General features: G+C 35.5%; 49 protein-coding genes, 1 tRNA gene and 2 pseudogenes (1 of these 52 only partly in view). 34 read left to right on the top strand and 18 right to left on the bottom strand.

What is annotated here, in order from left to right; genetic code table 11:
* Positions 1-180 precede the first annotated feature (180 nt).
* From EJ01_RS05925 to EJ01_RS17185, 8 genes are all read left to right on the top strand, one after another.
* Positions 181-735 carry a helix-turn-helix domain-containing protein gene (locus EJ01_RS05925; protein ID WP_048082316.1) on the top strand — a complete coding sequence of 185 codons (555 nt, stop codon included), beginning with the start codon at positions 181-183 and terminating at the stop codon, positions 733-735.
* A 26-nt stretch (positions 736-761) separates the two neighbouring features.
* Positions 762-2432 (top strand): AMP-binding protein, encoded by a 1671-nt coding sequence (locus EJ01_RS05920; RefSeq protein WP_048082315.1) that lies wholly within the window; start codon positions 762-764, stop codon positions 2430-2432.
* Between the two features lie 114 nt (positions 2433-2546).
* Positions 2547-2795, top strand: coding sequence for a 4Fe-4S dicluster domain-containing protein (locus EJ01_RS05915; protein ID WP_048082314.1), 249 nt, complete (start codon positions 2547-2549; stop codon positions 2793-2795).
* Between the two features lie 2 nt (positions 2796-2797).
* The gene (locus EJ01_RS05910) at positions 2798-3910 is read left to right on the top strand and encodes a 3-methyl-2-oxobutanoate dehydrogenase subunit VorB (protein WP_048082313.1); all 1113 of its coding nucleotides are present in this window, start codon (positions 2798-2800) and stop codon (positions 3908-3910) included.
* 1 nt (position 3911) lies between these two features.
* Positions 3912-5339: a 2-oxoacid:acceptor oxidoreductase family protein gene (locus EJ01_RS05905; protein WP_048082312.1), complete on the top strand. Its 1428-nt coding sequence runs from the start codon at positions 3912-3914 to the stop codon at positions 5337-5339.
* A gap of 193 nt (positions 5340-5532) precedes the next feature.
* On the top strand, positions 5533-7251 hold the full coding sequence (locus tag EJ01_RS05900; RefSeq protein WP_048082311.1) for a 2-oxoacid:acceptor oxidoreductase subunit alpha: 1719 nt from the start codon (positions 5533-5535) through the stop codon (positions 7249-7251).
* Entirely contained in the window at positions 7251-8117 is an 867-nt protein-coding gene (locus EJ01_RS05895) for a thiamine pyrophosphate-dependent enzyme (RefSeq protein WP_048082310.1), read from the top strand. The genes EJ01_RS05900 and EJ01_RS05895 overlap by 1 nt, the downstream gene beginning before the upstream one ends.
* 1072 nt (positions 8118-9189) lie before the next feature.
* Positions 9190-9399, top strand: a complete 210-nt coding sequence (locus EJ01_RS17185; RefSeq protein ID WP_169740437.1) for a hypothetical protein — start codon at positions 9190-9192, stop codon at positions 9397-9399.
* A 289-nt stretch (positions 9400-9688) separates the two neighbouring features.
* Here EJ01_RS17185 and EJ01_RS05890 read toward each other — a convergent pair whose 3' ends face one another.
* The 3 genes from EJ01_RS05890 to EJ01_RS05880 all read right to left on the bottom strand — a co-directional run bounded on the left by EJ01_RS05890 (position 9689) and on the right by EJ01_RS05880 (position 11931).
* Positions 9689-10354 (bottom strand): ABC transporter ATP-binding protein, encoded by a 666-nt coding sequence (locus tag EJ01_RS05890; RefSeq protein ID WP_048082309.1) that lies wholly within the window; start codon positions 10352-10354, stop codon positions 9689-9691.
* Positions 10355-10375: 21 nt separating this feature from the next.
* Positions 10376-11515 carry an ABC transporter permease gene (locus tag EJ01_RS05885; protein ID WP_048082308.1) on the bottom strand — a complete coding sequence of 380 codons (1140 nt, stop codon included), beginning with the start codon at positions 11513-11515 and terminating at the stop codon, positions 10376-10378.
* A gap of 122 nt (positions 11516-11637) precedes the next feature.
* Complete coding sequence (locus EJ01_RS05880; RefSeq protein ID WP_157203581.1) at positions 11638-11931, bottom strand: hypothetical protein; 294 nt, start codon at positions 11929-11931, stop codon at positions 11638-11640.
* Between the two features lie 140 nt (positions 11932-12071).
* Between EJ01_RS05880 and EJ01_RS05875 the strand changes: the two genes are divergently transcribed.
* Positions 12072-12386 carry a hypothetical protein gene (locus EJ01_RS05875; RefSeq protein WP_052375889.1) on the top strand — a complete coding sequence of 105 codons (315 nt, stop codon included), beginning with the start codon at positions 12072-12074 and terminating at the stop codon, positions 12384-12386.
* A gap of 27 nt (positions 12387-12413) precedes the next feature.
* Positions 12414-13202: pseudogene (gene uvsE / locus EJ01_RS17790) on the top strand (UV DNA damage repair endonuclease UvsE).
* Between the two features lie 220 nt (positions 13203-13422).
* On the opposite strand, the gene EJ01_RS05865 reads toward uvsE, so the two are convergent.
* A complete protein-coding gene (locus EJ01_RS05865) occupies positions 13423-14583 on the bottom strand; it encodes a nicotinate phosphoribosyltransferase (RefSeq protein ID WP_048081457.1) in 1161 nt (386 codons plus the stop codon).
* Between the two features lie 335 nt (positions 14584-14918).
* On the opposite strand from EJ01_RS05865, the gene EJ01_RS05860 reads away from it, so the two are divergent.
* Positions 14919-15028, top strand: a tRNA-Met gene (locus tag EJ01_RS05860).
* 123 nt (positions 15029-15151) lie between these two features.
* Here EJ01_RS05860 and EJ01_RS16410 read toward each other — a convergent pair.
* From EJ01_RS16410 to EJ01_RS05805, 11 genes are all read right to left on the bottom strand, one after another.
* The gene (locus EJ01_RS16410) at positions 15152-17074 is read right to left on the bottom strand and encodes a PP2C family protein-serine/threonine phosphatase (RefSeq protein WP_052375886.1); all 1923 of its coding nucleotides are present in this window, start codon (positions 17072-17074) and stop codon (positions 15152-15154) included.
* A gap of 77 nt (positions 17075-17151) precedes the next feature.
* The gene (locus EJ01_RS05850; protein WP_048081456.1) at positions 17152-17568 is read right to left on the bottom strand and encodes an ATP-binding protein; all 417 of its coding nucleotides are present in this window, start codon (positions 17566-17568) and stop codon (positions 17152-17154) included.
* Between the two features lie 64 nt (positions 17569-17632).
* Positions 17633-17932, bottom strand: a complete 300-nt coding sequence (locus EJ01_RS05845; protein ID WP_048081455.1) for an STAS domain-containing protein — start codon at positions 17930-17932, stop codon at positions 17633-17635.
* Positions 17933-17965: 33 nt separating this feature from the next.
* The gene (locus EJ01_RS05840) at positions 17966-19708 is read right to left on the bottom strand and encodes an MATE family efflux transporter (RefSeq protein WP_048081454.1); all 1743 of its coding nucleotides are present in this window, start codon (positions 19706-19708) and stop codon (positions 17966-17968) included.
* 30 nt (positions 19709-19738) lie between these two features.
* Positions 19739-27634: a non-ribosomal peptide synthetase gene (locus EJ01_RS05835; RefSeq protein ID WP_048081453.1), complete on the bottom strand. Its 7896-nt coding sequence runs from the start codon at positions 27632-27634 to the stop codon at positions 19739-19741.
* A 23-nt stretch (positions 27635-27657) separates the two neighbouring features.
* On the bottom strand, positions 27658-28305 hold the full coding sequence (locus tag EJ01_RS05830) for a 4'-phosphopantetheinyl transferase family protein (protein WP_048081452.1): 648 nt from the start codon (positions 28303-28305) through the stop codon (positions 27658-27660).
* 278 nt (positions 28306-28583) lie between these two features.
* Positions 28584-29348 carry an aspartate dehydrogenase gene (locus tag EJ01_RS05825; RefSeq protein ID WP_048081472.1) on the bottom strand — a complete coding sequence of 255 codons (765 nt, stop codon included), beginning with the start codon at positions 29346-29348 and terminating at the stop codon, positions 28584-28586.
* 126 nt (positions 29349-29474) lie between these two features.
* Positions 29475-30392 (bottom strand): quinolinate synthase NadA, encoded by a 918-nt coding sequence (gene nadA, locus EJ01_RS05820; protein ID WP_048081451.1) that lies wholly within the window; start codon positions 30390-30392, stop codon positions 29475-29477.
* A 206-nt stretch (positions 30393-30598) separates the two neighbouring features.
* On the bottom strand, positions 30599-30955 hold the full coding sequence (locus EJ01_RS05815; RefSeq protein ID WP_048081450.1) for an SDR family NAD(P)-dependent oxidoreductase: 357 nt from the start codon (positions 30953-30955) through the stop codon (positions 30599-30601).
* A 36-nt stretch (positions 30956-30991) separates the two neighbouring features.
* Entirely contained in the window at positions 30992-31660 is a 669-nt protein-coding gene (npdG, locus tag EJ01_RS05810) for an NADPH-dependent F420 reductase (protein ID WP_048081449.1), read from the bottom strand.
* A 50-nt stretch (positions 31661-31710) separates the two neighbouring features.
* Positions 31711-32790, bottom strand: a complete 1080-nt coding sequence (locus EJ01_RS05805) for an NAD(P)-dependent alcohol dehydrogenase (protein ID WP_269221192.1) — start codon at positions 32788-32790, stop codon at positions 31711-31713.
* A 443-nt stretch (positions 32791-33233) separates the two neighbouring features.
* On the opposite strand from EJ01_RS05805, the gene EJ01_RS05800 reads away from it, so the two are divergent.
* The 4 genes from EJ01_RS05800 (at position 33234) to EJ01_RS05785 (ending at position 35792) form a co-directional block, all read left to right on the top strand.
* Complete coding sequence (locus tag EJ01_RS05800; protein ID WP_048081447.1) at positions 33234-33845, top strand: TetR/AcrR family transcriptional regulator; 612 nt, start codon at positions 33234-33236, stop codon at positions 33843-33845.
* A 208-nt stretch (positions 33846-34053) separates the two neighbouring features.
* Positions 34054-34347, top strand: a complete 294-nt coding sequence (locus EJ01_RS05795) for a putative quinol monooxygenase (RefSeq protein WP_048081446.1) — start codon at positions 34054-34056, stop codon at positions 34345-34347.
* Between the two features lie 255 nt (positions 34348-34602).
* Positions 34603-35379 (top strand): SDR family NAD(P)-dependent oxidoreductase, encoded by a 777-nt coding sequence (locus EJ01_RS05790; protein WP_048081445.1) that lies wholly within the window; start codon positions 34603-34605, stop codon positions 35377-35379.
* A 53-nt stretch (positions 35380-35432) separates the two neighbouring features.
* Complete coding sequence (locus EJ01_RS05785; RefSeq protein WP_048081444.1) at positions 35433-35792, top strand: carboxymuconolactone decarboxylase family protein; 360 nt, start codon at positions 35433-35435, stop codon at positions 35790-35792.
* Between the two features lie 137 nt (positions 35793-35929).
* Here EJ01_RS05785 and EJ01_RS05780 read toward each other — a convergent pair whose 3' ends face one another.
* Positions 35930-36112 (bottom strand): hypothetical protein, encoded by a 183-nt coding sequence (locus EJ01_RS05780; protein ID WP_048081443.1) that lies wholly within the window; start codon positions 36110-36112, stop codon positions 35930-35932.
* A 229-nt stretch (positions 36113-36341) separates the two neighbouring features.
* On the opposite strand from EJ01_RS05780, the gene EJ01_RS05775 reads away from it, so the two are divergent.
* The 5 genes from EJ01_RS05775 (at position 36342) to EJ01_RS05755 (ending at position 42279) form a co-directional block, all read left to right on the top strand.
* Complete coding sequence (locus EJ01_RS05775; RefSeq protein ID WP_052375885.1) at positions 36342-36620, top strand: putative quinol monooxygenase; 279 nt, start codon at positions 36342-36344, stop codon at positions 36618-36620.
* A gap of 142 nt (positions 36621-36762) precedes the next feature.
* Positions 36763-37689: an AIM24 family protein gene (locus tag EJ01_RS05770; RefSeq protein WP_084689152.1), complete on the top strand. Its 927-nt coding sequence runs from the start codon at positions 36763-36765 to the stop codon at positions 37687-37689.
* A gap of 218 nt (positions 37690-37907) precedes the next feature.
* Positions 37908-38954: a 5-amino-6-(D-ribitylamino)uracil--L-tyrosine 4-hydroxyphenyl transferase CofH gene (gene cofH / locus EJ01_RS05765; RefSeq protein WP_048081442.1), complete on the top strand. Its 1047-nt coding sequence runs from the start codon at positions 37908-37910 to the stop codon at positions 38952-38954.
* 675 nt (positions 38955-39629) lie between these two features.
* Entirely contained in the window at positions 39630-41324 is a 1695-nt protein-coding gene (locus tag EJ01_RS05760) for a glycosyltransferase family 39 protein (protein ID WP_048081441.1), read from the top strand.
* Between the two features lie 202 nt (positions 41325-41526).
* Entirely contained in the window at positions 41527-42279 is a 753-nt protein-coding gene (locus tag EJ01_RS05755; protein ID WP_048081440.1) for a HesA/MoeB/ThiF family protein, read from the top strand.
* An 11-nt stretch (positions 42280-42290) separates the two neighbouring features.
* On the opposite strand, the gene EJ01_RS05750 is transcribed toward EJ01_RS05755, so the two are convergent.
* Entirely contained in the window at positions 42291-42950 is a 660-nt protein-coding gene (locus EJ01_RS05750; RefSeq protein ID WP_048081439.1) for a nitrite/sulfite reductase domain-containing protein, read from the bottom strand.
* Between the two features lie 293 nt (positions 42951-43243).
* Between EJ01_RS05750 and glnA the strand changes: the two genes are divergently transcribed.
* The 4 genes from glnA (at position 43244) to EJ01_RS05730 (ending at position 47436) form a co-directional block, all read left to right on the top strand.
* Positions 43244-44572 (top strand): type I glutamate--ammonia ligase, encoded by a 1329-nt coding sequence (gene glnA / locus EJ01_RS05745; RefSeq protein WP_048081438.1) that lies wholly within the window; start codon positions 43244-43246, stop codon positions 44570-44572.
* Positions 44573-44709: 137 nt separating this feature from the next.
* Positions 44710-46422: a DUF128 domain-containing protein gene (locus EJ01_RS05740; protein ID WP_048081437.1), complete on the top strand. Its 1713-nt coding sequence runs from the start codon at positions 44710-44712 to the stop codon at positions 46420-46422.
* 55 nt (positions 46423-46477) lie between these two features.
* The gene (tsaA, locus tag EJ01_RS05735; protein WP_048081436.1) at positions 46478-46975 is read left to right on the top strand and encodes a tRNA (N6-threonylcarbamoyladenosine(37)-N6)-methyltransferase TrmO; all 498 of its coding nucleotides are present in this window, start codon (positions 46478-46480) and stop codon (positions 46973-46975) included.
* Between the two features lie 251 nt (positions 46976-47226).
* Positions 47227-47436 carry a TOBE domain-containing protein gene (locus EJ01_RS05730; RefSeq protein ID WP_048081435.1) on the top strand — a complete coding sequence of 70 codons (210 nt, stop codon included), beginning with the start codon at positions 47227-47229 and terminating at the stop codon, positions 47434-47436.
* A 388-nt stretch (positions 47437-47824) separates the two neighbouring features.
* Here the strand turns inward: EJ01_RS05730 and EJ01_RS05725 are convergent, their stop codons facing one another.
* Positions 47825-48526 (bottom strand): TOBE domain-containing protein, encoded by a 702-nt coding sequence (locus EJ01_RS05725; RefSeq protein ID WP_048081470.1) that lies wholly within the window; start codon positions 48524-48526, stop codon positions 47825-47827.
* A 260-nt stretch (positions 48527-48786) separates the two neighbouring features.
* Here EJ01_RS05725 and EJ01_RS05720 point away from each other — a divergent pair, with 260 nt between their 5' ends.
* From EJ01_RS05720 to EJ01_RS05675, 10 genes and pseudogenes are all read left to right on the top strand, one after another.
* On the top strand, positions 48787-48981 hold the full coding sequence (locus EJ01_RS05720) for a 4Fe-4S binding protein (RefSeq protein WP_048081434.1): 195 nt from the start codon (positions 48787-48789) through the stop codon (positions 48979-48981).
* Between the two features lie 2 nt (positions 48982-48983).
* The gene (gene fwdF, locus EJ01_RS05715) at positions 48984-49970 is read left to right on the top strand and encodes a tungsten-dependent formylmethanofuran dehydrogenase subunit FwdF (protein ID WP_048081433.1); all 987 of its coding nucleotides are present in this window, start codon (positions 48984-48986) and stop codon (positions 49968-49970) included.
* A 281-nt stretch (positions 49971-50251) separates the two neighbouring features.
* Complete coding sequence (locus tag EJ01_RS05710; protein WP_157197592.1) at positions 50252-51040, top strand: class I SAM-dependent methyltransferase; 789 nt, start codon at positions 50252-50254, stop codon at positions 51038-51040.
* A gap of 23 nt (positions 51041-51063) precedes the next feature.
* Entirely contained in the window at positions 51064-52149 is a 1086-nt protein-coding gene (locus EJ01_RS05705; protein WP_048192857.1) for an iron ABC transporter substrate-binding protein, read from the top strand.
* A gap of 158 nt (positions 52150-52307) precedes the next feature.
* Complete coding sequence (locus EJ01_RS05700) at positions 52308-53312, top strand: FecCD family ABC transporter permease (protein WP_394296584.1); 1005 nt, start codon at positions 52308-52310, stop codon at positions 53310-53312.
* A pseudogene (locus EJ01_RS05695) lies at positions 53309-54091 on the top strand (ABC transporter ATP-binding protein). The gene EJ01_RS05700 and the pseudogene EJ01_RS05695 overlap by 4 nt, the downstream one beginning before the upstream one ends.
* A gap of 139 nt (positions 54092-54230) precedes the next feature.
* On the top strand, positions 54231-55064 hold the full coding sequence (locus EJ01_RS05690) for a class I SAM-dependent methyltransferase (RefSeq protein WP_052375882.1): 834 nt from the start codon (positions 54231-54233) through the stop codon (positions 55062-55064).
* An 83-nt stretch (positions 55065-55147) separates the two neighbouring features.
* Positions 55148-56149, top strand: coding sequence for an XdhC family protein (locus EJ01_RS05685; RefSeq protein ID WP_052375881.1), 1002 nt, complete (start codon positions 55148-55150; stop codon positions 56147-56149).
* Between the two features lie 262 nt (positions 56150-56411).
* Positions 56412-57494, top strand: a complete 1083-nt coding sequence (locus EJ01_RS05680) for an iron ABC transporter substrate-binding protein (protein ID WP_048081428.1) — start codon at positions 56412-56414, stop codon at positions 57492-57494.
* 143 nt (positions 57495-57637) lie between these two features.
* On the top strand, positions 57638-57671 hold the beginning of the coding sequence (locus EJ01_RS05675) for an FmdE family protein (protein WP_048081427.1). 599 nt of this gene lie beyond the right edge of the window; only the first 34 of its 633 coding nucleotides appear in the window; the start codon lies at positions 57638-57640; the stop codon falls past the right edge of the window.

Below are 57671 nucleotides of genomic sequence, written 5' to 3'. Positions count from 1 at the left end.
AAATAAAAAAGTAAATCATCTGTGAGACGATCATTTATAAATATCAGTAAACATAAATTGTCATTAATAATCATTATATAATATAATAGTTACACTTAAATTTTTATCATTCTCAATTTTAAGTTACTTTGAAAATATTACACACTTAAAATATTCAGATTTCGAAGAGATGGTGTCAGCATGAACGAAAAAACAAAAGAAATAGGATCACGCATATTTGAACTTAGGGATTTATCAGAAATAAGTGCCGAAGAAATGGCGGAATACCTGAAAATTGATGTTGAAAAATACAGGGAATACGAAAGTGGGGCTTTAGATATTCCTGCAAGTATTCTGTATGAAATAGCACATAAACTAGGTGTTGATATGGGTCTGCTGCTTACTGGTGAAGAAACCAGAATGCACATTTTCACTGTTACAAGGAAAGGTAAAGGAGCAGCAGTAGAGAGGCGTAAACAGTACAAATATGAGAACCTTGCTGAAAAATTTATCCATAAAAAAGCAGAGCCATTTATTGTTACTGTCGATCCAAAGGATATGGATAAAGAACCTTCCAAAAATTCACATCCAGGACATGAATTTGATTATGTTCTTGAAGGGACTCTTAAGATCTACATTCACAATAATGAGCTCATTCTTGAGGAAGGAGATTCAATATTCTTTGATTCATCATATGAACATGCTATGGAAGCGTTGAACAATAAAACAGCTAAATTTCTTGCTATAGTAATGTAAAAAACCAGCAAAAAGAGGTAAAAATTATGTCTTCCTTATTAAACAAATTTGTTCCAAAGAGGGAATTTGAATCTTACGAAGATTTTAAAGAGAATTTTAAGATACATGTTCCAGATAATTTTAATTTCGCTTACGATGTTGTCGATGAATATGCAGAAAATATTCCAGATAAAATTGCAATGGTATGGTGCAATGATGAAGGTGATGAACAAGTTTTCACCTTTGCAGATATGAAATATTACAGTGATAAAGCCGCTAACTTCTTTAAAAAGTGTGGAATTAAAAAAGGCGATACTGTAATGCTTACACTTAAAGCGCGCTATGAATTCTGGTTCTGCATTATTGGCCTTCACAAAATAGGGGCAATAGCAATTCCTGCAACCCACATGCTAAGAGCTGAAGATATAGTATACAGAATAGAAAGTGCAGGACTTAAGATGGTAGTCTGTATTGCTGAAGACGGCGTTCCAGAATATTTCGATGAAGCAGATTCCGAACTAGATGATACAAAGGTTATAAAAGTTATAGTAGGGGATGAAGATAGAGAGGGATGGTTAAACTTTAGGAAAGAACTTGAAGAAAGTCCTCTTGAATTCAACCGCCCTACAGGCAATGATGATACGACAAATGATGATATATCTCTAATCTATTTCTCATCAGGAACTGTAGGCCTTCCAAAAATGGTTAAACATGACTTTACTTACCCTTTGGCCCATATAGTCACTGCAAAATACTGGCAAAATGTAGTGGAAGATGGACTTCATTACACAGTTGCTGATACTGGCTGGGGAAAAGCAGTTTGGGGCCAGTTATATGGACAGTGGATATCCGGCAGTGCCGTATTTGTATATGACTATGAACGGTTCGATGCTGCACATATGCTGGAGAAAGCCTCAAAATACGGGGTTACAACCTACTGTGCTCCACCAACTATTTACAGGTTCATGATAAAGGAAGATATGTCAAAATATGATTTTTCAACCCTGGAATATGCAGTAACAGCAGGAGAACCTTTAAACCCTGAAGTTTACAATAAATTCTATGAATTTACAGGTTTAACCTTAAGAGAAGGTTTCGGTCAGACAGAAACAGTTGTGTCTATCGCCAATTTCCCATGGATTAAACCAAAACCCGGTTCAATGGGAAAACCATCACCAATTTATGATATCATGATTGTGGATAGAGAAAATAAACCCGCAGATATTGGTGAAGAGGGAGAAATTGTCATTCGAACTGGAGATAAAAAGCCAATAGGACTGTTTGGAGGCTACTACCGCAACCCTCAAAAAACAAATGAAACATGGTACGATGGATGTTACCACACAGGCGATACTGCATGGATGGATGAAGACGGTTATCTGTGGTTTGTTGGAAGAACAGATGATATAATCAAAAGTTCAGGTTACAGAATTGGCCCATTTGAAGTGGAAAGTGCAGTTATATCACATCCATCAGTGTTAGAATGTGCCATAACTGGATTCCCTGACCCTGTAAGGGGACAGGTGGTAAAAGCCACAATCGTACTTACCAAAGATTATGAACCTTCAAAAGAATTAGAAAAAGAGATTCAAAATCATGTTAAAAATGTAACAGCACCTTATAAATATCCCCGTGTTATTGAATTTGTGGATGAACTCCCTAAAACAATAAGTGGGAAGATAAGAAGAGTTGAAATACGAAACAAAGATCATGAATAATTAGAATATATAAAATTACTAATTATTTTTTTTAATTTTAAATTTTTAAATCTCTCAAAAAGAATTTGAGAGTTAGTTTATTTAAATAATCTAATTAATTTAGAAGGATGTATTATGTCTAAATCAAGAAAAGAACCTTACCCTGTAATCAACGCTTTAGAATGTAAAGCATGCGAGAGATGTATTTTAGCATGTAGAACAGGTGCTCTAAAGATGAGTGATGAGGTAAATGAAAGAGGATACAGATACGCAGTTTATGAAGGCGAAGGGTGTACAGGATGTGGAGATTGTTATTATACATGCCCAGAGCCATTAGCTATTGAAATTCATATTCCAAAGAAAACTGAAAAGAAGGAGGATTGAACATGGCAACTCAACTTATAAAAGGAAACACTGCAATTATAATAGGAGCCATGTATGCCGGCTGTGACTGTTATTTTGGGTACCCAATCACACCCGCAAGTGAAATTCTTCATGAAGCTTCTAAATATTTCCCCGCTGTAGGAAGGAAGTTTGTACAGGCAGAATCAGAAGAAGCCGCCATAAACATGGTTTACGGCGGGGCTGCAGCAGGCCATAGAGTTTTAGGAGCATCTTCAGGCCCAGGTATGAGCTTAAAACAAGAAGGAATATCATTTTTAGCAGGAGCAGAACTGCCCTGCGTCATTGTAGATGTTATGAGGGCAGGCCCCGGACTTGGAAATATTGGGCCCGAACAGGGAGACTACAACCAGCTTGTAAAAGGTGGAGGCCATGGTAATTACAAAAACATAGTATTAGCGCCGAATTCTGTCCAGGAAATGTGTGATTTTACCATGGAAGCATTTGAAATTGCAGAAAAATGGAGAAATCCAGTTATAATCATTGCAGATGCAGTTCTCGGCCAGATGGTAGAACCACTTCAGTTCCCAGAAGAAGCAGTTGAACCTAAAATTGACACATCATGGGCAGTATGTGGAAATGCTGAAACAAAAAGTAATCTTGTTACATCCATATTCCTGGACTTTGACCAGTTAGAAGAATTTAACTATAAAATCCAGGAAAAGTACCAGAAAATACAGGAAGCAGAAGTTAAATACGATGAATACATGATGGATGATGCTGAAATAGTCATTGTATCCTATGGAATAAGCAGCAGAATATCAAGATCTGCTGTGGAAGCTGCAAGGAAGGAAGGTATTAAAGCAGGTCTTTTCAGGCCAAAAACCCTGTTCCCCTTCCCTGAAAAAGAACTTAAAAAAATCGCCAATTCCAAGAATCCCAAGTTCATATCTGTCGAAATGAGCAACGGGCAGATGCGTGAAGACATTAAAATGGCAATTGAATGCAAGGATGTAGAACTTGTAAATAGAATGGGCGGAAACATTATAGAACCCCGTGATGTTTTAAATAAAATAAAAGAAGTTGCGGGGATTGAAGGAAATTCCAAGAATTTCCTGAACGACAAAAATATTGAAAATATTTTTGGAGGGGAATAAAATGGAAGAAAAAATCATTAAAAAGCCGGAGTCCATCCTCGACACATTTGAAAGGAAAGGAGGCAGCGCACCCACAGCAACACATTACTGTCCAGGCTGCGGCCATGGGATTTTACACAAGCTCATTGGAGAAGCCCTAGATGAGCTCGAAATAGAAGATAGAGCCGTACTTATAAGCCCAGTAGGTTGTGCAGTATTTGCGTATTATTATTTTGACTGCGGAAATGTACAGGTAGCTCACGGAAGAGCTCCCGCTGTTGCAACAGGAATTACAAGGGCAGAAGATAATGCAATTGCAATGCTGTATCAAGGAGATGGAGATTTAGCCTCAATTGGACTTAACGAAACAATTCAAGCTGCAAACCGTGGGGAAAAACTTGCAGTCTTTTTCGTAAACAACACTGTTTATGGAATGACTGGAGGGCAGATGGCACCTACCACTCTCATTGGAGAAGTCACTGTAACCTGTCCTACTGGAAGAGATCCAAGATTTGCAGGTTACCCACTTCACATGTGTGAACTTCTAGATAACCTCAATGCACCCGTATTTATTGAAAGAGTTTCGCTTTCAGATGTTAAACACATAAGAAAAGCAAAAATAGCCGTTAAAAAAGCGCTCAGGATACAGAAAGAAAACAAAGGATATGCATTTGTTGAATTCCTTTCACCATGCCCAACTAACCTCAGACAAGACGCTCTCGGCGCGGAAAAATTCATTAACGAAGAGATGGAAAAAGAGTTTCCTCTTAAAAGATTTAGAGATAGAACTAAAGAAGTAGAACCTCTTTGCAGGGGTAAAAGTGACTTTTCAAAGGAATCACTCAACAAACTATTTAATATTGGAAGTGAAAGCACAGGAGCTGCCATAAATAACCCTGATTTTGGAGAAAAACGGGTTAAAATCGCAGGATTTGGTGGTCAAGGTGTTTTAAGTATGGGTTTAACCCTTGCAGAAGCAGGGATGAAAGCACAGCACTACGTATCATATTACCCTGCCTACGGACCTGAACAGAGAGGAGGATCATCCAACTGTGCGGTAATTATGTCAGGTGAAGTAATAGGTTCTCCAGTAGTTAATGAGGTTGATGTTCTTGTAGCTCTAAATAAACCTTCACTGGAAGAATTTGTAGGTGAAGTAAGAGATGGTGGTTTAATTATCTATGATTCATCAATAGGGTACTTTAAAGCCCCCGAAGGTATTGAGGCTATTTCTGTTCCTGCATTTAAGATTGCAAAAGAGCATGGAGTCAAAAGAGCGGGCAATACCGTTTTACTTGGAGTTTTAATGGCTCTTGGATACACTGAACTTCCAGAAGAAGTATTTAAAGATGCCATAAAACATACCTTCTCTAAAAAGCCAAAATTGATTCCAGTTAACCTCGAAATACTTGAAGCTGGAGCAAAATGGGTAAGGGATAATCTAAGTTAAATTTAATCCCTTTTTTTCTTTTTAATTTTATTTTATAAAATTTAATTTAAAATATCTTATTTTAAACTGTTATTTTTAGATTCTACATGATTAAACTTTTTAGATAAGGTAAATGCCAAAACTTAAGTAAAATTCAACCAATATATATTTACGATGAATTGCATGAATCTTATTACTTAAGTGGTGATAAACCATGTCTGAATCTTTAAAAGAAGATGTCTCCATAGTCCTGTGTGGTGAGGCAGGGCAGGGAATACAAACTGTCGAGGAAATACTTGTGCAGGCAGTCAAGCTCGGAGGATACAATGTTTTCTCCTCAAAAGAGTACATGTCACGAATAAGAGGTGGAGAAAACTCCACTGAAATAAGGGTATCCTCAAATAGAGTAATGACTTATGTTAACAGGATAGATATCCTCATTGCAATCAGCAGAGGAGCCATAGATCACCTTAAAGATAGAATATCTGATGACACAATTATAATGGGAGATGAAGACACTTTAAAAGATATAGAAATACCCTCCCTGATAAAAATTCCATTTTTAAAAACTGCTAAAGCTATTGGAGGGCCCATATTTGCAAACATCATTGCTGCAGGTGCGCTTTCAAGAATTTTAAATATAGACAAGGAAACATTTGATGAATGTATAAATGCCATGTTTGGACGGAAAGGCGAGAAAATACTGGAAGGCGACCTTAAAGCTGGTGAAGAAGGTTATAAAGTTGGAGAAGACATTATAAACTCTGGTAAATTCAATATTAACATTAAAAAAGACCCCCAAATACGAGATGAGCTTTTATTAAACGGCACAGAAGTAGTAGGTTTTGGCTGCATTGCAGGGGGCTGTAAATTCATGTCCTCGTATCCCATGACACCTTCTACCCCTCTTCAAACTTTCATTGCCGGAAATTCAACAGAATTTGGTATGATTTTTGAACAGGCCGAAGATGAAATAGCTGCAATAAATATGGGGCTAGGGGCCTCTTATGCCGGTGCAAGATCAGTTGTAGCAACTTCAGGAAGTGGATTTGCACTCATGAGTGAAGCTGTAGGACTATCAGGGATGATTGAAACTCCCCTAGTTATATACCTTGCCCAGCGCCCAGGCCCTGCAGTTGGGCTACCTACACGAACTGCACAGGAAGATCTTAAACTTGCCCTTTATTCTGCCCCAGGTGAAACTCCAAGGGCAATTTTTGCCCCCGGAAAATTCGAAGATGCATTTTATTTAACACACCATGCATTTAACCTTGCAGACAAACACCAAATCCCTGTTTTTATACTCTCCGACCAGTATTTTGCAGACATATACTACAATTTACCTGACCTTAACCTGGATGAAGTAAAATTCCAGAAATATATCGTTAAAACAGATGAAAACTACAAAAGATATGAAATAACTGAAAATGGAATATCTCCAAGAGGAGTTCCAGGATATGGAGATGGACTTGTAGTCGTTGATTCAGATGAACACGATGAAGAAGGGCACATAACCGAAGACCTCAATCTCAGAAATAGAATGGTAGAAAAACGCCTTTATAAAAAGCTTAAAGGAATTGAAGAAGATGTAATTCCTCCAGAACTTATAGGGCCTTCAGATTATGATATTCTGGCCATAGGTTGGGGCTCTACATATGGTGCTATAAAAGAGGCATTAGATAACCTGAAAAATGATAAAACTGCCTTTTTATATTTCAAGCAGGTTTATCCACTACACAGGGAAACTAAGAACTATCTTGAAAAAGCCAAAAAAACAATTATTTTTGAAAATAATGCCCAGGGGCAGTTTGCAAATCTCATAAAAATGGAAACTGGCTTTGAAATTGGTGAAAAATCACTGAAATATAATGGAATGCCTTTTTCAGTTGAAGAAGTTATAGAAACCTTAAAAAGCGTCACAGGGGGATTATAATGGATCCAAAAGTCTTTGATGTTCGAAATGCAGATGTTGCGTGGTGTCCTGGTTGTGGGGACTTTTCAATTCTCAGGACATTGAAAATGGCTCTTGCTGAGCTTGAAATAGATTCCCGCGAGCTTGTACTTGTATCTGGAATTGGTCAAGCCGGGAAACTTCCCCACTACCTTAAATCCAACACATATAACAGCCTTCACGGCAGGGCAGCTTCTCCTGCAACTGCAATAAAAGCCGTAAATAAGGGCCTTAAAGTGATAGTTACAACAGGTGATGGAGATATGTATGGAGAAGGTGGAAACCATTTCATGCACACAATCCGTCGAAATCCAGATATAACTACTATAGTGCACAACAACATGGTTTACGGTCTGACCAAAGGCCAAGCGTCACCAACCACTCAAAAAGATTTTAAAACACCGCTGCAGGTTGAAGGCGTATCTTTAGAACCTTTTAATCCACTATCTATTGCAATTGGCCTTGATGCATCTTTTGTTGCCAGGACATTTGCAGGAGATATGAATCATATGAAAGAAATCTTTAAAAAAGCAATTGAACACAAAGGATATTCCCTTGTCGATGTATTCCAACCCTGTGTTACATATAACAAAATAAATACATTCAAATGGTTTAAAGAAAATGTGTACTATCTTGATGACTCATATGACCCCCACAATAGGAGTGAAGCCTTCAAAAAAGCCATAGAATATCTTAAATTCCCACTTGGAGTTTTATACATTAATCCAAATAAAACACCTTATGAAGATATTTTAACAGTTTACAATGAAGAAGATACACCCTTATATGAAAGAGATGTCGATATGGAGAAATTAAAGAATCTCATTAGATCAAAAAGGAAAATCTAAAAATTATATTTTTATGAATAAATAAAGAATATTTAACAGAAAAGTTCTGATCAACCGCTCAAAAATCGAAGATTTTTGCCGGGATTGATCAAAAAAATCCGGCAGAATGATAGTTCTGCGGCCCGAAAAATCGAAGCTGACAAAAACAAAGTTTTTGTCGCCCACGAACATGAAATGTTCGGGGCCGAGGAAATGTAATTTCCTACGGCGTCAAAATTGAAAATTTTGACAGATTTTTCGACGGCCTCGCGAAAAAGCAAGTCAAGCAAAAACTACGTTTTTGCTGCCTGCAAAACTGAAAGTTTGCAAATCTTTGATTTGCAACATCGAAAATCTACGATTTTCGAAAGTTTTGCGATTCGGGAAACTTCGTTTCCCTCAACGTCAAAATCGAAGCTTGCGAAACTTTGTTTCGCGCTCCAAACCCTTCGGGTTTGAGAGATTTTGACAGTTTTCGCTGCGGAAAAAGAAACCAAATTACAACATTAAATATCTTATGAAAAACAAAGCAAAATAACTTATAATAAAATTTAAACAATTTCTATGCAACGAAAACTTTAAATTAGATAAAAATTAACGTATGACGCCCATTTCAAGAGTGGCCGTGTAGCTGGCACAAATTTTGTTTTTGCGAGGAATTAACAGATTTAACACCCAATTAAATGGAGTATGTTAAAAGTTATTCCTTATAAGATGATATGCATAACACTTAAAGTCCACCAAAAGAACATAGCCCCCATACAGAAATGACTTATCAACTATTAGTCCTACTTACAAGCAGAACTTTTAGTGGATAATAGATAACACGCTTCTCGTAGGATTTCAAACTACCATACATTTTTATATGGACAGGAATTCACACCTAATTTTAGATCTCAAAAAAATGAAATTAGGAATGTTGCAAAACTTGGAATGGAATTATAAAGATGAGAATCTATTGTTTAACTGGTTTTCGGAACGAAACTTGAGTTTAAATACGCAAGATGTTTACATTTATGCATATAATTGAAATTTTACTGCTTTGTAATATAGTCGTATAACGACCGAAGGCGAAAAGCAAATATCATTAAAGTTGTCAGAAAGACAATTAAAAGAACTGCGAAACTACGCAGAACAAACCGGAGAAAACCCCATCAGCTACCACATAAGACAAGCCATAACCAATACCTACAACAACAAAAAGGAAAGTGAAAAAAGGTTAATGGTAGTGATACTAAGACGGGTAGTCTGGCTGAGTTTAAAAAATAGTTTAGAGCAGAGTATGGTGATCATGTGCAAGTGAGTCGACGGGATATTAGTCATTTTATCATGAATAGGTATGGCGTTCATGATTCGAGGTCTATTAAGAATCGTATTGATTTTTTAATAGCACAAGCTGTTATAATGCCTTTTGCTCCGAATGTATATAATATTACTCAACTCTAAGGTGTGGCTTCTAGTTTGATTTTGTAGGTGAGACACTTCTCCTTATCAGGAACACACAATGGAGTGACTTAATTCTCTTCGTTCATGACAATAAGTTTTAAAATTTTGCATGTACTACAATAAAATGGGCTATCAATTTTTATCAATTATCCATTTGCTATTTTTCCATCTAAAATATTAACGATTCTTCCAGCCTGTTGTGCTATGTTTGGATCATGGGTTATGATTATTAAGGTAATATTTTCTTCTTTGTGTAAATCCTTCAGTAATTGTAGAATTTTCTGAGAATTATCAGAATCTAAAGAACCTGTTGGTTCATCAGCAAGAATGATGGATGGATTGTTAACAAGTGCTCGTGCAACAGCAATTCTTTGTCTTTCACCACCAGACAACTTTTTAGGAGAAAATTTAGCTTTATCTTCCAAACCTACTTTTTTCAATAATTTGGAAGCTCTTTTTTCTCTTTCATCTGATGAAATTTTTAATTCATAGGTTGGAAGTTCAATGTTCTCAAGTGAAGACAACATAGGAAGAAGGTTGTGTAGTTGAAAAACAAAACCAATGGTTTCACTACGGAAATTACTTAAATCTTTCTCTAATAAAAGATCATGACCATCCACAACAATCTTCCCGTTGTCTGATCTATCCAACGAACCAATCATATTCAACAGTGTTGATTTACCAGAACCCGATGGACCCATAATGGCTACAAATTCACCTTCTTCAATTGTTAAATTGATACCATCTAACGCTTTAACATTCCCATTCTCATAATATTTTGATAAATTTTCAATCTCGACGACATTAACCATGTAAATCACAACCCGCTATTATTATTCCTCCTTTACAGCTTCAGCTGGAGATAATCTACTTGCCCTAATAGCAGGTAATAATGCACCTGACAAAGCCATGACAACAACAATCATAAACGTATTTAAAAACGTTTTAAATGACAAGGTTCCCAAGAAGTTAAAGAAATCAATCCTATAAAAAGGATGCATCAGATATATAGCAAAAGTTATTAAAATTGCAATTATCGAAGCAAATATAAATGAAACTATGGATATTATGAACGTTTCACTCATTACCATTGCAAAAATTCTCCTCGATTTCCAACCTATCGCCTTTAAAACACCAATTTCTCGTGTTCTATCACCAACGGACTTCATCATAATAATTAAAGTCAATAAAATCCCTATTATCGTTGGAACAAATATAAATATTATTTTATTTACCAACTCTTGATAGTTGTAATCTTTTTCTCCTTCTTCAGTAGGACCCATAATACTAATATTTTCATTAATATATTGATTTTTTAAATCTTTGGTAATTTCTATATTATTTACACCTTCTTTAGTTTGAATAAGAATTTCTTCAACAGACCCGTTTTTATAATCTATAGGTAAATTATATAATGTTTCAAATTCTTGAACATTTTTTAACGAAGTGTAAAATTTATCATCATTCTTACTTATTTTAATAGTTACTCCAACGATTTTATATTTATTTTTATTAATAAAAACATATTCTCCAACCGTTTTATTTAACTTCGCAGCAATATCGTTAGATAACACTACTTCTTTTTCATTATCATTAAATTTTCTGCCATTAGCAAGCATCATTTTCATGAAATCTGTATCCGATGAATTAACACCCATCACAGTACCATTAATACCCTCAATATCGCACCTACCACTAATTAACCCAACTACATTTTCAATACGATTATCTTTTTTTAGCTCATCTATTAAACTTTCACGTATGGGTAGTGAAGCTTGAGTAATATTATTCTCAGATCCTACTATCAATATATCCTCATTAGGTATGAATTTTTCATTCAATCCCTGGCTTGTTTGTATATTAATTGCAAAAAAAAGAATTATTAATATTGGTATGGATATGCCTAATAATTGATATAGAGTTCTTGATTTTTTTCTAAATGAACTTTTTAAAATAAACTTTTTAAATGACATGATATACTTCCTCATTTGAAAATTTGAGATCCGCTGCCCAATTCTGATAACAATATATTAAATCTGTTATAATGCTGAAAAAATAGGATCTTAAAAATAGAGTGTTAATATATTAATTAACACTACCAAGAAACACCTATTCCCCCATCACTTCTCATATAAAAACCCAACACAGAAGGCACATAATTCCAAGCTATATCTGTATTTGGGTTAAACCATCCCAACGGGTTTATATACATTCTCCTCCAACCATCTGTTATAATTCTCTGGTGATGGTTGGTACCGAAGTCCCAATTCATAGTCTGCTGTCCATTCCCATTAAATAGTTTTAAATTACCTTGACAATTATGAGTATAGATCGTTGAGTAGTGAGCCGCAGCGACCGCATTTACTGAGCACAATAGTACAACAATCATTAACACTATCAAAGCATTTTTTTTAAACATTTATATTCACCTCTCCATTTTTTTTATTATCTTATTACAGACTTAAAAACTTAGATCTATTTAAACTGTTGGTTATTACATAAACCGTACTGTCAAAAACGTGAGATTGGTTGTCAAAAAGAGGATATTCCCTTGTTGATGTATTTCAACCCTGTGTTACATATAACAAAATAAATACATTCAAATGGTTTAAAGAAAATGTGTACTACCTTGATGACTCATACGATCCCCATGACCGGAGTGAAGCCTTCAAAAAAGCCATAGAATATCTTAAATTCCCGCTTGGAATTTTATATATCAATCCCAATAAAACACCTTATGAAGACATTTTATCAGTTTACTGGGAAGAAAAAACTCATTTATATGAAAGAGAAGTTGATATGGATAAATTAAAGGCCCTCATTGAGTCAAAAAGAAAAATTTAGCCCATAATCTAATCTTGGAGCAGTCCAATGAAGATAGGTTATACTGCCCTAAACTGGACAATAGAATGCAGTGGGGCAAAAACATTTCGTTTAAAATCATATTCACATGAAAAACTCATTGAAACAACACAAAATAATCTAGAATGTCTTCTCAAGATGTTAAAGTTCAACGTTGAGAATGATTTACTCTTTTTCAAGATTACTTCGCGACTTATTCCTTTTGCATCCCATCCAATAATGGATTTTGACTGGAAAAAGTATTTTAAGAATAATTTTAATGAAATAAGTGAATTTATCCATGAAAATGGTATAAGAATTTCAATGCACCCTGTTCAATTCGTTGTAGTTAATTCTAATGACACTGATGTTTTTGAAAGAGGATTAAATGAACTTAAATACCACAGTGAAGTTTTTGACATCTTAAATCTTGACAGCACCGCCAAAATGCAGGTACATGTCGGGGGAGTTTACAGCAATAAAGAAAAGAGTATGGAAAGATTTATATAACGGTACCAAAATCTGGATAAAAACATAAAAAGAAGACTGGTAATAGAAAATGACGAGAAAAGTTATAACCTTTCAGAATGTCTGGAAATAAGTAACCAAACCAAAATTCCTGTTTTATTTGATTATTTTCATCATGAACTCAATAACACCGGCGAAGACCTTGAAGGATGTTTTGAAAACTTTACAAAAACATGGAAAACTAAAGAGGGATTACCTTTAGTTGATTACAGCTCCCAAAATCCAGAGAAAACTAAAGGGACTCATATAAAATCAATAGATATAGATCATTTTAAAAATTTTTTAAAATAAACAAGGAATTTTGATTTTGATATAATGCTCGAGATAAAAGATAAAGAAACGAGTGCTTTAAAAGCCGTAGACATTTTGAAATATGATAACCGGTTTAATAAATAAAAGATAGATACATTAAAGAATATTATCAAATCGAAAAGAGGATTAAATAAGTTATAACTTGCCCCTCAATTTTTACTGCTGTTGGCTGGAAAATACGCAAATTCATCCGAAAAATCTATAGATCTTCAACGTTCTCTAATTGCTCCAGAACATATTCCCTGATTTTTCCAGGACCTGGCAGTTCTTGAATAACTTTATGACTTTCTATGAATGGATAAATAATGTCTTCATACCTTCCGCCGCATTCACATATTTCAGATTCTTTTTTAAATGGTAAAATTAAGTCTTTACCGCATTTTAAGCATCTAAGGACCCGTTTTGCCCCAGAAAATTTACCTCTTTTAGCTACAGGTTCTCTATTCAGCTCCACTATGTCCATTGAAAAGTCAACGACCTGCGCATTACTGATAGATGTCCCAATTCCATAGCCCTCTACCAGTTTATTCAAACTTTGTACTTCATTTTCCTGAATTCCCCCGCTGACAAAAAATTTAACACTGCCGAAACCTCTTAAGTCCAGTTCCCATCTCGCTTCTTCAAGAATACGGTAAAAATCCCCCCGTCTTGAAGAAGGGGTGTCAAAACGTACTGCATAAAGTTTTTCTCCCATTGCTTCTGCAACGTTCAAGCATTCGAACTTTTCATCGTTGAATGTATCAATAAGTGCCACTCGATTGACACTGGGATCTATAACATCATCAAAAGCTTTTATGGATTCTACCGTAGAACCAATGCAGATCACCAAGGCATGAGGAATAGTTCCTAAAGGGTCTTCCCCTACGATTTCTCCACTTTTGATGACTGAAACTCCGTCGCATCCCCCAATATAAGCGCTCCTTTCTATCATAGGTGCAATTACAGGATGCATCCTCCGAGCGCCGAAACTCATTACCAAACGTTCCCCTGCCAATTTTTTATACCTCGCAGCTTTAGTTGCAATGCCCGTGGCCTGACATAAAAGCCCCAGTATGGCAGTTTCATAAACACAGAAATCTTGATAGTTACCCTCTATTTCCAGCACAGGTTGGTTAGGATAGAAAATTGTTCCTTCCTTCATGGCCCTTACATTTACAGGCAGGTCTTTTAAAAGGTTAATAACTTCTTCTAAACCTGCTAAAACTGCCCATTCATACCCTTCAGGTAAACTTTTGGCAGCAAATTCTGCTTTGACCCTGCAGTTAACGTCTTTCTGTTTAAGAATTTCCAGAGTCCTGTTAAAATATACATCAGTGACCTTACCATCCATAATTTCATTTTCTTCAGCAACATGAAACATACATTCCACCAAACCAGTGCAATAATTGTAACGTTTTTTAATTTATTTGAGTTTAAACATCTTAAAGATAAATATTTAAATTTATGCCATTTAAAGGTTAATCCTCAACTTTTCAAAATATAAGTCCTTAGAGGCTTCCAATTATTGATAATCAAGACTAAAAAAATTTTCAATAAACAATTAAATTAATCTAAAATTAAATTCAATAATTAAATATTTAATTTTAATAAAAGAAATAATGAAATAAGAACATAAATAAAGTATAATAAAATTTCAACAATTTCTATGCCAGCGAAAACTTTAAATTATATGAAAAATAATGTAGGATAAGCCACGCCGGGGTGGCTCAGTTGGTTAGAGCGCACGGCTCATAGGGTATTTAAGCAGTGCTCTGACTTTTTCCTGGGATACCGTGAGGCCGCGGGTTCGAATCCCGCCCCCGGCACTTAAACTCACAATCCAGGACAAATTTTATTTTCTTATACAATTTCTAAATTCTAAAAATTAAAATTCTATTTTTCTAAAAATTAATTTAAAGATTATATTTCGCCCAAAATTAACTCAAAAATTATTTTTTATATTCCATAACAAGCATTGTTATATCATCAAACTGCTCCCTTTCCCCTGCAAAAACATCAACTTTTTCTTTAACATAGGAAACTAATTCTTTAAGGCCTATATCCTTTTTATCATTCATAATTTGCAGTAAACGGGAATCCCCAAATAATTCATCATTAATGTTGCTGGCTTCTGTTACGCCGTCAGTATATAAATAGACCCTATCCCCAGGTTCCAGTGCGATTGCATTTTGATGGTAATTGATATCTTCCATACCTGCCAGAACAAATCCCGGCTTTGATTTGAGCCAAACATAATTTTTACCTGCATGTTTTAGCAATGGAGGGTTATGGCCCGCATTAACATAGGTAAACTTACCAGTTTCAATTTCTAGAATACCCATCCACGCGGTTACAAACATGTTTTCATCATTTCCTTCGCACAACTGATTATTAACTGCCGTAAATACTTCTGCAGGACTTTTTCCAAGCTGTGCATGGTTTTTAATCAACGTCTTTGCAACTACCATAAACAGCGCCGCAGGTACTCCCTTTCCAGAGACATCTGCAATTACAATTGCCAGATGGCCTTCATCTATTAAAAAGAAATCATAAAAATCCCCGCCAACTTCCTTTGCAGGTATATTCATGGCATAAACATCGAATTCATTTCTTTCAGGAAAAGCCGGGAATTTACGAGGCAGCATATCTTCCTGTATTTTTTTTGCAACGTTCAGCTCCGTGTTGATCCTTTCTTTTTCAGCGGTGACACTTTTAAGGTTTTTCACATAAATTTCAAGGTCCATTGCCATTTTTTGAAAAGAAGCCGCTAAAATTCCTACTTCACTTTTTTGAGCTGTATACTGTTCACATTTTGAGATGATAGCATCGTTGTTTCTTATTCCACCCGAATCACTGACATAATTTTTTACAATATCCGATATGGACTCTATTGGCGTGGAAATATTCCTTTCTATATACCACAAAAATGCAATGGACGCAATATAAAAAACAGAAAGGATTAATGTAATATTTAAATATACAGAATCCCAAAACTGCAGGTTAGTCATCGCTGAAACTATGAAAAGAGACCTTATTCCAGTTAATATTGCAATAATTGCCCCCATAATGATAAAAATTACAATTAAGTTTTCTGTTAAAGACATTTTTATTTCAGTTGCCCTTTCCCTTATTTCACTGGTAATTGGCCTGAAAACATAGATTAAAACCAATGAATAAGTTATAACTCCTGCAATCCATCCCCATATATTCGGATCAGTGAATGCAGAATAAATACCGTTCCCAATACTAATTACAACAACCAGCACTGCTATTAAATCAAATATTTTAGGCGGTACTCTTGTTTTCTTTACCTTTTTTGGTTTATACATCGAAATACCATAGAAATTAGCCCCAATAAGGATCAGGGTCCCGAACATTATGGAAAAATCGAAGTTGTTGACAGCAAATATCAACGTGGTCAAAGAAACCAGATCATACAAGCCCAATCCATCCATTAAAAATCCAAGCAGTCCTGCCATAACGGCAGCATTTATAAACATGATTACTACAAACTTTACCAGATGTTTAACCGTGTCTAATCTAGGCAAAGTGGTTGTTTCGTCCCAGTTCAACGTGTACCACAACTTGTAAGGAATATATGCGTATAAAAATTGTATAAAAAAGCTTATACCATAAATCTCAGGGGATGAACCTGCCGCCAATTCAGATACAGAATATCCAATCGCTACCCCTGCTGCACCCCATACTCCAAACATCAGGCCCAATACAGGAGGTAGTGCACTGGCAGGGCCTAATTCAGATATTGGGATCCCTGGAAAGAAATAATGAAAAATAAACTTCATAATAAATATAACAGCACTGCAGAGGGCAAGTAATATGACTTTTGATTTAATATTCTCTAAATTCTTCATTTTAATCTCTCTAATGTGCCTGCTGATTTATAGAGAAGTCCTGCTGAAAAAATTAAATTGCACTTTTTAATCCGTATTTAAAAATCATTTAATTTCTTTTGGATGGTCAAAATATTCTTTCCATCACAGTATCTGTACGAAATATCATCTACATTCTTTTTTATAAGGAAAATTCCAAGCCCGCCAATTTCCTTTTCCTCGGCATTTAATGAAATATCTGGATCTTCATTTTCTAATGGATTATACTGCTTACCATAGTCTATAAACTGCATTGTAACTTTTAGAGGGCTTTCACCTACATTACAGCAAATTATAACCTCTCCTTCTTCCAATCCATAAGCATAGTTTACGATGTTCACATATGCTTCTTCAATTGAAAGTTCCAGCTGCAGTCTTGCTTTCATAACATAATCTACAGAGTCCAGCTGGTCACCTAAGAAATCCATCACTTTCTGCAGGTTTTCTATTTTTGCAGGTACTGTTAATTTATTCATAAATACCCATCTTTTTTGTAATTACACCAAATACAATATTATATAAACTTCCAGCTTATTTAATTCATTCATTAATGGTTAAAATGCTTGAAAATCCAGTAGCTTCAAATATTTCCATAATTAAATCGTTTACGTTTTCAATTGCCATATTTCCCTGTTTATTCATTATTTTCTGCGTTGAAAGGACCACACGAAGCCCTGCACTTGAGATATATTTTAAGTCTTCAAAATCTAAGACCAGATCTGTCACATTTGGAAGATCTTTTTTTAATTCTTCCTCTAATTCGGGTGCTGTGTTGGTGTCTAACCTGCCGTTTAATTTAATTGTCAACTTATCTTCTTCTAATATTTTATCTATGTCCATGATTTATTCCACCTGTAATTTAGTTAATCAATCTTACCTCTTTATTGTAATAACTGTACTGTTTAAACCTATAAGTCTTGCATAACTTATATCATCTGCAATCTTTTGCAGCACCTCAATATTTTCAAATGAGTCTTTTTCTTCGCATGTATAAGTTGAAGGGTTAAATTCTTTTCCAGGGTCTTTAAAAGCAATTGTTATCTCATCCTCTTCTATTTTTGATAGAATATCAATGCATTCTATTTCATTATTGTTGAATTTTATTGTGTTAACTGCCATTTCCTCAACTGCCATACCTATACGCAGCGCTACTTTTGCATCTACTCCATTTTCCTTTGTAAAATCAATTAATTTCTGAGATAATCCCACTACATCTTCAACTGAACTGTGTATAGTTACATCAAGTACAGGAGTGTCCTTATAATTTCCTAACAAGAAAAATCCTGAAAATTTCCCCTTTGAACGTTCAGATACTATCTTGGTTGCAAAGTATATCATCATAATTGTACCTATTTCCGCTACCACTAATGATATCCATATTCCATCAACTCCCATAATTCCTGAGAGGAGATATGCACATGCTACGGGAATTAAAAGGCCTTCCATTATTGAAATTGCAAATGACAGTTTTTTGCGCTGTATTGCCTGCGTGTAAAACATCATTAAAAATGTTATACCCGTACCTATAATACTCAGGGAAAGTATCCTCAATGCGTTAATTCCCACAGCCATATCCGCCGGATCATTTACACCAAACATGTTTAAGAGTAGAGATGGGAATGCCAGGAACAATATTGTGAATGCAGTACCTGATGCCAGCACTATTTTTAAAGACCTTTCAATGGTGAATTTTACTCCAGAATAGTCTTTTTCCTGGTAATATATAGAAGCTATAGGTGACATAGATTGGGCAGTTCCTATTAAAAAGATGTATACCATGAACATGCTGTTGTAATACACAGAAAAAGCTGTTAATCCCTGCTTACCTGCGACTAACGCTATGAATGTGTTGATTAAGAACAGCTTTATAGTTAAAAACAGCTGTCCCGATGCTGATGGGAATCCTGAGGTTATAATGTCATAAACTAAGGACAATTTACATTTTACTAGAGATATAAAGTGCATTGTCCTATCTTTAGCAAAGAAATACTGCATTATGAATACAGTTCCAACTGCGTATCCTGATATTGTAGCAAGAGCTGCTCCGCCTATATCCATACCAAGACCTAAAATAAAAACCAAATCCAGTATAAGGTTCACCACATTTGAAATCAGAAGAGCATAAAATGATAGCCGAGGTTTACCATCTGCCCGTATAAAGTAGGCAATTCCCATTAAAACGAACAGGAAAGGCGATCCCAGGAAATATACCCCTAAAAATTTCTTAACCAGTACTGCAAGTGCTGGATTAGTGGTGAGTGTGGCAACGATATTATCCAGAAAGATTATCCCAAATGCAGAGAACAGCACTCCAATAACTGCCAAAAGGACCATTGAAAGTGTGAAATACATATCTGCCTTTTCTTCATTTCGCTCTGCCTTTGAAACCGATACAAGTAGAGATCCCCCCAACCCAATCATCCAGTAAATCAGGTTAATAAATGTGATTATAGGGGCAATAAGCGCCATAGCTGAAATATTAATAGGTCCCAAAGTGTTACCTACAATTAAAGTGTCTATGAACGTGCTTGTGTTAATGGCCATAGACATCAGCAGGGTAGGTAAGAAAAATTCTTTAAACTTATCTGATATCAAATTGTAGTTTCTTTCGTACATTATATGTCCTCAGTGAAAAAATTATACCCTCTAAGCTTTAAGTTTAACCTCTCTTGGTTCATAGTCGAAGAAATCCATTTCTTTAAGGTATTTTATAAACATTGCGATGTATTCATCACTTATTAAAGGCCATTTGTACCCTAAACGATACATTATCTGTATTGTGTAATTATTTATAACAGGTACCAGAGCACGTCCTTTGCCTTTACCCATACCCATAGCAGTGACAAGCCCTGAAATTGCTTCTTCTCTTGATTCATCTTCCATAGCCTGTACAAAAGCGGCTTTAAATTCATCTTCTTCTGCACCAGAAATGGTTAATCCAAGTGAATTCATGATTTCTATAATGTCTGCAATGTAAATTTTGTGATTATTATAAGCATGGAACACAACACACTCTTTAGGAGCTCTTGATAGGACTAAAATTGCCCTTGCAACACTATCTATCGGTGTGAGTTCAGTTTCTCCGCCCAAAGCAGAGTAAGGTATTTTTCCAATTGCGCCATACGCTTTTAAACGGTTTATGAATCCATTGGTCTCGAAGTTAATCTGGAATTCACTATCAGAATGCCTTGCCATCAAGTTACCAACCCTCATAATCTTACCCTTGAGCCCTTTTGTAACTGCTTCCAGTACAACACGCTCAGCTATGAATTTACTGCTGAGGTACTTATTATCAAGTGACTGGCCGATATACAACGTTTGTTCGTCAAATATAGTATCTAAAGGAGGGATATTATTTACACTTTCTCCAGCGACACTTGTTGTTGAAACCTGCACATATTTACAGCCTTTTTCCAGGCAGAATTCAACCCCATTAACAACTCCACCTATGTTAATGTCTTCAATTTGAGTTCCGGAAGCAAAATGCTTCACGTTGGCAGCACAATTAACCACCGTATCTACTGGAAGTTCTAAAGATTTTTCAAAGTCAGATTTATTTGTAATATCACCCTCAATTATATGGATCCTTGAACCAAATAGATCTTCATAACTTTCACTGAAATAATAGAATAAAAGAGCTTTTAAACGTTCTTCAGCGCTTGTACGTCTCCCTTTCCTGAGCAAGCAGTAAATAGATCCTTCTTCATTTTCTAAGAAATCACGCAGAACGTGTATCCCTAAAAATCCAGTGGCACCTGTAAGTAAAACATTTCCTAACTCTTCTTTTTCCCCATTTACAAAGTTACGGGTAGTATTTTCACTTAAAACCCTATTAATAGCATCATACGAATATTCAGTTATCTCCCTTACAGATTCACTTACAGATCCTTCCGCTCCAGCTATGAAATTAGCCAGTTCACGAGGAGTTGGGTGGGCAAATACATCACCATACTTTATTTCATATCCCTGATTCATGGCTTCAATGGTGATTTTAGTCACCAGAAGAGAGGTACCACCTAATTCAAAGAAGTCATCAGTTGCACCTATTTGAGACATACCCAGTATATCTGCAAATGTCTCTGCAAAGAATTTTTCAACATCATTTTCAGGTGCAGCATACTCTCTTTCCGCCAGTACAGGTTCTGGAAGTGCTTTTAGATCAGTTTTTCCATTAAGGGTTTGAGGCAGTTCATCAAGCTGCATAAACACTGTTGGAACCATATATTTGGTTAATTTCTTCTTTAATTCTTCTTTTAAATCATCGCTGTCAATTTCACAGTCTGCTGAGAAGTAGGCACATAAATGGTCGTTAGAATGCACTTTTTTAACTACTACCGCTGCAGATTTGATCCCTTCATATTCTGAAATTGAATTTTCAATTTCGCCAATTTCAATCCTGAGACCTCGAAGCTTAATCTGGTTATCTAAACGGCCTAATATAGATACTTCTCCATTTTTCTCCAGTTTAGCAAAATCTCCAGATTTATAATAAGGCACGCCGTCAATTTCAATGAACATTTCACTGTTCAGCTCATCTCTATTCCAGTAGCCCCTGCCGACTCCTGCACCTCCAATATATAATTCGCCCACAATACCTTGAGGTAAAGGGTTGCCGTCCATGTCCATGATCTTTTCAACCACGTTGAAGAGTGGTTTACCTACATTGATATTCTCATCTGAAATGATTTTCACGTTGCATCCAACTGTAGTTTCTGTTGGACCGTACTGGTTAAGTATAGTTAAATCATCATATTCTGAAAGGGCATTCCAGAGCTGTAAAGGAAATGCTTCTCCTCCTATAATCACTGCCTTACAATAGCCCATTGCTTTTTGTATATCTTCAAGCTCCAAATACTGCAGCAGTCTAGAAGGAGTTGTGCCGAATAATTCTGCTTTAGTTTTTTCAAATAACTTGGCAAGCTCTAATGGGTTCTTTGTCTGCTCATCGTTGGCCAGTACAAACGTCATTCCATGTGTAAGCGGGATAAAGGTTTCCTGTACAAACGGGTCGAAAGCTACCGTTATTATTGATAATGAAATATTTACCCTGCTGATTATATCATGAATAAACTGGTTATCTGGATGATCTGAAATGAGGTTAGTTATATTTTCATGTTTTAACATGACTCCCTTAGGTTTTCCTGTGGAACCAGAAGTATAAATTAGATAGCACAGGTTTTCAGGAATTAATTCTGGATCTGGATTTTCCTCGTTCTCTTCTAAAAGTAATTCATCTACATCCAGTGCATTAGGCAGGTTTTCTTTAGTTATAATATATTTTGCACTGCTGTCTTCCAGAACATGATTAATTCTTTCTTCAGGATACTCAGGGTCAACAGGGATAAAAGCACAACCCGCCTTCACAATACCAAGCATCGAAGCAGTTAAACGGCTGTCACGTTTTAACATAAACATAATTCTGTCTTCAACTTCTACCCCTCGCTTAATCAATGCGTTTGCTATACGATTGGCTTTTCTGTTTAATTCATCATAAGTGAATTCACCGTCTTCAGCAATTAAAGCAATTTTATCCCTGCTTTGCTCTACCTGTTTTTCAAAAAGCTTATTAAGTAATTTTTCTTCCACAGGTTTTATCTTGAAGTCTTCATGGTCTCCCTCAGCTACAATTGAGATATCTTTGAGTAAAGCCCGCGGGTTTTCCATTAATTTATCTAAAACGATGCTAATGCTGTGCATAAATGTTTCAATAAGATCTTCACTGTAAAGCGCGTCATTGTACTGTGAAAGCATATTAAAGTTGTTACCAGTGTCTATAACATTAACACTTAATTTAAATTTCAGCGCTTCATATTCCAGGCTTTCACGTTCTATGATGTGGTTGTTTATAGTTATATCTTCGATTATTTTTCCGTGATATGCGTAAAAGAACTCAGGGAACATATCATATTTATCAGAAATCTTTGTAAACGGATAGCAGTCGTATTTCAGTACATCTAGCCATACATTTTCCACATAATCAAAATAATCTGCCACGGATAAGTCACTGTTTATATTTAATGCAATAGGTAATGTTTTTACCATCATTGCGACACAATTTTGGAACTGAGGGTTACTTCTACCGTTTGAAATGGTGGAAATTAAAATATCTTTGTTATAAACAAATTTACTGAGTGTAAATACTGTTGCCGCTAAAAATAGATTGTTAGGAGTAATTGCATTGTCTTTACAGAATTTTTCAACCTGTGATTTATCTACATGAACACTGATTTCTCCCATCTGGCCTTCTTCCTCTTTTCCACTGCGGTCTGGAGAAATAACTGTTGCACTGTCAAACTCAACTATCTTATTTTCGAAATAAGACTCTGCATCCATGTATAACTGGCTTTTTTCTACTTCAAGTTCCTCTAAACACAGATCAAACCCATCATATTTCTCTTCATCCACGACACCGCCGTCGTAGATTATTCCAAGCTCATTAAATAAAATATTTAAAGCAGTCCCATCCACAATTATGTGGTGGAAATCAGCCAGCAGGCAAACCTCTTCAGAATTCTTGTAAATTTCAAACCTGAATAAATGCCCATCATACAAAGAAAACGGCTTTATAAATCCATTTTTAATTTTATCATCAACTGTTCCTTCATGAATTTTTATATCCACATCAAGGTCATCACGCCGTTCCTGATAGATTTCACCGTCCTTCATAACAAACCTTGTTTTGAGGTAGGGGTGTTTCTCAATGATGTCTAATAAAGCAGTTTTTAGCTTTTCAGGGTCGATATCATCCCCAAAACGTATGCATTTAGGCAGGTTGTAGGTTAATTTTTCAGGATTTTTAGCACAGTCGAAGTATACACCCAACTGGTTATGGGTTAATGGATAAAATTCATGTTTCTGGTAGTGTTTCTCTTCAACAGCTGATGAGGATGAAACTTCCTTTGCTATCTCACGTATAGTTTTAGCCCTCATTATATTGGTTACGTTTACTGTAACTCCAAATTTCTGTGAAATTTTGGCCACTAACTTAAGAACAGATAATGAAGTAAGGCCTAACTGGAACAAATCAGTTATTACACCAAAATCAGTTGTATCCAGAATTTCTGAGCACATATCAAAAATGTCCTTTTCTAAATCAGTTTCAGGGGGTATGACCTCATCAAGCCCCGAATGATCTTCTTCAGGATCGGGGAAGTTCTTTAAATCGGTTTTCCCATTAGGAGTCATAGGGAAGCTGTCCATTCGAACAAAATAAGATGGAACCATGTAAGCCGGCAGTTTGTTCACGAGTGTATTCCTTAAATCACTGACATCAACTTCCTGATCCTCGGTAAAGTAGGCACATAAATGTTCACTGTCATGTACGGTCTTGACCAGCGCAAATGCGGCTTTAATCCCATTGCATTCCCTAATTACATTTTCAATCTCACCGAGCTCAATCCTTAAACCTCTAAGCTTAATCTGGTTATCCATTCTGCCTAAAACGTATAATTCCCCAGTGCTGTCCCTTTTTGCCAGGTCTCCAGTGTTGTAATAGCGGAGGCCGTTGTGCATGACAAATCTCTCTTTAGTGAGTCCCTCATTATTCCAGTAACCTCTGGCAACTCCTGCACCAGCCACATATAATTCACCCACAACATTATAAGGCAAAGGATTCGCATCAATGTCCATAATTTTATCAATGACGTTCAAAAGAGTTTCACCAGCGGATATATCGTCGCTGGTTATGAGTTTTCCGTGTGATGCAATTGTAATTTCAGTTGGGCCGTAGGAATTGTAAATTTCAGCGTCGGTGTATTTTGAAAGTACGTTGTAAAGCTGTGGAGGGAATGTTTCACCCCCTACAATTATAACATTACATTTAGACACTGTTTTCTGTATTTCATCAAGTTCTAAGTACTGCAATAGCCTGGTCGGTGTTCCGCCAAATGCATCTGCCCCTGTTTCTTTAAATAATTTTGAAAGTTCTATAGGGTTTATTGCCTGCTCCTCATTTGCAAGTACAACAGGCATCCCGTTCATAATTGTTGCGAAGGTCTCACGCAGGAATACTATAAATGATACAGTTGATATAGATATCATTTTACTTGCTTTGGTCACAAGAGCATGGATAGGAATATTCTGCGGGTCTGGAGAAACATAATTAGTGATACCTCCATGAGTTAGCATTACGCCTTTAGGTTTTCCTGTAGAACCAGAAGTATAAATTAAATAACATAGATTCTCAGGGGTTAATTCAGGATCTGGATTTTCTTCATTTTCTTCTAAAAGTAATTCATCCACATCCAGTGCGTTAGGCAAGTTTTCTTTAGTTATAATATATTTTGCATCACTATCTTCCAGAACCTGATTTATTCTTTCTTCAGGGTATTCCGGGTCAACAGGGATAAAAGCACAACCCGCTTTAACAATACCAAGCATAGAAGCAATAATACGGCTGTCACGCTTTAATATGAACATTATTCTATCTTCAACTTCTACCCCCCGCTTAATCAATGCGTTTGCTATGCGGTTAGCTTTTCTGTTTAATTCATCATAAGTAAATTCTCCGTCTTCAGCAATTAAAGCTATTTCATCCCTGCTTTCTTCTACCTGTTTTTCAAAGAGTTTATTTAGTAATGGTTCTTCAACCCTGTTTATCCTGAAGTGCTCTTCTTTTTCATCTTCGGGTAAAATAGAAATATCTTTAAGCAATGCATTTGGATTTTGTGTTAGCTTCATTACAAGGACTTTAACGCTCTCTATGAACGTTCCAATTATATCTTCACTGTAAAGAGCATCGTTGTAGTGAGAAATTATTTTAAATTCATTGGGGTTATCTTCAATAGAAACTGTCAGTTTAGGCAGTTCTAAATTTCCCTCGTTTATACTGCCTGCCAGTCCAAATACATATAAAAATTCAGGTAGGATATAATTTTTGCTTGAAATCCTTGTAAAGGGATAATAATCATATTTTACAACTTCAAGAAGGGATTTTTGTATATCTTTTAAGTAATCCTTTACAGTTTTGTCTGTATCAATATTTACAGCAAAAGGCAGTTCCTGGCCTATATTGAGGTAATTAGAAACAATAGAAATCAGGATATCTTTACTGAATACAAATTTCCCCAAAGCAAGTAAAGTAGCTGATAAAAACAGGCTGTTAGAGCTGATTCCATTATTTATACAAAATTCTTCAATATTTGACTTATTTAGCAGGAGGAAGCTTTCTTTTAAAGATCCATCTTCTTCTTTACCATTGATATCAGATGATATAGCGGTTGCACCATCACTGGTTTGCACCATATCTTTAAAATACTTTTCAGCTCCATAGAATTCGCTTGTTTCTATTTCAAATTCACCGCAAGTCTTATCTGGATTATCTGAGATGTCATAAAGCAGAGCCATTATATTTTCTACCATATGCACGATTTGAATATCAGAAAAGCAGTCTTTATTATATTCTATTTCCAAAAGCTGCAAACCATCTTTATCCTTTAGGGAAGGGTTTACACGGATATGAAAAGGAAATTCACTTTTAGAATTATTAAATAAATATTCCACATTTGAATCAGTTGAATTCGACACCATAGAATACATAGATAACATTGCAGGATCTATACCCTTTTGCTGTAATTTTGGGCCGTACATATTGAAAGATAATTTTCCATGTGTCAATCCGTTTTTAAGGACAGATTTTGTGTACAATAAAACCTCTTTAAACGTCCTGTTTTTGTTATAATCCAGTTTAAGGGGCATCATATTTACAAACATGCCTAGCATACCATGTATTTCTTCTCCAAAATCTCTACCGTGGTATACGCTGTTCCAGACCATTTCCCCGCTGCATGTGCTTTTTGCAAAGTATAACGATACAGCAGATAACGCAAGTACAAATGGGGATATCCTTACACCGTCAACTACCGATAATTCTTTTAATTTTTCTGTCAATTGTGGATCTAAATAAAAATAATTCCTGTTGATACCGAGATCATCTGATGAATACCAATCTTTTGAATATCCATCCAGGTTTGAGAGCCAGAATTCTTCGTCTTCTTTTGCCTGTTCGCTTGAGAGATATTCTTTTTCCTTTTTAACGTACTCTTCGTATGAAACATTAGACGGCTGATATTCTTCTCCTTTTTTCAAAGCTGTGACACAATCTTCAAGGTTTTTGGTAAAAATACCTACAGAACTTCCATCCATGATGATATGGTGGGTACGACCCAGTACAAAGAATTCTTTTTTCGTTTTTAGGAGTGTAAACTGGTAGAGTGGTGTGTCAAAAATTTCTTTAAATGGTTCCTGCGCAAATTTATTGATAAACGCGTTAATTTCTTCTTCACTTTTATTTGACATGTCCACGTATGAAAATAAACCATCTTCTTCAGAGGCACAGTACTGCCTGAAATTCATATTTTCGTCCTTTTTAATACGTAAATGAAGATTTCCGCTTATTAAAATACCTAAAGCTTTTTTAAGATGGTATTCATCTTCCAATGAGAATCTAGATTTAAATGAAAGAATATATGCCTCATTACCCGGTTTACTAATTTCAGTTATAATAGTCCTTTTTTGTGCATTTGACAAATCAAAGCAGTCCATAAATATCCACTCCATCAGTCTTATTAATCTCCTATTACATTTTCAATATCCTGTAAATTTATTAGAACAGGTTCAGTGATTCTGCTTTGTGAGCATACACCCAGCATATAATCACCTCCACAAATGTTCCAAAGTCCAAAATTACCAGTATTTTTCCTGTGTATGAGTTCTATTTGATCACTAACTTGTATGCAAAATTCGTCAAGGGCAAGCCTAAATCCTAAGCCTGTCATTTTCATATAACTCTCTTTTAATACCCATAATTCAAAAAAAGCTTTCTTTTGGTTGTTATTATTTAAAATATACCCATATTCAGTGCCATAAAAAAAATATTTCGCTAGACTCAAATCAATATCCTGAACGTATTCAATGTCAACACCAACTGGAGAATCAGAAACTGCACATGCCACATATTTTTCAGAATGTGAAAGATTAAAATGTATATCTGAATAATTTTTCAAATAGGGCTTACCATATTCGCCTGTATCAAATATGGGATTACTAATGCCAATTTTATCTAAAGCATGGTTTAACAGGACTTCCACCCCGACAGACAAATTTCTATCTTTTTTATGGAAATATCTGCTGGATTTTTTTATTCTTGTCTTTGATACAGAACTCTTTATTCTGTTAAAGTCAAGTTCTGATACATCCATGTAATATAACAACATTTTTTTTCACATCAAATTACTTATAATGTAATAATATTGTCAATTGATGCTCCAAATCAACTATTTTTTTTTAGTTTATTATAATATTACATGAAAATCATCCAATCAATTATTTAAACTTATGGAATCCCATGAGATTTTGAAAGACTACCTGAAATAAGATTCCATCCCCAATAAAAATAAACAAATTAAAAAAAGCATTATATCCACTATATGCCTGCTTAAAAATCCATTATAAGTTAATATGTTAAAATAAGTATTTAAAACTATGAATTAGCCTATATTCCGATATTCAGCTTTTCATTTAGGCTTTTAATTAGTTTAACTGCAGAATATGCAGCTAAAACACTTGTTTTTGGGTTTGTAACACAGGTCTCATTTTCTGTAATGGTTCGAAACTCGCCAAAATCACCTGCAACACAGACTTCATGACAGTTGCGGCTCACATTAGGGTCAGCTATGATTTTCACATCCACTTCTTTACCATATGCAATGCTCAATGCAGCGGCCACGTTAATATTTGCAGGGAATTTACGTACTGCATCACCAGCTTTACCCTCATATAACACTGTTTCAGTATCTACTGAGATCCCCAGTGATTCAGGAGATTTACGGGTAACCAAATTCACTTCATTGATCTCCCCAATAGAAGCTGCTTTAATACCATCTAAACCAACAACAGCCCCCGAAGGTGCATATATTCGGGAATTGTTTTCCTCAGCTATCCTTCCCAAATAATTTCTAAAATCTGGATCTATTAGAGCCCCCATGCTCATTATAATAACATCTTTTCCATTCTTAAGGATTTGTGGAACAACTTTTATCACTGCCTCCTGAGATGCAGCTTCAATTACCAGATCCACATGGTCTACCATATCATTTACATCAGGGACTGTGACTCCATCTACTTTAGATGCCATGTTTTCAGCCCTTTTCATATCCATGTCATAAAAAAATTTTAAATCAGCGCCCAACTTCCCATTTGCAGCCAAATCAGTTATTATACCTGCTATAGCACCGCATCCGATAATCCCAACAACCATAACATCATGAGGATAGTCCTTAGTTAAATCTCCTAAATTAGATTCTAGATATAAATTTTCATTTTTTTCTATTTCTAAGACCTCGTTGAGAGATGTTTCATTCATTTTGGTGCACCTTCATCCACTTTAATTTTTAGAAACTTCAATCATCCTCTTAATTGCCACTTTTGCCTTCTCTGCCGTATTATCATCAACTTTAACTTCAAATTTTTCATTTAAAAGACAGTTTCTAACATTTTTAACTGTATATAACTTCATATTCTCACAAATTGCACCACTTAATGCAGGAATGAATGTTTTATCAGGATTTTCTCGTTTTAAGCGGGTTACCATGTCCACCTCAGTACCTATAATGAATGTTTCTTTAGGTGATCTGGCTACGTGGCGCATCATACCTCCTGTGCTTAAAACATTATCTGCAAAATTTTGCACTTCAGGATCGCATTCTGGATGGACCAGTATCTCTGCATCATGATATTTACTTCTTAAAAAATGTAAATCCCCCAAATCAAACAATTTATGGACGTAACAGTATCCCTGTGCAGGCATAGGTATAATCTCTTTATTTACTTTTTTAGAGACGTACCATGCCAGGTTTCTATCTGGACCAAAGAGTATTTTTTCTTGAGGAATGCTTTCCACTACTTTAACTGCATTTGAAGAAGTACATAAAATTTCAGCCTCCGCTTTAGCTTCAGCCAGTGTATTAACATAAAGAACTGCAGCTGTATCAGGATACATTTTTTTAAACTTTTTAACATCTTTTGCATTAAGCATGCATGCCATTGGACATTTTGCTTGAGTATCTGGAATCAATATTTTTTTGTCGGGGTTTAGTATTGCTGCTGTTTCTGCCATGAAATCGACCCCGCAGAAGACTACAATATCAGATCCATCTATTTCTGATGCTTTTATACAGAGTTCAAGTGAATCTCCTACAAAATCTGCAATTTCCTGTATATCACCAGTTTGATAATTGTGAGCTAATATTATTGCATTTTTTTCCTTTTTAAGCCACTCGATTTCCTGCAGATCGCTTAACATAAAATCACTTTAAATTATATCAATAAAATTAGTTTTCCCAGTAATTATGCTATTAAAGCATTATATGGCCCTCTATTTCTTTAATATTCCATTCTAGATCTTGATTTTCCAGTTGATTAAAAAAAATAGGGCATCGGAGGTGGTATTGAACGAAATTAATAGATGCCCTGTTTACTTTTTTAACGTTAATTATGGTCAAATTTGTTTTAAATAGCTCCTGTTAAATCTACACTGAGATCTATTTCCCAAATTCCCTCCCCCATATCCAAAACTGGAGTTATTATATCTGCTATCCCTGCACAATTAAGTACTATATCCAATTTCCCAAATTCCTTTACAGCAGCATTGATTGCATTCTGGATATCATCTTCACTGTTATCGCTTGCAGGAACAGATACGATCTTGTGGTTGCCTTCCATCTGGTCAATGGTACCTTCCAGTTTTTCGTTTGCTCCTGCAACCACAACAACTGAAGCGCCCTCTTTTGCAAAAAGTCTGGCAATCTCCTTTCTTATCCCTGAACTCCCACCGTTTACAAGTACTACTTTATTCTCCAATTTCATTTTTATCCCCCTTTTGGTGAAGTAGTAATTTTTATCCTATTTTGCAGGTAAACCAGTGATCCTTATTCCTCCAAACTGGGTTTTATTTCGTATGTTTAAACCAATCAGGAGAGGAGTAATTTTTTCTATGATTTTAGCTCTTTCCAGCGGTCCACAATCAATGACATTTACACCAGGGATTTTTTCAATTAGTTCAGCAGCAACTATCTTAGAATTTGCATCATCACCCGAAATAAGGCAGTCACAGTCAATTGGTTCTTTAAAGTTCATTAAAGCTGCAGAACTGATATTGTTAAAAGCACATATCACATTGCTGTCTTTTAGGATTTTAGCAGATCTTTCTGCCGCTGCACCATCCCATAAAGCAACATATTCAATGGGAGACCCACCTATAGCTGATTCTAAAGGTCCTGTAGCATCCATTAATATTTTACCTTTTGCACCTTCTTTAATAGAGAGCAAAGTTGATTTTTGAGCAGCTAAAGGCACTGTTAAAACTAATAATTCCGCTTCTGCGGCAGCATCAGCATTTTCAGCTGCTTTAACATTGGCAACATCGCCCAAAAGACCTTTTAGTTTGTCTACAGCTGCTTGAGCTTTTTCAATTGTCCTTGAACCTATTATAACATCTTCTCCAGCTTGCACAAAGCGTATGGCGATTCCTAATCCCTGTCCACCTGTTCCACCAATTATTGCTATTTTCATTTTATCACCTGTTTAATTTTAAAATTAAAAAGAAAAAATTGAAATGGCATCTATTCTAGAAGGACAACTGGTTTAATTAAGTCCCTAGGTTTCTCTTTCATCAGAAGGAGAGCCTCTTCTATTTTATCGAAGCCCTTAAATTTATGGGTTACCAGTAACTCAGGGTCCATACGTCCGTATGTTACAATATCCGCTAGTCTTTCCATTCTAACTCTTCCACCAGGGCAAAGACCTGTGATTATGTCTTTGTCTGCCATACCGAATCCCCAGCCTACACGGCATAGTGGCAGAGTATCTTTTTCTCCTTCTCCTTTACCGAAGTAGTTGTTGTTGGAAATTTTTGATCCTGCTTTGGCCATTTTACATGCATCTATTAGAATATCTGGGCCACCACCAGATATGATTACTGCATCAACACCTTCTCCATCGGTTGCATCAAGAATCTGTTCTGCAGTATCTCCATCTCTGTAGCTGATTATATCTGTAGCACCGTATTTTTTAGCTACTTCAACAGATACAGGCCTAGTACCAACTGCAAATATTCTTCCAGCACCCCTTAGTTTTGCACCGGCTATACCGCAAAGCCCAACTGCACCAATACCAAGAACAGCTACCGTACTTCCAAGTTCAATTCCAGCATTTTCAGCTCCCATGAAACCAGTACTCATCATATCTGTGATCATAACAGCAGCTTCCTGAGACATTCCTTCTGGTAAATGTGCCAGGTTGTTGTCTGCAAGGTTAACGTGGAAAAATTCACCGAATACGCCGTCTTTGAAGTTAGAATATTTCCAACCTCCACATGCTCCCCCGGTTTGTGAAGGGAAACCGCGCTGCACAGCTTCTGAATCCCAGTCAGGAGTTATAGCCGGTACAATTACCCTATCACCCGGTTTGAAGTCTTTGACTTCAGTTCCCACTTCATCTACTATCCCCACAGCTTCATGTCCTAAAATCATGTTGTGTCTATCACCTATTGCGCCTTCCCAGACAGTGTGAACATCAGAAGTACATGGTGCTAGACATGTTGGCCTAACAATAGCATCCCTTGGACCACATTTTGGCCTATCTTTTTCTATCCATCCAGTCTCTCCTATTTTTAACATAGCAAATCCTTTCATTTTGTTCACCTCGTTTAACTCTTGAGTAAGGATTGTGAGTTATGATATATAAACATACCGAATACTTGGTCTGTAACGATTAATCATTTATATTTGTAGAGAGCGTTCTCTCTTTAAATAGATTGAACAGAGCGTCTATAGAATATTTATAGAAAATAATTAAGATATACACCCCTAAAACTGAAATATATGTCTTTTTAGTGAATGAAAATTCCATTACACCTGTTAAACTTTATAAGAAGGTTATAGTGTATTAAAAAGTAGCATAAATGTTATATATGCTTTTATACTGCATGTAACTAATAAAAAAACCGTATAATGTAAACATTGAAAAAGGAAAATATATTAATATGGTCAATGTTACTCTATAATGTTATTAAGTTTAACAGCACATTATGTAGACCCATTGCAGTGCCAAATATTTTAACAATAAATTGAAAAGAAGGACATACATGGATACAAAAGTTAGAATCATGGAAACCGCTTTTAAGCTATTTCTAGAAAAAGGATTTGCTGATGTTTCTTTAAATGAAATTATAAGAGAATCAGACATAACCACCGGCGGGTTCTACTATCACTTCAACAGCAAAGATACTCTACTTGTGGAAGTAATTAACAAATACATATTCAATTATTTCAGCTCAATTATAGGCCAGATGAGGAAATTCAAGGGCACGCCTAAAGAAAAATTAAAAGCTGTGATACTTTTAATCGTTGGAGATGATTCAACCATCAACGAAACTACACAGCTATGTGGAAGTGCTGAGAAAATAGATTACAGGACTTTACACCTGCTGCTTTTTGAAGGCGTTCAGAAGTATGATATCATAAGCAAACACTACACAGAATTTTATTATGATCTCCATGAGTTCATCAAGGAAGTAATAGATGATGGAATAGCCCAAGGCTTAATAAGAGAAAATATTGACTCCACGGAACTTTCATTAAATATTCAAACGATTATGGTTGGAACAGTCCTGATGTGGATAGGAATGCCTGAAATGCCCCTTGAAAAAAGAATGGAATCAAATATAGACCAGATGTGGAATTTCATAAAAAAATAGCTAACTTAAAAATACATAAATCTCTTTTTAATTCTCTATAAGCCTTTTAATAAACGTTTTATCTTATTGTCAACAAGATTGAAACACATATTTTAGATATTAATTACAAAGAGAGCATTCGCTATGTTTATATATTATAATATTGTTACAATTAACAATTGATGTTCAAAACATCGAATAGAGAAAATTCTTTAAAGGAGATGAGAACATGATCATGGTAACTGCTAAAATAACAGCCAAATCAGGGAAAAGAGACAATATTATTGCAAAAGCACAGGATTTAATCACATCAAGTCGTTTAGACCCAGGATGTATCAGTTACAATTTATATGCGAGCACTGAAAATGAGAATATTTTATTAGTGCTTGAACAATGGGAAAATTTTGAACTTTTACAGTCGCATATGCAAACGGAACATTTCAAAGTATTTGGTACAGCTACAGAAGATATTTTAGCCGAAGAAATGGATATCAATGTTTATTCAGCAGCGGTAAAATATTAACTGAATAACTATAGCCAGTTATATTTGTTTACTATTTGAAAAATTTATTTTACAATTTTAAACTTTTTATGATTAAATAATGAAAATATTACATAAAATATTCTATTTTATTTAAAATTACACCATATTGTAATGTAATTTTAATATATTAATGCAATTTTAATTTCTTTTCTAATTTATCAGTTAATTATAACTATAACAAATAAATAATTACTTCTGTGTATGAATTTAGCATACCTATTCGGAGGAAATGAAATGAAAAACTATTTCGACTTAAAAGGAAAAGTGGCAGTTGTTACAGGTGCTTCAGGTGGTCTTGGAGCAGACGCAGCAAGGGCATACGCACAAGAAGGTGCTGATGTGGCCCTTTTAGCAAGGAGAAAAGAAAGATTAGAGTCTCTGGCAGAAGAAATCGAATCAGCAGGTGTGAAAGCTCTCGCGGTTCAATGTGACGTTGCCGATGAGGAAAGCGTTGAAAATGCAATTGATGAAGTAATTAAATATTTTGGAAAGATAGATATCCTCTTAAACAATGCAGGTATTGCAGTTCGTGGCGGCGTCCATAGTTTAAGTGTTGAAGACTGGGATAAAGGAATGGATGTAAATGTAAAGGGTATCTTCCTGGTTTCAAAATATGTCCTTCCACACATGATGAAAAATAACTATGGAAAAATCGTGAACACAAGTTCCATCAACTCCATTGCCGGTGATAAAAGCGAAATGTTCATACGACACGTTTACAATGCATCAAAAGCAGCTGTTCGTGGTTTAACCATGGGTATGGCATGTTCATATGGAAAATATGGAATTACTGTAAATGCTGTTGCTCCCGCTCTTTTTGAATCCGAAATGACATCAAATACTCTTTTCAAATCCGAAGAATTCCTGGAAAGATACAGCAATGTCGTACCTCTCAATCGTCCGGCTAAAAAAGGAGAATTAAACGGGCCGATCATATTCCTGTCATCAGAAGCATCTTCATATATAACAGGACAGACAATTTTTGTAGATGGCGGTTTTTCAGTGGTCTGATTTAAAAGATAAAACTCCCCACTTCTTTTTTACTATTTATAAGAGGAAAAACTATGAAATTTGATGAAGATAAAATTATTCAAAGTACAATCAACAGAAAGCAGTTAAAACCTAGATTTTCAAAAAATTCAAATGTTTATGACTCCTTCACTGAATTAGAAAAAAAAGCTTTTGAAGAGGGCAATATCTCAAAAAAACATAAGGAACTCATGGCACTATCTATTTCCATCGTTATTAGGTGTGAACCCTGCATTGAATGGCATGTTCAGCAAGCCTATTTGGCTGGTGCATCCGATGAAGAGATATTTGAAACTATAGATGTAGCTATAGAAATGGGCGGTGGTCCTGCTGCTGCTTATTCACGATTTGCTTTAAATGCATTAGATTTCCACAAAAAACAAACTACCAATTAAATACTAAAGTTATATCACAAAAACTGTAATTAACATATTTTTGAATTCATTTACTCTCTTTTTAATTAGAAAAAATTATTCAACTTAAATTCTTCTAAATAATTTGATATGCTTCATACTATTTTAAAATATTAAAATTAAGGCAAATATCTCATTCTAAGTACATTGAACCCTATGGCTACCGCAAATAAAGCTAAGCGATCATAGAGACCTATGACATTAAACAACATACCAATCATTGCCGAAATTCCAACTGTGGCATGGACTATTCTGTTTCTCTTGTCAGAGAAATAATTTTTTAAACCTTCAACTATTTTCATGGTCCCCCCCCATTATATCATTTTCGGATATATTTTTTTTTGATATATCAATTTTAGATATATCGAGATCTTATATATTATGGTATATAAAGTTTGGGTTTTTTTCAAAAATATAAAATTTCAACAGCGTTTATACAGGCAATCTAGTTAAAAAAGTACATTGGAAACTGTTCCAAATATGGATATAACAATCATTATCTAAAGAAATATTTTAAAGGAGATGAAATGTATGATTATGGTAACTGCCAAAACAGCTAAACTTTGTGAAAAAATTATATCAAACAAAAAAAATCTAATTCGATCTACTCATTTAGAGCCAGATTGTATTAGTTATAATTTATATGATAGAACTGAAGACAATAATACTCTGTTAATGCTTGAAAAATGGAAAACCCAAGATATGTTAAATTTAAACATACCAACAGGGCCTTTAAATCATTTAATACAGCTATCGAAAATATTCTATCAAAAGAAGTGGATATTGCCATTTATTCCATTAATGAATTAATAATATAATCTAATTAATGAAGTATTTATTTTTAATTTATTAAAATAGTAAAAAATCTATAATTTTTCTGAGTGCCGTATTTATATAGTACTTTAATCAATTAATCACCAGTTAGCACTAACTGAAAAAGAAAGGTGGTCATATGAATTGTTCAAATTGTGGAGAAGATATTGGAGAAGCTAAATTTTGCCCGCAGTGCGGTAGCAAGGTAGAAGAAATCATGGTTGCTGAAGAAGCACATGTAGAAGTTTCATCCGAAAAATACTGTCCTGAATGCAATGTAATAGTTGAAGAAGCTAATTTTTGCCCAGATTGTGGTGGAAAAACAGAACCCGTTCTGAAAGAAGAATTGGAAACAAACGTTGAAAAAGATACTAATTACGCAAGTAAATATTCAGTTCAAGCGTTTTTAGACAGAACTGCTGAAAAATTCGAAGGTAATGAAGTATTTGAGCTTGAAAACGATTACCTGCTTGATGTTAATCTTAATGGTAAAGTTTGGGCAAAACTGGGATCTATGGTAGCCTACACTGGTGAAGTGAAATTTAAAAAGCAGAGTTCCCTTGAAGGTGGAATTGATAAATTTATAATGAAAAAAGTTAGCGGTGAAAGCAGTAAGCTTATGTCAGCATCAGGATATGGAAATGTATTCCTCGCCGATGACGGTAAAAGGGTAACCATTCTAAACCTTGAAGGCAGCAGGTTATATGTAAATGGAAACGATATCCTTGCATTTGAAGAAAACATCGACTGGGATATTAAAATGATGTCTGGTGCTGGTTCAATGTCCGGAGGAATGTTCAATATAAGACTCCAGGGATATGGAATGATAGCCATAACAACTCATTATACCCCCATAACACTTGCAGTAACCCCAGACAGGCCAGTTTATACTGATCCAAACGCAACAGTAGCATGGTCTGACGGATTATCCATTGACTACAAAACAGATGTGAATTTAGGTACATTACTAGGCAGAAGCAGCGGCGAAACATTCCAGATGGCCTTTAGGGGCAATGGTTTCGTAATTATTCAGCCTTACGAAGAAACTGCTGTAGGTCTTGGTTAAGTTTAAAACTGATAAAATCATGGTTAAATCTTAAAATTTTAACCATGCACCCTACTTTTTTTACTTATTTAAAATAAATATATTTTATAAAGATAAGCACGCGCATAATTTTTTTGACAAAACAATATTTATAAACAATGATCACATGATATAAACCCGTTTAAAAAAGATTAATTTCAGGAATAAGATATGGAAAAATGCGAAAATAGGTGGATTTAATGATGGAAGACATATATGAACGCTCACTTGCTGGAGAAATTACAAAAGAAGACGCTTTAAAGCTTGTAGATTCAAATCCATTCCAGTTATTTGATACTGCTGACAGGTTGCGCCAGGAACTTGTAGGTGATGAGGTCACCTTCGTTGCCAACAAAGCCATAGATATTACAGATCACTGCATGATTGGATGTGCTTTTTGCTCTTTTAGAGACCATGTTGGATATGAAATGACAACCGAAGAAGTACTGGAAAGTATTAAAGAAGCAAAAGACATAAAGGCCACTGAAATCTGCTTATTCGGCGGTATTATGCCCCACATGACAGTGGACTATTACTGTGATCTTATCAGTACGATCAAGTCAGAATATGATATCTGTCTTCACGCATTGTCCCCTGTAGAAATTTATCAGACCGCAAAATCATCAGAAATGAGCACATATGATGCTTTGAAGGCCCTTAAAAAAGCAGGGATGGACACCATGACAGGTGCATCTGCAGAAATCCTTGTAGATTCTGTAAGAGAACAAATATGTCCTAAAAAGGTCACGACAGATGAATGGGTTAACATAATTAAAGAAGCCCATAATTTAGGCATTCCAACCACATCCACCATCATGTACGGCAGCGTAGAAACATGGGAAGACCGTATTGACCACATGATGATACTCAGAGATATACAGCGTGAAACAGGGGGCTTTACAGAACTCGTCCCAATGACATTCTTAAATCAAAACAATGAACTGGGCCAGATATCAGAAGGTGCCAGCGGAATGGAGGATCTGAAAGTGCATGCAATTGCAAGGATTCTCTTTGGTAGAGACATGCCCAATATTCAAGTTTCATGGATAAAAATGGGTATTAGGGCGTCACAAATAGCCTTACACTGCGGGGCAAATGATTTAGGAGGCACCATGATGGAAGATAAAATATCTATAGCTGCAGGTGCATCAGACGGAGATTATTTACCTCGAGAACGGATGATTGAAATTATAGAAGATATAGGGCGAATACCAGTAGAACGTACCACTACCTATGAACGTGTTTAAAAATCATCATATATGGCATAGCTGTATAAAGATATGATTGCCCAAATTATTTTTTTATTTGTTCTAAAATCTCTCAAAATTGAGGTATTATTATGTACCAAAAAATAGAATGTGTTTAAATTAGTTCTATTAAGTAAAATCTAAACTTGTTTTCCTAAGTCAACAATTTTATAAAAATTAAAAATAATGTACATCGGCCATCATATATCTAAAATATAAACTCTTCTTAAAAAGCTCATAAAAGATTTATACGCGCTTAATTTGGCCATATCTTTTATTCGACTATATTGCATTATTATCATGCCCAAAGACTATTTTTAATAAGTTTAATAGTATATTGTAGCATTTACCTGTTTTCCCATTTAAAATCAGTAAAATCATTTTAAAAATTCAGTTTTCATTTATTTAACCATTACTTGTCATTTTATGTTAGAAAAATTTGAATCTCTACTAAAAACTACAAAACGACTCTTTTAGTGAAATATGGTTAAAATAAGGTAAAAATTGGTAACAATTTGGGAAAATGCTTATTACAAATCTCAAAAATAACATATACTGTCTTTAAATGGAATTAATTATGACTGTGTTCTTATAACTTGTTTGTTCACTTTCTTTAGCCATTTAAATTTGTTTTATCTGGATACTTGCAGCAGGGAATAATTTAGGAGTTTTTAAATGCCAAATTTATTTACACGTGCGCAAAAATTCAGATTAGATTTTTTAATCCCGTTGATTCTAAGTCTTTTAGTAGTCGTTACCCGACTTCCATTTACAAGCAAATTTCTCTATGAATGGGATTCAGTTAATTATTCCCTGGCATTTGAAAACTACAACATTCTGCAGCAGCAGCCCCATCCACCAGGTTACTTGCTGTATGTAGCTCTAGGAAAAGCTGTTAACTATCTATTCAATGATCCAAATATTAGTATGATATTTTTATCAATACTTTTCAGTATTTTAAGTGTTATCTTAATCTATTTTATGGCCAAAGATATATTTTCCAGAAAAGCAGGTATCATAAGCGCGTTATTACTAATATTCAATCCATTTATATGGTTTTACGGAGAAATTGCAAGCATATATATTTTCGAGGCATTTTTCAGTATTTTAATAGCTTATTCCTCATATAAGCTTTTTAAAGGTAATGAAAAATTTATATATATTTCTGCATTTGTACTCGGCTTATCTGGAGGTTTTAGAACAGACATAATTGAATTTATGCTTCCTTTATGGATATTCTGCATATGGAGTGCCAGAATTCATTATACCAAAATTGTTAAAGGTCTGCTGACATTTGTTATTGCTCTATTATTATGGCTATTACCCTCAGTTATTTTAACTGGAGGCCTGGAAAGTTATATCCATATTTTAAGGTACACTTCTGAAGCTGCAAGCTATACTTCCCTAATATTTGGTGCTAGTATCAGCCAGCAAATCCTAAATACCGGAGTTTGCATCATATGGTCTTTAGTTGGACTGACTCTAATAGGAATTTTAATTACAGCACTCTTTTTAACTTATCACAGGAAAAATTTAAAATCTAAAGTCATATATTATCTTAAAATGCCTTTAACTATCTTCTTTCTACTATGGATCATCCCTTCTTTCCTATTTTACTTGTTTATCTACATAGTGAAACCCGGATACTTACTGACAATCCTGCCTGCAGTCATGATCATATTAAGCTATATTTTTATTCGTATTCCATCAGATATACACTTTAATTTCCCTAAAATATCTATAAAGCAGTTTTTAGGCATTATATTACTAATTTATGTTATATCAAATACCATCTACTTTGTATATCCATATAATCTTCACAATGACCAAATCTGGGAAACACCTACCGATAAAATGGAAACAAATCAGGAGATCTGGTTTGGTATAGATGTAGGTTTGCTTTATGACAACGCTAAAATTAATGCAAACGATGAAAATACCCAGTTACACATTGAGAATATACTAAATATCTCAAATTCAGATCCAGAGAGTACCATAATTGTTATTAGAGATATTACCCGGGAAGACGAAGGTTTCAACTGGAGAAAAGCAATGTATTATCTTCCAGGCTACGATGTTTATTATCTATTTGACCATGAAAACTCAGGAATCGAGGGTAATGTTTCTGTATGGCATGGTAAAGACCACAGCTACAATATATCCAAATCTAGCGTCGAAGATATAAAATTAAACTCGTCTACTACCAAGATCATCTGGGTAATGAGCAATGAGACCTCATTTTACCAGGGAGTAAAAGATAACATGGGAGTAATTGGAATTAATCTCCCAAATGGCATGAAACTTTATTATTCCTATGTTGGAAACCAGACTTCAGATATAAAAATAAGTGGTTTTGTCTTCCAGCGCTGAATACTAATATTTATTTTATAACGCCGAATATTCTATCCGAACTTTGTAAATCAATGCTCAATTAACACAGTAAAAAATTATATTACCATGATAATATAATTAAAAAATAACACATGTTATAAAAATTTAACAGTTAGTTTAAAACTAAAAAAGAGCAAATAAGTTAAATTTTATATATAAATAAGTATCACGGAGATTTACTATGCCAAAAAGATATGAGGGAATGGCTTACTGGGAAATAGTAAGCAGACAAATGGGAGTTGTAACTAAATCAGAACAGGAAAGATTTAGAGACGCTAAAATTACAGTTATAGGCTGCGGTGGGATTGGGGGTGCCACAACAGAGATGCTTGTAAGGATGGGAATTGGAAATCTCAGAATAATCGATAAAGATGCTTTCGACGTTTCAAATATTAACCGCCAGCTTATGAGCAGTTTCTACAGCGTAGGAAAATCCAAAGTAGAGACAACTTACGAGACTTTAAAGTCGATAAATCCATTTACAAATATCGAAGCCATTGAAGAAGAAGTAAATGAGTACAATGTGGAAAGGATCGTTAAAGGCAGCGATATTGTTATAGACGCCCTTGATAACTTAGTTACACGAATTATAGTTAGCAGGCATGTTCAAGATTTAGAAATACCATTTATTCACGGCGCAATTCACGGGACAATGGGGCAGGTTACTGTTTTCACAAAGGACACACCTACGTATGAAGAAATGTTTAAATTACCTTCATGTGGTGAAGAATTAACTGATGAAGTAATTAAAAAAATAAAAGACATTGGTGCAGAAGTTCCCCCAGTTATTGGTCCCGTTCCAAATATAGTTGGATGTTTACAGGCTTTTGAAGCTTTTAAACTTATTACATTAGAGGGGGAACCAATTATAGCTCCAGATATTTTAATGTTCGATTTACTTAATAAGGAACCATTTTCAGTGATTAAATTCTAAAATTGGAAACTTTAACCCAAAACATCTTGGGAGAATTTTTCAAATCCAATTTTTTCTATAACTGCACCCACCCTTTTTTCAACACCTTGTTCACTGTAATAATCTATTATTTTACCTATTAATGCAATTACTTCATCATCTGAAAGATTTTTAGCCAGCAGCTTGGCAATTCGAGGTTTAATTCCACAATTTCCCCCAACCAGTAGCTTCCAACCCTTACCAGTTCCAATTAAACCAATATCACGGACAGCAGATTCACCGCATGAATTAGGGCATCCTGAAACAGCTATTTTAAGTTTACGAGGAGTTGGAACCCCACAATAAAATTCATTGATCCTCTGACTCATCCCCACACTGTTTTGATACCCTTTTTTACAGCAGATATCACCTATACAAGATTTAGCAGGTCTTACACATTTACCAAGGTGTCCCCCAGGTTTCATTCCAAGATCTTCCCATACGCTGTCTAAATCTTCTTCCCTAATCCCATGGAGAGATATCCTTCCTTCAGAGGTCAATTTCATTATTTTAATATTATATTTATCCGCCACGCCTGCTATTTTCCTTAACATTGCAGAATCAACTATGCCTCTAGAAATATAAGGAATAATAGCATATGTTTCCATATCTTTTTGAACAGAAGCTCCTTTTTCTGGTATATTTTCTTTCAAATTTTTTACCCCCTTTTAAAGGTATAAAAAGCCGGATACATGATCCTCCCACATAAACCCAAATATTTTGCATTTTATTAAACAATTGAAAAACCTTTGAATACGAAAATATTCATTAGAAATATTCTATCTTGACAAAAGAATAGTTTAATAGTAGTTATACTCCAATAAAATTAAATATGTTGTTATTTAATGGTTTAATAATTGAAATATTTTTTTCAAAACATTTATATACCAGTAAAAGGAAATCTTCTTCCGGCGTATAATTACTCTAATTATCATGGAGGTAAACAATGTCAGACAAAATAGGACAAGTTATTGAAAATATTGAAAAATGCGGCACAAAGTTCGTAAGGCTGCAGTTTGTAGATATACATGGAACCCCCAAAAACATGGCAATTCCACTGGTTAAGCCAGATCAAATGGAAGATATATTAAAAGACGGCCTTTTATTCGATGGTTCCTCTGTTGAAGGATTTGTAGATATTAATGAAAGTGATTTAATTCTTAAACCAGACCCTGATACTTTTTCAACTCTCCCATGGAGACCAGAAGAAAAAGGTGTTTGCAGATTTATCTGTGACGTCTACTGGCCAGAAGGAAAACCTTTCGAAGGAGACCCAAGGTACATACTCAAAAGGGCTTTAGAAAAAGCTGAAAAAGCAGGATATGAATATAACGTTGGTCCAGAGCCAGAATTCTTTATATTAGACCAGGACGAAGAAGGAAACCTGATCCCTAACGATAACGGTGCATACTTCGATGTAGAACCTGTAGACCAGGGAACTGACATCAGAAGACAGCTAGTCATGGATCTGGAAGCTTTAAACTTTGATGTAGAAGTAAGTCACCATGAAGTGGCCCCAGGTCAGCACGAAATAGATTTCAAGTTTGATAACGCATTAAAAACTGCTGATGCAGTAATCACATTCAAACAGGCCATAAAAGCTATTGTAGACACAATGGGCTACATGGTAACATTCATGCCAAAACCATTCTTTGGAGAAAACGGAAGTGGAATGCACTGCCACCAGTCATTATTCAAAGGCGGTGAAAACGTTTTCTACGACCCAGATACTGAAACCCAGTTATCACAGGAAGCAATGTACTTCATGGGAGGTTTATTACAGCACTCCCCAGCTTTAACAGCAATTTGTGCTCCTACCATAAACTCTTACAAACGTTTAGTACCAGGATACGAAGCTCCTGTATACGTAGCTTACGGTCTCAAAAACAGGTCTACACTGGTAAGAATTCCTGCATCCCGTGGAAAAGGTACCCGTGTTGAACTGAGAATGCCTGACCCATCCTGTAACCCATACCTTGCATTTGCTGCAATGTTAGAAGCAGGTTTAGACGGTATGAAAAACAAAGTCGACCCTGGAGAACCAACTGAAATTGATGTATTCGGAAAAAGCATAGAAGAACTCAAAACTCTCGGAATAGATGTTTTACCTTCCAGCCTATGGGAAGCATACCATGCACTTGAAAAAGACGATGTTGTGAGATCCACATTAGGCGACCACATATACACTCAATTCAGAGATATTAAAAAGGCAGAATGGGACGATTACAGGATACAAGTATTCGATTACGAATTAGACAAGTATTTAACTATCTAATTCCCCCTTTCTCATTTTTAATTTTTTTTGAAAAGTTTAAATTAGTCAAAAATCAATAGAATTTCAGCACCTAAATAAAAAGCGTTTAGGTTTAATTTTACAGTTACAATTTTATATAACTCAAATTTGGTGAAGAAATGCCTGATGAAACTGATCGTAAAATGATAGAAATCCTGAGGATCCTTGCAGATCAAAATAAAGTTCTTGGTGCAAAAACAATTGCAGAAGAACTGAAACGAAAAGGTTATAACTTGGGAGAGCGAGCGGTACGATATCATATGCGTATTCTAGATGAAAAAGGGTTTACAGAACGTATAGGATATGCCGGTAGAGAAATAACTGAAAAAGGATTAAAAGAACTTGAAAAAGGTCTTATTTATGATCAAGTAGATTTTGCCTTCTCTAAATTTGAAGGAATGATATACAAAACTTCTTTAGACCCACAAGAAGGTAAAGGAGCAGTAATCGTAAATACATCCAGTTTTATATACGACCAGAAAGTGGTCGACATAATTAAAGAAGTATTCAGTAAGGGAATTGCAGTAAGTCCCTATATTAAATTCAACGATAACGGATCCAGTGAAGAAAAAACTTCGGATAATGACGAAATTATGTTAAATACCATTTGTGGTACCACCATAGATGGAATGCTCTTAAATGCAGGAATTCCCGTAATTCCACAATATGGAGGCCTTGTAAAAGTAGAAAAGTATGTTCCTAAACGTTTTACCGAATTAATATCTTATAAAGAAACATCCATGACTCCTATTGAAGCATTTACTGCAAAAGAAATAACATCAGTATTGGATATAGCCAGAGAAGGGACTGGATTACTTCCTGCAAATTTCAGGATAATCCCTGCAGTTGCAAGAGATAATGCCGTTAACCTTTTTAAACAATTCCAGAAAATAGGAATATCTGGACTTTTAAAAATAGGTAAAAACGGAGAACCTGTTCTCGGAGTTCCCGTAGAAGATGACATGGTCGGTATTGCCATAACTGGAGGAATAGCTCCACTTTGTGCTGCAAAAGAAGCAGGCTGTTCTGTTAACATCAAATTAGCCGAAAACATAATGGAATTTGGAGATATGGAAAAATTAGTTCCTTCAAAACCTGCATTAAAAACCAGCACCTCTGAAACTGGAGAAAAAGTTAAATTTTTACTTTCAAAGGCATGGAACCTCATATACAACGTGGACTTTGACATCGAAACACAAAAGGGCGACGTAATCGTAAATGTATCCTACGTAAATAACGATGACCTTGACGATGCACTTGAAATAATAAACCGTGTATTCCAGACTAAGCCAGAGTACTGTACAAGTAAATTTTATAAAATAATTCCCCATGCAGACGGCGACAGAACTGGAATTGCCACAGTATGCAGCTTTACCATTGACGGCATACTGGTTAAAAACGACATACTTGTAACTCCAAAATACAGCGGAATTCTTGAAATAGAAGAAAAAGGTCCGAGGTTTACAGAACTCACATCCTACAGCGGATCATCCCTTGATCCCCATGAAGTTTACATTTCAAAGGGAATGACATCAGTTTTAGATTCATTGGAAGGAACTGGAAGGATACTTGCAAGTTTAAGAGAAATTCCATACATGGCGAGGTCAAATGCCATAGACATTTTAGATAAAGTTCAGGAAGCAGGATTTTCAGTCCTTAAAATAGGAAACCCAAGCGAACTTCTTTATAATGCAAAAGTAGAAAGGTATCACGTAGGTATAGCAGCTCCCGGTGGCCTAAACCCGATTGCAGCATTAAGCGAAGAATGCATACCAGTTAATGTAAAAGCTGTGGAAACCATGATGAACCTATCTGATATGGAAGAATTTTAGATCTTCCAAAAGCTTTATTTATTTTACTGCTGATTCTTATATAAGGTGTAATCAAATGCTTATCGACAAAGTTACATACGAACCAATTGGAACCATACACTCTCCATTCAAAAATCTAGAAGGTATGCCTATACAGCCAGTAGGTGCAAAAGGCGTTGAAGGAGAGATACATCTAGACGAAAAATATGAAGAAGGACTTAAGGATCTTGAAGGATTCTCACACATAGTTTTAATCTACCATCTTCACCTTTCAAAAGGATATTCACTACAGGTAAAACCATTCTTAGATACTGTAAAAAGAGGAATATTTGCAACTAGGGCCCCAAAACGTCCAAATGCAATAGGAATGTCAGTAGTGTGCCTTGACAAAATAGAAGGATCCACAGTATACATATCCAACGTGGATGTTGTTGATGGTACTCCCCTTTTAGATATCAAACCATATATACCTAATTTTGATAAATGTAAAGGTGAAGAACTGCGTATCGGATGGTTTGAAGACAAACATGAAGATGCAAATCATAAAAAGTCGGATGATCGATTCGTAGATTAAATTATCTTCTTATTTTTATTTTTATATAATTTTAACTTCTAATTTTATAAATTTTTTGTATAAAGAGCGTTTAACTTAATTTTTTAATATAAAAAGCTTTTAAAAATCTTTTAAACAAATTTAAAAACTCGAATTATTCCATAGTGCACATCAAAGCTATAATTTAACTTTTATCATCCAAAAAAGCATGAAAAAACTATTTAATATATAAAATCCAAAATATAGCATAATAATAATAGGAGGAAGATATAATGAAATTAAGTGCAAGGAACCATATTAAAGGAACTGTAGAAAAAGTTGACGAAGGCGCAATTATGGCCAGCGTTAAAATAAAAATTGATGCCCCAGACACAATAACCTCCGTAATAACCAAAGAATCCATTAAAGATCTAGATATCAAAGCAGGCGATAAAGTAGTAGTTATCGTTAAATCCACTGAAGTCATGATCGGAAAAGAATAATTCTTTATTCTTTTTTAATATTATAATGTTCAATTCATATTCGCAATGGATCTAATTTTTAATTCTTATTAAAAGTATGAAAAATTCTTTTTTAGTAATTACAATTTTATCGAAAATCAATCTTTTAAAAGAACCGGAGCCAGCAAAAATTAAAAAATTTTTGCGGGTCAAAATTAATATTTTGACATGACTTGGAGGGTATGTAACTTTCTCCGGTTCATAAAGATATAACATTTAGAAATAATAATGGAAGGACCGATTAAGGTGGATGGGACCAAAGTATTTCTACTTTGGTTCAAGTTCTATCGGCATGTCATACATTACATGTCGTTATATAAATAGTTTTCTATGGATAAAGAGTTTAATATTTGATTAAAAATAAATAATATTAATCTATTTTGATTATATCTGCAGAAACTGCTTTAAATCCAATAAATACTCTTTTCCCAATATTTAAATCCAGTTTTTCACGTGAAAGTTCAGTAATATCTGCGACGATATTATATCCACCAACGTCCACATCAAGACGCACAGCATCGTCTTTAAACTGCATTTTAGTTATTGTTCCTCCAAATGTGTTTCTAACACTGGACTCATGAGGCTCAAGGGTTACAAATATACTACCTGGACTTAACGAGATAAGGACATCATCTCCAACGTCAAAATTTTCTGCAGTTGGGAGAGTTATTTCATTTCTATTTAAAGCAACCTTCATAATCCGTTTTTCGTTATCTACAGCAGAAATAGTGCCTATCATTTCGTTTAAATCAACATGTTTTTTTAAAGCCCTGTTGACTTTGATAAATTCGAACAAAACCTGTTTGCCTTCATCTGTAAGCTCGCTACTGCCTCCACCTCCTTTTCCACCCCTTTTTGTGACCACGATAGGTGAACCCAGTTCTGTTTCCATAATTTCTATATTCTTAAGGGCAGTTCTATAGGGAATATCTGTCTCTTTTGACGCTTTAGCAATGGATCCATATTTATCTATACATTGAAGAAGCTTAGATTTCTTATTGTTCATAGATATGGTTTTATCGCCCATTTCGATTTCTACGTCCAATTTATATCTCATTTTTTTATCTGGCATAACAACCATCTTTTTACCTTAAGGCGTCTCATGATTAATTTTTACAGCTGAAATTTTACGTATTTAAGGATTAAAAGTTCTATTCATCCTTATTTTCTTCCAGATTTTGAATTATTGGACAGCCTCATCTTATATTATAATCTATTTTTCAAACTTTTCTATAAATTTAACTGATTTAAATTTGACAATCCAAAAATTAAATAGATATGTTTATATATGCATGTCGCATATTCAAGTATAACAAATATGTGGTGATGATCATGCCAGTGATAATTGATACAGAAAAGTGTGGTAAAATTCAAAACTGTCCTGGAGAAGGACTATGCATAAAAATCTGTGAACAAAATGCAATAGAAGAAAGAGATGGTGATGTATTTCTGATACCTGAAAAATGCGACGATTGTGACTTATGTATTCAAAGCTGTCCAAATAAAGCAATATCTAAGGAAGGGTAAAGATGAGAATAGAGAGAAACGGCAATCAGGTACGTTGCCTGGATTACAACAGCGAAAACTGCATAGGCTGCGGGATATGCGTAGATATCTGCCCAACTAATTCCTTAAAGTTAGGCCCAGTCCTACCTATAGCCAGAGGACTGCTAAAAATGGATTATGTTTCAGTAAATGAAGACACATGCGCTTTGTGCGGGTTATGCGCATCTGCATGTGCATTTAAAGCCATGAAATGCAGCATAAATGGCGAAGATATGGCCAAAATGGAAGTGTACCCAAAATGGTCCCATGAAACAGTTGTTAATGATGATGCCTGTGCATACTGCCGTAAATGCGAAAGCGTCTGTCCAAGAGATGCAATAACTGTTACAAGAACACTCCCTAAAAGATCAGATCTTGTAATTGGTGAAATCGAAATTAAAGAAGACGAATGCATAAACTGCGGCATATGTGAAGAAATGTGCCCTGCAGAAGCCATTAAAATCAAAGAAACAGGCAAAAATTCATACAGCATCTCAGTTGACGAAGACAAATGTGTATATTGCCTTGTATGTAAACGAGCATGTCCTGAAAATGCAATAAAGGCAGCATGCAGATTATGTTCCTATGGAGAGTACGAGCTAGACCCTGAAAAGTATTCAGTTACAGGTAAATTAATCTTAGATGAAGAAGACTGTATTAAATGCGGATGGTGCGAGGATATCTGTCCAAAAGAGGCAGTAACCGTTATAAAAGCATTTGAAGGTGAAATATCTACCGGAAACACTGAATGTAAAGGTGATTCTTGCCATGCATGTCATGATGTTTGCCCATGTAACGCTATAACAGTTGTGAACGGGGAAGCTCATGTGAACCCTGATCACTGTATACTCTGCGGTGTCTGCACTAATGTATGCCCTCAACAGAATATAGTTATAAAACGGAACAACATGAACCTGGAAAACGTGCGCTCAAAGTCATGGGATAAAATATTATCAAACCTGACAGAATAGACAAAAAATTAATTTTACAGGATATATTGCGGCCAGAATATATCCTCCTCCCTTTTTTTCACAGTTCATATTTTTAACAAAAGTTTGATTCATTTCGATACGTTTATATAGACTTCTCGATTAAAAAAAACATTGTCACATAGAACTGGTAGTTGATTTAACCAAATTACCTTGTGAGTCTAAATTAGAAAAATAATCTAATTTAAGTGCAATTGGAGGCGGTAAATATAAATACAGAAAATAAAACGATTTTGGATATAAATAATATTGATTGGAACAGAATGTGGAACGAAGCACTCCAGAAAATGCCCCGGGAAAATGAAAAAACTCGGTGGGATAAAATCGCACCAAAATTCAATGAATGGATGAAAACAGATGACTACCCCCAGATTTTAGCATCAAAAATCCATAAAGAACCCAATTATAGTGTTCTGGATTTAGGCTGCGGCAATGGAAGCATTACACTTGAAGTTGCAAAACATGTCAAACAGGTGACTGCGGTAGACATGTCAGGTGAAATGCTGAAGTTTGTTGAAAAAAACGCCCGAAAAAAGGGCATTTCAAACATTGAATATATGCAAAGCTCAATTGAGGACCTTGACCCTGACAAAATAGGCCAGTATGATGTAGTAATAGCATCACGATCACTTGGAAACGTCCTTAACCTTAAAAAAGAGCTTAAAAAGATAGACAACATTGCCAGAAAGTATGTATACATGACACACTGGAGTGCAACAAGTCATCAGTTCGAAAAAGACCTTTCCAAAATTATAGGTGTACCCCACTACATTTCCCCCGATTATATGTATGTATACAACATGCTCTACCAGATGGGCATATATGCCAGTTTAGAGCCGATTGAATGTGTATCCCGACATATATATCAAAATTTAGACGATGCAGTAGAACGCCGCATATGGAAACTGGGGTGGACTGCCAGTAATATCGGAGAAGAAAAAAAAGTGAAAATTGAAGACTTTTTGAAAAATAAACTCGTTGAAAGGGACGATGGAACCCTTGAATACACCACCAATGATCCTAACTGGATGTTGCTGTGGTGGAAAAAATAAATTAAAGTTATATAGGCGGTAAAATGGATAAAAAAATTACAGTGGGAGTAATAGCGGTAATCGTAATTGTAGCGGTTGTGGCAGGATACATAAGCCTTGGCAGCTCCATTCCCGGCACAGGCAACGCTACCCTCACAGATATGACAGGGAGGACTGTTCACGTGCCTGGTGAAGTAACCTCAGTACTTGCAACATCTCCCCCTGTAACCAATATAGTTTACATGTTAGCCCCCGATAAACTTGGAGGCTGGAATTCAAACTTAACGGCTGATTCAAAGAAATACATGCCTGAAAAATATCAGAACCTGACGGTAATCGGAGGATGGTTTGGTACATACACAGGTAACCCTGAAACGTTCATAGCAGCAAACCCCTCTTTAATATTAGATGACGTGAGCGTGAGCGGAAATAGTTCTTCTGCAGCACAAATAAGTGATATGCAGAGTAAAATGGGTAGTATATCCGTAGTGGCAGTTTTAAGTTCAACAAATGTCACAAATTATACTCCTTCCATCCAATTCATTGGAAAAATACTTGGAGAAGAGGGACAGGCAAATAAACTGATATCATTCTACAACAACGTGTCAAAAACTGTTAACAGCACAGTTTCCAGTATACCAGAAAATGAAAAGGTGACTGTTTATTATGCTGAGGGACCATCTGGTCTTCAGACAGATCCAAGCGGCTCATCACATTCCCAGCTTATAAACCTCTGTGGCGGTATAAACGTGGCACAGGTAGCAGTTAAACAGGGAATGGGAATGTCGCAGGTTGGAATGGAACAGGTGCTCAGCTGGAACCCTGAAATCATCATAACCAACGACAAACAGTTCTACAGCAGCGTTTATTCCAACTCATCATGGAAAGATGTCAAAGCAGTTCAGGATAAAAAGGTTTATCTTGCACCAACTTCCCCTATAGGCTGGTTTGATAGACCTCCAGGTGTCAACACCATTATTGGGATACCATGGACAGCTAAAGCACTCTACCCCGACAAATTCAAGAACTTGAACATGACAAAACTGACAAAAGAATTTTACTCAGACTTCTACCATTACAACTTAACAGACAGCGATGTGCAAGACTTACTAAACAATCAAATGTCCTAAAATTAGATAAATATACAGGCAGGATACTGTATCCTGCCCCTTTTTATTTATGGACATGCAATATACAATACATCTTTACTTAATTTCACACATGGAGGGAAAAAATGGGCAATGATACTACTACCCAAAAAATAGGTCCCCAGACCCTTAAAAAATCAATTCAAAAAACCATTAAGGAAACATCTGTAATAAGCATTTTAATACTACTGCCAGTTATCTTATTTTTTGCATCCTTTTTAATAGGAAGATATCCTGTTTCACCATTAGACGTTCTAATGGCTCTTTTACCAATTAAAACAAATTTATCCCCTGCAGTTTACACTGTAGTCTGGGACATAAGGTTACCTAGAATAATAGCGGCAATGATAGTCGGCGCTGCATTATCAGTTTCAGGGGCCTCATTCCAGGGAACATTCCAGAACCCGCTGGTATCTCCAGATATTCTCGGTGTTTCAGCAGGTGCAGGGTTTGGAGCCGCTCTGGCCATTTTACTAGGCTCATCTCCAGTAATGATACAGGTCATGGCATTTGGATTTGGCCTTATTGCAGTCAGCCTTACCTATTTCCTGAGCAGGAACTTCAAGGGCAACACCATTTTAATGATGGTACTTGGAGGAATAGCCATCGGTGCGCTGTTTTCAGCACTTACCTCCTGTATTAAGTACCTTGCAGACCCTAACAGCAAGCTGCCGGAAATTGTATACTGGCTTATGGGCAGTCTTTCTTCTGTTAACAGCAGTAGCATAATGATGATTATTGTGCCTATATTAATCGGTTTTACAGCCCTTTTACTGGTAAGATGGAGACTCAACGTTCTTTCTATGGGTGATGATGAAGCCCGAGCGCTTGGTATAAATATAGACAAGTTGAGAATACTTGTAATTACATGCTGTACACTTTTAACTGCCGCCGCTGTAAGTATAAGCGGCATTATAGGTTGGGTCGGCCTGGTAATACCACACGTAGCCAGGATGATTGTAGGGCCAGACCACAGAAAACTTTTACCTGCAAGCATTGCACTAGGCGCATTTTTCCTGTTGTTAGTGGATGATGTGTGCAGGACTGCAGTCTCAATTGAAATACCCCTAGGAATATTAACCGCAATAATTGGAGCTCCTTTCTTCGTTTATCTTCTCAATAAAGGTTACGAGGGATGGTCATGAGCAAAATTCTTGAAATAAAACATGCAGGATTCTCTTACAATCAAAAAGAGGATATTTTTAATGATGTGAACCTTTCACTTGAAAATGGAGACGTTCTATGCATATTAGGTCCAAATGGAACCGGTAAATCAACTTTAATCAAATGTATGAATGGGCTGCTTAAATTAAACAGTGGAAATATACTCATAAATAACCAGAGCATTCATTCACTGAATAAAAATGATTTAGCAAAGATAATAGGTTACATACCCCAGTCCCATAATTCAACATTTGCATTTTCAGTCTTCGATGTTGTTTTGATGGGCAGAGCACCTCATTTAAGTTTAACATCAGTTCCAGGAGAGAAAGACTGCAAAATAGCTGAAGAGGCATTAAAAAGCCTTGGAATTTCCCACCTGACCGATAAAACTTACACTGAAATCAGCGGGGGAGAACGGTAGATGGTGCTCATAGCAAGAGTTTTAGCCCAGCAACCCCAAATACTGCTTCTTGATGAACCAACATCACATCTGGACTTTGGAAACCAGATACGTACCCTCGATGTTATAAATAAACTGGCAGAAAATGGATTATCTGTCATTATGACTTCACACTTTCCAGATCATGCTTTCTTATCATCCAATAAAGTCGCAATTATGAACGGAGGGACAATTATGGAAATGGGAACGCCAGAAAGTGTTATTACAGAAGAAAACATGAGGCGTGCCTACAACATAGACGTTAAAATAATGGAAGTAGACGAACACAGAAAGGCATGCATTCCCATGCCCATAAAATAACTCCAATATTGTTACTTTTTTTTAAACTTATATGTTTAACTGATATGTTTATATACACATATCGAACAGATTCATAATTGACAAAAAAATCAATCCTGCTCAATTCGCTATTTATTTTCTTCAATATTTGCAGGATCAGGTGATCAAAATAGACCCTAACAATGAAAAAATTGTAAAATATGACTGGAACGAATTGTGGAACGATGCCCTTGGAAAATTACCTAAAAAAAACTCCAGATCATGGGATAATGTAGCACCCAAATTTAAAAAAAATAAGGGAAAAAATGACTATTCCAGAAGGCTTTTGGAGAAAATAAAATTAGAACCTGAGGACACCGTACTGGATATAGGGTGCGGCAGCGGTAATATAACCATACCCCTTGCCAGGAAAGCAAAAAAGGTCACATGTGTGGACATTTCAAAAAAAATGCTCCATTTACTGGAAAAAGACGCTTTTGAAAATGGATTAAATAATATTAACCCTCTTAACAGGCGGCTGGAAGATGTGCTGTTAAACAAGGATATAGAGCCCCACGATGTGGTTGTAGCGTCGCGGTCTCTAAACGGAGTTTATAACATCAAACAGATACTTGAAGAAATCAATGAAATTGCTAAAAAATACGTTTATATCACATTATGGGGCGCTAATAATGTAAAATTTCAAAATGAAATATCAAAAATCATAGGAAGAGAATTTCACCAACATCCAACTTATATATATGCATATAACATGCTCTATGAGCTGGGAATTTATGCAAATATCGAAATTTTAAAGTACGACAACAGCAGTTATTATTCCAGCGTTGATGAAGCGATAGAAACCTTCAGGTGGAAAATGGTAAACCTGAACCAAACGGAGGAAGATATTTTAAGGGAATATCTGGCTGAAAAAATGGTTAAAATACATGATTCCAAGTTTAAATTCCCACATAATAAGCCTGATTGGGCATTAATCTGGTGGAAAAAGGAATAGAATAGTTAATAATTGAATTATAGAGACATAAAAGCCAAATATCGTAAATTACGTTTATTAATTAAAAATCCACGGGGATAACAATGAATATGAACATGTACGAAATTGTAGAAGACTATCTAAAAAATGGCAAGATAGGAGCTATTGCAACTGTTATATCAAGAAATGGGTCTGCTCCACGAGATGTAGGTGCTAAAATGTTTGTCGGAGAAGACGGTAAAATTTATGGAACCATTGGCGGGGGTAATCTTGAACACATTGTGTATAAACAGGCCATGTCCACACTGGGAACAGGAAAACCTGAAATGATCCACATAAGGATGGACAGTGAAGAAGTGGCATCTGACGGCATGATCTGCGGTGGAGACGTAGATGTTTTTTTAGAACCAGTGCATGAAAAAAATCTTAAACTTTACAGCCGCCTTGGAGAGTTAAAAAGAATGGGGTTAAATGGAGTCCTTGTAACACAATTCAACGGAGAAAAATATCTTAAGACAGCTGTAGAAGAAAATGCAGAAATAAGTGGAGATGATATATCCGAAGAGGATAAAAAAGCCTTCTTAAAACATATCCATGACACAGATCTCCACTTCAAAGAGGGGACAATCATTGAATCACTCCATATTGCGCCGCCTCTTTATGTTTTTGGTGCAGGGCATGTTTCACAGTTCATCTCCAAAGTTGCCAAGATGGTAGGATTCTATGTTGTTATCATCGATGACCGCGAGGAATTTGCAAATGAAGAGAGGTTCCCTGATGCTGATGAAGTCCTTGTTGAGTCATTTTACGATGTTTTCAACCATTTAAACTTCACGGGAAGTGAATACGTGGTAATCGTTACAAGGGGACATCAATTCGACAGAGATGTGCTTATAGAATCCCTGAAAAAAGACACCAAATATGTGGGCATGATCGGGAGCAGAAGGAAAGTGAAAATGGTTCTCGAGCATATGAAAGAGATTGGACTTGACCCTGAAGCTGTTGATAATGTTTATTCCCCTATTGGACTTTCCATTAATGCAGAAACACCTCAAGAAATTGCAGTTAGTATTGTAGGCGAGCTCGTAAAGGTAAGAAGATCATGATATTGCTCTATTAATTTATAGCTGGATTTAGCATCCTTTTACTTTTAATTTAAATTTATAGCACGTTGTCATGGCTTATTTAAAGCGATATGTAAAGCTAAACGTGTCTATTAAAAATTACGGAGGCACATAGACATTAAAGGGGACATAATACAACACATATTACTTAAAACAAGAATTTAAAAGCGAAATATACAAAAAAACAAATTTTATGCAATAATGTTTCAAATAGAGATTTAACAATTAAAATTAGGTGAATTAAATGGATAAAAAGATTATAGTGGCTGTAGTGGCCGTTATTGCAGTTATAGCAGTGGTAGCAGGGTACATGAATTATGCAAATGCAATTCCTGGCACAGGAAATACCACTATCACAGATATGCTGGGAAGAACCGTCCATGTACCTGGTGAAATCAATATGGTTTTATCTACATCCCCAACAACAACCACAACAGTCTATATGCTGGCTCCAGATAAACTAGGAGGCTGGAACTTTAACCTCACAGACTCAGCAAAGAAATACATACCTTCAAAATACCAGAATCTACCTACAATAGGTGGCTGGTTCGGTCAAAATACAGGTAACTACGAAACATTCATATCAATGAACCCCGATGTTGTGCTTGAGGGCTATAATATTCAGGGAGATCCAAACTCCACTATAACTGAACGGCAGAAAAATATGGGCAGCATTCCTGTTGTAGGTGTGCAGGACACCACAAACGTAACACAGTATGCTCCTTCCATTAAGTTCCTAGGGCAGCTGCTTGGAGAAGAAGAACAGGCAGACAAACTTATATCATTCTACAACAACATGACACAAACCGTCAACAGCACAGTTTCAACCATACCTCAAGACCAGAAAGTCAGGGTTTACTACGCTGAAGGAACAGCAGGACTGCAGACAGACCCATCAGGCTCAATGCACGGCCATTTAATAGACCTTTGTGGAGGAATTAACGTTGCTACTGTCCCTGCAAACCTTAAAAGCGGAGGTATGACGCAGGTATCCATGGAACAGGTTTTAAACTGGAACCCAGATGTTATAATAACTGAAAACTCTCAGTTCTACAACAGCGTCTATTCCAATTCCTCATGGCAGGAAGTTCCAGCAGTAAAAAATCACAGGGTTTATCTGGCACCAAATGCGCCTTTCAGCTGGTTTGACCATCCTCCAGCAGTTAACACAATTATTGGGATACCATGGACTGCCAAAGTAATTTACCCCGACAAATTCCAGAACTTGAACATGACCAAACTCACTAAAGAATTTTACTCAGATTTCTACCACGTAAACCTGACAGACAGCGATGTGAAAAACATACTGAACAACCAGACAATTTAAAACATACCTGCCTAAAACCTTTGAAATTTAGGAACAGGAATTTATCCTGTTCAATTTTTATGCAGAAATCCATCTTAATTCAGCATGTTCAATCGATACGTTTATATATACATTTCGTAGATTAATGATCATCAGTGATAAAAATGGATGAATACACAACGTTTCTTGAAAAAGCTA

Origin of the sequence: Methanobacterium veterum (assembly GCF_000745485.1) — an archaeon.
GTDB classification, from domain to species: domain Archaea; phylum Methanobacteriota; class Methanobacteria; order Methanobacteriales; family Methanobacteriaceae; genus Methanobacterium_D; species Methanobacterium_D veterum.
Note: the sequence above shows the minus strand (reverse complement) of the source record. Positions and strands in the feature narration are given on the sequence as shown.

Bases quoted from the DNA above. Each gene is read 5' to 3' on its own strand.
- EJ01_RS05925 (WP_048082316.1), top strand. From the start codon at position 181: ATGAACGAAAAAACAAAAGAAATAGGATCACGCATATTTGAACTTAGG.
- EJ01_RS05920 (WP_048082315.1), top strand. From the start codon at position 762: ATGTCTTCCTTATTAAACAAATTTGTTCCAAAGAGGGAATTTGAATCT.
- EJ01_RS05915 (WP_048082314.1), top strand. From the start codon at position 2,547: ATGTCTAAATCAAGAAAAGAACCTTACCCTGTAATCAACGCTTTAGAA.
- EJ01_RS05910 (WP_048082313.1), top strand. From the start codon at position 2,798: ATGGCAACTCAACTTATAAAAGGAAACACTGCAATTATAATAGGAGCC.
- EJ01_RS05905 (WP_048082312.1), top strand. From the start codon at position 3,912: ATGGAAGAAAAAATCATTAAAAAGCCGGAGTCCATCCTCGACACATTT.
- EJ01_RS05900 (WP_048082311.1), top strand. From the start codon at position 5,533: ATGTCTGAATCTTTAAAAGAAGATGTCTCCATAGTCCTGTGTGGTGAG.
- EJ01_RS05895 (WP_048082310.1), top strand. From the start codon at position 7,251: ATGGATCCAAAAGTCTTTGATGTTCGAAATGCAGATGTTGCGTGGTGT.
- EJ01_RS05890 (WP_048082309.1), bottom strand. From the start codon at position 10,354: ATGGTTAATGTCGTCGAGATTGAAAATTTATCAAAATATTATGAGAAT.
- EJ01_RS05885 (WP_048082308.1), bottom strand. From the start codon at position 11,515: ATGTCATTTAAAAAGTTTATTTTAAAAAGTTCATTTAGAAAAAAATCA.
- EJ01_RS05880 (WP_157203581.1), bottom strand. From the start codon at position 11,931: ATGATTGTTGTACTATTGTGCTCAGTAAATGCGGTCGCTGCGGCTCAC.
- EJ01_RS05865 (WP_048081457.1), bottom strand. From the start codon at position 14,583: ATGTTTCATGTTGCTGAAGAAAATGAAATTATGGATGGTAAGGTCACT.
- EJ01_RS16410 (WP_052375886.1), bottom strand. From the start codon at position 17,074: ATGAAGAATTTAGAGAATATTAAATCAAAAGTCATATTACTTGCCCTC.
- EJ01_RS05850 (WP_048081456.1), bottom strand. From the start codon at position 17,568: ATGAATAAATTAACAGTACCTGCAAAAATAGAAAACCTGCAGAAAGTG.
- EJ01_RS05845 (WP_048081455.1), bottom strand. From the start codon at position 17,932: ATGGACATAGATAAAATATTAGAAGAAGATAAGTTGACAATTAAATTA.
- EJ01_RS05840 (WP_048081454.1), bottom strand. From the start codon at position 19,708: ATGTACGAAAGAAACTACAATTTGATATCAGATAAGTTTAAAGAATTT.
- EJ01_RS05835 (WP_048081453.1), bottom strand. From the start codon at position 27,634: ATGGACTGCTTTGATTTGTCAAATGCACAAAAAAGGACTATTATAACT.
- EJ01_RS05830 (WP_048081452.1), bottom strand. From the start codon at position 28,305: ATGTTGTTATATTACATGGATGTATCAGAACTTGACTTTAACAGAATA.
- EJ01_RS05825 (WP_048081472.1), bottom strand. From the start codon at position 29,348: ATGGTTGTTGGGATTATCGGATGCGGTGCTATAGCAGGTATAATAACT.
- nadA (WP_048081451.1), bottom strand. From the start codon at position 30,392: ATGTTAAGCGATCTGCAGGAAATCGAGTGGCTTAAAAAGGAAAAAAAT.
- EJ01_RS05815 (WP_048081450.1), bottom strand. From the start codon at position 30,955: ATGAAATTGGAGAATAAAGTAGTACTTGTAAACGGTGGGAGTTCAGGG.
- npdG (WP_048081449.1), bottom strand. From the start codon at position 31,660: ATGAAAATAGCAATAATTGGTGGAACAGGTGGACAGGGATTAGGAATC.
- EJ01_RS05800 (WP_048081447.1), top strand. From the start codon at position 33,234: ATGGATACAAAAGTTAGAATCATGGAAACCGCTTTTAAGCTATTTCTA.
- EJ01_RS05795 (WP_048081446.1), top strand. From the start codon at position 34,054: ATGATCATGGTAACTGCTAAAATAACAGCCAAATCAGGGAAAAGAGAC.
- EJ01_RS05790 (WP_048081445.1), top strand. From the start codon at position 34,603: ATGAAAAACTATTTCGACTTAAAAGGAAAAGTGGCAGTTGTTACAGGT.
- EJ01_RS05785 (WP_048081444.1), top strand. From the start codon at position 35,433: ATGAAATTTGATGAAGATAAAATTATTCAAAGTACAATCAACAGAAAG.
- EJ01_RS05780 (WP_048081443.1), bottom strand. From the start codon at position 36,112: ATGAAAATAGTTGAAGGTTTAAAAAATTATTTCTCTGACAAGAGAAAC.
- EJ01_RS05775 (WP_052375885.1), top strand. From the start codon at position 36,342: ATGATTATGGTAACTGCCAAAACAGCTAAACTTTGTGAAAAAATTATA.
- EJ01_RS05770 (WP_084689152.1), top strand. From the start codon at position 36,763: ATGAATTGTTCAAATTGTGGAGAAGATATTGGAGAAGCTAAATTTTGC.
- cofH (WP_048081442.1), top strand. From the start codon at position 37,908: ATGATGGAAGACATATATGAACGCTCACTTGCTGGAGAAATTACAAAA.
- EJ01_RS05760 (WP_048081441.1), top strand. From the start codon at position 39,630: ATGCCAAATTTATTTACACGTGCGCAAAAATTCAGATTAGATTTTTTA.
- EJ01_RS05755 (WP_048081440.1), top strand. From the start codon at position 41,527: ATGCCAAAAAGATATGAGGGAATGGCTTACTGGGAAATAGTAAGCAGA.
- glnA (WP_048081438.1), top strand. From the start codon at position 43,244: ATGTCAGACAAAATAGGACAAGTTATTGAAAATATTGAAAAATGCGGC.
- EJ01_RS05740 (WP_048081437.1), top strand. From the start codon at position 44,710: ATGCCTGATGAAACTGATCGTAAAATGATAGAAATCCTGAGGATCCTT.
- tsaA (WP_048081436.1), top strand. From the start codon at position 46,478: ATGCTTATCGACAAAGTTACATACGAACCAATTGGAACCATACACTCT.
- EJ01_RS05730 (WP_048081435.1), top strand. From the start codon at position 47,227: ATGAAATTAAGTGCAAGGAACCATATTAAAGGAACTGTAGAAAAAGTT.
- EJ01_RS05725 (WP_048081470.1), bottom strand. From the start codon at position 48,526: ATGCCAGATAAAAAAATGAGATATAAATTGGACGTAGAAATCGAAATG.
- EJ01_RS05720 (WP_048081434.1), top strand. From the start codon at position 48,787: ATGCCAGTGATAATTGATACAGAAAAGTGTGGTAAAATTCAAAACTGT.
- fwdF (WP_048081433.1), top strand. From the start codon at position 48,984: ATGAGAATAGAGAGAAACGGCAATCAGGTACGTTGCCTGGATTACAAC.
- EJ01_RS05710 (WP_157197592.1), top strand. From the start codon at position 50,252: ATGTGGAACGAAGCACTCCAGAAAATGCCCCGGGAAAATGAAAAAACT.
- EJ01_RS05705 (WP_048192857.1), top strand. From the start codon at position 51,064: ATGGATAAAAAAATTACAGTGGGAGTAATAGCGGTAATCGTAATTGTA.
- EJ01_RS05685 (WP_052375881.1), top strand. From the start codon at position 55,148: ATGAATATGAACATGTACGAAATTGTAGAAGACTATCTAAAAAATGGC.
- EJ01_RS05680 (WP_048081428.1), top strand. From the start codon at position 56,412: ATGGATAAAAAGATTATAGTGGCTGTAGTGGCCGTTATTGCAGTTATA.